This is a genomic window from Herbiconiux sp., from assembly GCF_004297105.1.
Lineage (GTDB): Bacteria > Actinomycetota > Actinomycetes > Actinomycetales > Microbacteriaceae > Herbiconiux.
Genome location: NZ_SCVE01000014.1, coordinates 110844 through 163292, shown reverse-complemented (window position 1 = coordinate 163292; position 52449 = coordinate 110844). Strand labels below are relative to the sequence as shown.

Genomic DNA, 52449 nt, shown 5'->3' with positions numbered 1-52449 from the left:
GCAGGCGTGATCTCGAGCAACGCGGCGCGGGCCTGATCGGCTGCCGCGAGCAGCACGGTGTCTTCGGGGTAGACCACCTCGACGACGGGCTCCGCGACATCCGGCACGACGTGACCCGCGCCGTCGATCGACTCGGCGTTCTCCGCTGCCTCAGCAGCGATGGCGTCTGAGTCGAGTTCGACCTCGATGACGCCGATCTCGGGTTCGCCGTCGTCGCCGATCACCACGTCGATGACCTCCACCTCGGTGACGTCGACCTCGGTCACGTCACTCTCGGTCACATCGGCCTCGGTCGGCGCAGCGACCGCGGGCGACGCATCCGACCCGAGGTCGGACTCCTCGTCGTCGGCCACTAGGCGTCCAGCTCGTCGGCCACCTTGCGGAGCAGCGCAGCGATCTTGCGGCTGTGCGCGTTGTCGGGGTAGCGACCGCGTTTGAGGTTTCCGCCGATCGAGTCGAGCACCTTCACGAGGTCTTCGATGATCACGGCCATGTCGTCGGCGGGCTTGCGCGCCATCTTGGCGAGGCTCGGGGGCGCTTCGAGCACGCGCACCGAGAGGGCCTGGGCACCGCGCTTGCCGTCGGCGATGCCGAACTCGAGCTTGGTGCCGGCCTTCACAGATGCTCCGGCGGGCAGGGCCGACGCATGAAGGAACACTTCTTGGCCGTCATCGGAACTGATGAAGCCGAAGCCCTTCTCGTCGTCGTAGAACTTGACCTTGCCGGTTGGCATCTGCATATCTCCTCGTGTAATCGGCCCGAAAACCCGTCGTGGCCACCTACCAGCCTACCGGTGCCCGTATCCTTGTGGATGTGACCGACGTCGAGAAGACCCCCACCAGCCGTGCCGAGCGCTCCCTGGCGTTCATGGTCGCGTCCACCATCGGCATCTCCGTCCTCGCGTTCTTGGCCATCATCATCGGCACCGCCGCTGGTGTGCGCGACTTCGGTTCCGGCCTCTGGCCCGTCATCATCTTCCTGCCGCTCATAGGCCTGCCGATCGGGCTGATCTTCATGATCGTGCTTCTCGTCGTCAGCACCCGACGCCGGCTGCGCGACGCTCGCGGGAGTCGATGAGCGATCCGCTCACCCTCGCTCGCCGGCTCAGCGCCCTGCGCGACGAGGAGCTAACCGAGATCCTGGTGCGACGGCCGGTCGCCGCCCGCGAGGTGCGCGACTTCTTCGATCTCGCCGACGCCCTGCTCTCGCCGACATCCGTCGCCGTCGCACTCCGCGCCGTCTCGCGCCCCGCCCTCGAGTGGCTTGCCACGGGTGACGGCTCGTTCGCCGATCTCCCTGACTCCGACCGACGGATGCTCGCTCGCCTGCACCTCGTCGAGACCACACCTGCCGTGACGAGCACCGCCACGCTGACGCCTTCCGCCGCGTCCCCCACCGATGCCGGCAGCACGCCGGCCGCCGGTTCCACCGATGCCGGCAGCACGCCGACCGCCGGTTCCGAGGCAGCGACGACGGCTGCGGCGGAGCCCGTGGTCTACGACGCCGTGCGCGACGCCGCGGCCGAGGCTCTCGCCGGCGCAGCGGCCCTGGCCTCCGCGAGCCTCGTCGTCGCCGATGCGGATGCGCCCGTCGGCTCCCCCGATCAGCGCGCCTTCGCTGCGATCGCCGCCGTCGCCGAGATCGGCCACCAACTGCGCCTCGCTCCGGCACGCGTACGGGCGCGGGGCGGCATCCCGGCCACGGAGGAGCGCCGGCTCGGCCCGATCCTCGGCATCGAGCCCGACCAGGTCGGCATCGTGGTCGAACTGGCCACCGCCGCTGGGCTGACCGCTCTCGAGAGAGACGTGCTGCACACCACCACACGCGCAGCGGAGTGGAACATCCTCTCCCCCGGCGCCCGCTGGCTCGCGCTCGCCACAGCCTGGCTCGATTCCCTCGAAGAGCCCGTGCGCCGCACCCTCGAGGATGCGGGCCCCCAGTGGGCCTCAGGCAGCCGGCTCCGCGCGGAGTACACGCACCGCTTCCCCGCCTCGTCTGCCGCGATGCGCGCCGAGCTCGATCGCATCGACACCATCGCCGCCTTCCTCGGCCTGCTCGATTCCGCTGCCGGCGACAGCCCGACTGCCCGCAGTGCCCCGGCAGGCACGACCCCGGCCGGCGCAGCCCCCGCCGATACCGGCTCGGCCGGCGGTGCACGCGCTGACGCCACCCCGGCCGGCGCAGTCCCTGCCGACACCGCCTCGGCCCGAGGTGCCGAGGCCGGCTCCACGCCGCCGGGCACAGCCTTCGCCGCCGCCGCGTTCGGCACGCTCCGTGGAGACCGAGTCGACACCGCCGCGCTCGATTCCCTCCTCCCACCCGAGATCGACCGCGTGTACCTCCAGCACGACCTCTCCGTCATCGCCCCGGGCCCCTTGGCTCCGGAGATCGATGCGCGCCTCCGCTCGCTCGCCGAGATCGAGAACCGCGGACTCGCCTCGTCGTACCGCATCACCCAGGCCACCATCGATCGGGCGCTCTCGTCCGGCGAGACCGAGCAGACCCTCCGCACGTTCCTCGGCGAGGTGTCGCTCACGGGCATCCCGCAGGCACTCGACTACCTGCTCACCGAGGGCGGCCGCCGGCATGGACTGGTGCGGGTGCGCCAGGGCGATCTCACCCTCATCCGTTCGGCGGACGGCGTGCTGCTGCGCGCCCTCGCGGTCGACCAGGCCCTCGGCCCGCTCGGGCTGCGTCCCGGCCACGGTGGCGAGCTCGTGAGCCGGGTCGATCCGGTGACGAGCTACTGGATGCTGGTCGACGCCCGCTACCCGACCGTCGCCGAAGACGGGGAGGGCCACGAGGTGCCGATGAACCGGGGCCGGGTGATCGAGGCGCCGAGCACCGCAGGGGCAGCCGCATCCGGAACCGCGACCGCCAGCCCTGCGGTTCACGCGGCCGCCGCGGCCCTTCTGCTCGGCCTGCGCCAGGCCGACGCCCAGTCGGCCGACGACTCGACGGCCTGGATCGCGCGCCAGCTCGACAAGGCCGTGCGGTCGCGCACGCCCGTCACGCTCGACGTGCACATGCCCGACGGCAGCACCACTCGCCTCGACGCCACCCCCCTCGCCCTCTCGAACGGCCGGCTGCGCTGCGTCGATGTGCGGGCCGGCGTGGAGCGAACGGTGCCCGTGGCGAACATCGTGGAGCTCACGACGCACTGACGGCGCTCCGAGCTAGACTCGTCAGTTATGCCCGACGGACCCCTGATCGTCCAAAGCGACCGCACCGTACTGCTCGAGGTGGCGCATCCGGATGCCGGCACCGCACGCCACGAGCTCGCGGTCTTCGCCGAACTCGAGCGAGCCCCCGAGCACGTTCACACCTATCGCATCACACGACTCGGCCTCTGGAACGCGCGCGCCGCCGGGCACTCGGCGGAGGAGATCCTCGCCACGCTCGACCGCTACTCGAAGTTCGCGGTGCCCCAGTCGGTCTCGCTCGAGATCGTGGAGGTCATCGCACGGTACGGCAAGCTCGTGATCGAGCGCCGAGACGATGGCAGCCTGGTGCTGCGGTCGACCGATGCGGCGGTGTTGTCGGAGATCACGCGTGCCAAGAAGGTCGGCGTGCTTCTCAACACGAAGAAAGACGACGGAACCTGGGGCATCGAGCCCTGGGCGCGCGGGCAGCTCAAGCAGGAGCTCATCAAGCTCGGCTGGCCCGCCGACGACCTGGCCGGATTCACCCCGGGCACCCCGCACGCGATCGACCTCGATGAGACGGGCTGGCACCTTCGCGACTACCAGCAGAAGGCCATCGACAACTTCGCCGAGCATGGTTCGGGCGTCGTGGTGCTCCCCTGCGGTGCCGGCAAGACACTCGTGGGAGCCGGGGCCATGGCCACGGTGAAGACCAACACGCTCATCCTCGTCACGAACACGGTCTCGGCGCGACAGTGGCGGGCCGAGCTGCTGAAGCGCACGAGCCTCACCGAAGAGGAGATCGGCGAGTACTCCGGGCTGGTGAAAGAGGTGAAGCCCGTCACCATCGCGACGTATCAGATCCTCACCTCGAAGCGCGGCGGCGTCTACGCCCACCTCGAGCTGCTCGACGCGCTCGACTGGGGCCTCGTGGTCTACGACGAGGTGCACCTCCTCCCGGCACCGGTGTTCAAGCTCACCGCCGACCTCCAGGCCCGCCGGCGTCTCGGCCTCACCGCCACGCTCGTGCGGGAGGACGGCCGCGAGAGCGACGTGTTCAGCCTGATCGGGCCGAAGCGATTCGACGCTCCCTGGAAGGAGATCGAGGCCGAGGGCTACATCGCGCCCGCCAACTGCTACGAGGTTCGGGTGGAGCTGCCGTTCACCGAGCGCATGACGTATGCGGCCGCATCCGACGACGAGCGCTACCGCCTCGCGGCCACGGCGCCGGCCAAGCTCGACGCCACGCGCCAGCTGATCGCTCAGCACCGCGGCGAGCGCATCCTGGTGATCGGTCAGTACCTCGACCAGCTCGAGGAGCTCTCGACGCAGCTCGGCGCTCCCCAGGTCACGGGCGCCACGCCCGTTGCGGAGCGGGAGCGTCTGTTCCAGGCCTTCCGTGACGGCGAGGAGAAGATCCTCGTGGTGTCGAAGGTGGCGAACTTCTCCATCGACCTGCCCGAGGCGAGTGTGGCCATCCAGGTCTCCGGATCGTTCGGCTCGCGCCAGGAGGAGGCCCAGCGCCTCGGCCGGCTGCTGCGGCCGAAGGAGTCGGGGCTCTCGGCCAGCTTCTACACGCTCGTGGCGCGCGACACCGTCGACCAGGACTTCGCGCAGAACCGCCAGCGCTTCCTCGCGGAGCAGGGCTACGCCTACGAGATCCTCGACGCAGACACCCTGGTGGCGTAGTCCTCCTCGCGACCCGTCGAAATCGGCCCTGAAAGTGGGCCGGAAGGGCGAAAATCGACGTGTCGCCAGGAGGTCATTCGGGGAGGGCCGCCATGGCCTCGCGGGAGTCACCGGCGGTGCCCGGGGCGAGGATCCTGCCCTTGAAGAAGTCGGGGCGCAGGCGTGACTGGATGAGCATCACCACGACACCGGTGAGGATGATGACCATCCCGAGGATGAACACCAGGCCCACACCGCCGATGTTCGACCCGCTGCCGTAGTCGGGGTTCGCGCTCTCGATGATCGTGGTGAAGAACAGGATGCCCAGGATCAGCCCGCCCACCAGCGGCGCGAAGAACTGGAAGAAGAACGTACGGATGCTCGTGAACCACTGCTTGCGGAAGTACCAGACGCACGCGAACGCGGTGAGCCCGTAGTAGAAGCAGATGAGCATCCCGAGCGTGGTGATGGTGTCCCACAGCACGTCCTCCGAGATGAACCGCATCACGGTGTAGAACACCGACGCCACGATGCTCGACACGACGGTGGCGTACCCCGGTGTGAAGAACTTCGGATGCACCTTCGAGAACTTCGGCGGCAGTGCCCCGTAGTGGCCCATGGCGAGCAGCGTGCGGGCCGGTGACACGAACGTCGACTGCAGCGACGCCGCCGACGACGAGAGCACCGCGATCGACACCAGGATGGCGAGCGGCCCGAGGATCGGCCCGGCGAGCGAGAAGAACACGTTGCCCTGGATGTCGGCGTTGCCGAGCCCGTACTCGCCCTCCCCCACTCCCGCGTAGTTGATGAGTGCCACGGAGAGGAAGAGGTAGAGCACCACGATGATCACGACCGTGGCGGTGGCCGCCTTGCCCGGGGTGGAACTCGAGCCCTTGGTCTCTTCGCTCATGGTGAGGGTCACATCCCACCCCCAGAAGATGAAGATGGAGAGCGAGAGACCCGCGGCGAAGGCGCTGAACGAGCCCACCGCGAAGGGATTGAACCAGTCGAGCGAGATGGGCAGGGCATCGAAGGCGTCACCGGCCCCCACGTGCACGAGCGCCACGATGCCGAAGAACACCATGACGAGCAGCTGGAAGCCCACGAGCACGTACTGCAGCTTCTGCGTGGTCTGCATGTCGCGATACGAGATGAGCGTGGCCCCGAGCATGAACGCCAGGCAGGTGATGACGTTGATGAAGGGGTTGCTGGTCAGATCGGCGATCGACGGGTTCTGGAAGATCTGCGAGAGCATCAGGTAGAAGAAGTCGACCGCGATGCCCGCGAGGTTGCTCAGCACGACGATGGTGGCCGCGATGAGACCCCAGCCGGCCATCCAGCCGATCCACGGGCCGAAGGCGCGGGTGGCCCAGGTGAAGGATGTCCCCGAGTCGGGCATGCGGCTGTTCAGTTCGCGGTAGCCGAATGCCACGAGCAGCATCGGGATGAAGCCCACGAGGAAGATGGCGGGCACATGGGTGCCGACCTCCGCCACCGTCGGGCCCAGCGCTCCCGTGAGCGTGTAGGCCGGAGCGATGCACGAGATGCCGATCACGATCGCGCCGACGAGTCCGACGGTGCCGGCGCCGAGGCCCTTCTTCGAGAGCGCTCCGCTCTCGGCGGTGGAGTTCTCGCTGGTCTCGGATGCGGTCATCACAGGTCTCCGATCGTGGGCCCGGAGTCGCGGGGGACGACCACCAGGGGTACCGGCAGTTCGCGGAGCATCTTCGCCGCCGTCGAACCGAGGAACAGGTGCTTGGGTTGCGCGAGCCGACTCGAGCCGATGAGCACGATCTCGGCCGGATCCCAGTCGACGGTCGCCACGGCGTGCTCGATCACGTCACCGATCACGACCTCCGTGGTCACCGTGAGGTCGTCGGGCAGGTGCGCAACGGCCTGCTCGAGCACCGCCCGGGCGTGCGTCTCCGCGCGACGGAGCGCCTGCGCGAGGCGCTCGTCGGGCGGCAGGTCGAGCGCCACGAGCGAGATCAGCCGCAGCGGGATGCCGCCGCTCCGCGCCGCCCGGATGCCCGCGGTCAGCAGTTCGTCTGCTCCTGCTCGGGTGCCCACGGCGCAGGTGATGCGGCTGAGTGCGGGAGAGCCCTCGAGGGCCCGGCACCCGTCGGGGGCGAGGGCGACAGGAACGGAGGCAGAATGCAGCAGCGCATTCGCCGCGCTGCCGATCGCGAATCGGCCCAGGATGCCACCGCGCGCCGCGCCGATCACGATGAGCTCTGCGCCGAGGTCGTCGGCGGCCTGGTTCAAACCGTCGGTGAGCGACTCGGCGTAGACGACGTGCGGCTGGGTGGCGACATCCGCCGGCACGCGTGCGCGGGCATCCGCGAGCCAGCCTTCCGCGGTGTCGAGCAGGTACTTCTCGTAGCCGGGGTCGGCCGGCACGATCGTGGGCCGCTGTTCGCTCGCCAGCACGAGAACCAGATCGAGCTGTGCGCCGTTGGTGCGGGCGAGTCGCACGGCGAGGGCGAGGGCATCGTGCCCGGCGGGGGTGTCCGTGTACCCGACGATGTATCTCATCGCACCATAGTGTCGGAAGCGACAGGGTCTCTGCGCGAGATTCGTCCCGGCGCGTCATCGGCCGTACCGGGCGCGCATCCCAGATGCTCCCAGGTTGCACACAGCGAACCCGCAGAGAATGAGTGCATGACCGGCCCTCGCATCCTGATCGTCGACGACGAACCGAACATCCGCGACCTCCTCACCACGAGCCTGCGATTCGCGGGCTTCGCCGTGCGGGCGGTCTCCAACGGCGCGCAGACCATCTCCGCCGTGCTCGAAGAAGAGCCCGACCTCATCATCCTCGATGTGATGCTGCCCGACATGAACGGGTTCGGCGTCACCAAGCGTCTCCGTGCGGCCGGCTACACCGCGCCCATCCTCTTCCTCACCGCGAAAGACGACACGGAAGACAAGATCACCGGTCTCACCGTCGGCGGCGACGACTACGTCACGAAGCCCTTCAGCCTCGACGAGATCGTGGCGCGCATCAAGGCGATCCTGCGTCGCACGATGCAGGCCGACGAAGACGCCATCATCCGCGCCGGCGAACTCACCATGGATCAGGACACCCACGAGGTGTTCGTGGCCGACACGGCCATCGAGCTCTCCCCCACCGAGTTCAAGCTGCTGCGCTACCTCATGCTCAACCCGAACCGCGTGCTGTCGAAGGCGCAGATCCTCGACCACGTGTGGGAGTACGACTTCAACGGCGACGCGGGCATCGTGGAGTCGTACATCTCCTACCTGCGCCGCAAGCTCGATGCGCACACCGAGGAGTCGCTCATCCAGACCAAGCGGGGCTTCGGCTACATGCTCAAGGTCAGCAAAGCCTAAGGTCTCCGGGGCCGCCACGCGGTAGCCTTCTCTCCTGATGCCGAACGCGATCCTGAAGCAGTGGAACTCGATTTCCCTGCGCACCAAGATCACGGGCGTGACGGTGCTGATGCTCACCTTCGGCCTCGTCGTGTCGGGTGTCGGCACCATGATCGTGCTGCGCACCTACCTGCTGCAGCAGGTCGACAGCCAGCTCATCTCCGCGAGCCGTGACCCCTCGCCCTTCCTGGGGCCGAATGCCACTCCCGAGAAGTTCGGGGTGCAAGACATCACGTCGGCACCCACCGACTACTTCGTGGGTCTCGTCGACTCGTCCGGAAACCTCATCACCAGCAACTGGGGTGAGAAGGAGGCCGACACCATGCCGAGCGTTCAGGTCTCGCTCGACACGGCCACGGGGCTGAGCGGCGAGGTCTTCAGCATCGACTCGGTCGATCAGCGCACCGAGTGGCACGCGGTGGCGGCACAGGTCTATCTCTTCGGCGGCACCGAGCTCGGCAACGTGATCGTGGCCAAATCGCTGGCCGAGACCGAGAAGACCACAGCCACCTACCTGTCGATCTTCCTCGCCTTCGGCATCGGTGTGGTCATCCTGGGCGCCATGCTCACGCGACTTCTCGTCACGTCCACGTTCGGGCCACTGCGGGAGGTGGAGCGCACTGCCGCAGCCATCGCCGACGGCGGCGACTTCAGCCAGCGCATGTCGGATGCGATGCCCAACACCGAAGTGGGCCGGCTCAACGGCTCGCTCAACACCATGCTCTCCCGCATCGACCGCGCATTCGCCGACCGGGCGCGCACCATCGACCAGATGCGGCGCTTCGTGGGCGATGCCTCGCACGAGCTGCGCACTCCTCTCGTCTCCGTGCGCGGCTACGCCGAGCTCTACCGGATGGGTGCGCTACAGACCCCCGAAGACGTCGCCGGGGCGATGGACCGCATCGAGAAGGAGGCGATCCGCATGGGCACCCTCGTGGAAGACCTCCTCGAGCTCGCCCGTCTCGATGAGACGCGGCCGTTGCAGCTCGCACCCGTCGACCTCGTGCCGCTCACGATGGACGCGGCGATGGATGCGCGGGCCGCGAGCCCCAACCGCGTCGTCTCGGTCATCACGCCAGAGGGACCGGCCACCGTCACGTTCGCGCCGGCGATCGAGGGCGGAGCTGCGGATGCGGCGCTGCCCGCCACCGGCGGCCCACGCACGCCGTCCACCGCCACCCGCCCAATCGCGTTCGCCAACTCCGCTCTCGCCCGGCTGCGCCGCCGGCCGCGTGGGGCCGCCGGTGCGGGGCCGGTGGGAGCCGGAGCATCCGGAGCATCCGGAGCAGAGGTCTTCGCGACCACCGGCGAGCACCACACGCTCCCGCCCGGCACCTTCGCCGAGACCGGCCCACTCTCGCTCGTGGAGGTGAAGCCGATCGTGCTGGCGGAGGAGAACAAGATCCGCCAGGTGCTCACGAACCTCATCGGGAACGCCCTGCGCTTCACCGACGACGACAGCCCGATCGAACTCGCCGTGCAGGTCGACGAGAAGCTGCGCGTGGCCACTGTCGACATCGTCGATCACGGCGAGGGCATCCCACCACAGATCCGCGAGAAGATCTTCCAGCGCTTCTGGCGAGCCGACTCGTCCCGCACGCGCGAGACCGGCGGCAGCGGGCTGGGACTGGCCATCGTCTCCTCCATCGTGGCCGCACACCACGGCACCGTGGAGGCCCTGGAGACCCCGGGCGGCGGCGCCACGTTCCGCGTCACCCTCCCCCTCATGCCCGTGGGCGCACCCCCCACTCCTCCCCCGACGAAGCCGTCTCGCCCCTAGGCGGCAGGGCCGGGGCCCCAGCCCGTCGGCCGTCGACCGCCTCGCCAGTAGCCGCCGCCCCCGGACCCGACTTGCCACTCGCTGTGGCCCACAGACCCGACTTGCCACAACTTGTGGCAACCCACCCACGCAGGTGCACACCCCACACCCGCACCCCACGCCGACTTGCCACTCGCTGTGGCCCACAGACCCGACTTGCCACAACTTGTGGCAACCCACCCACGCAGGAGGCGGTTTCCCGCGACCCCTGGTGAGCGCGCCGCCGCCCGCAGCGGAGGCATCCTCACCAGGGGTCGCGGGCTGCAGAGGCGGCGGCGCAGCAGCACCACGAAAAGGCCGGCCAGCCCCCCGAAGGGGACCGACCGGCCTTTTCGTGTCGTGCAGCGGACTTAGAAGTCCATGCCACCCGTGGGGTCGCCGGCCGGGGCCGGGTTCTTCTCGGGCTTGTCGGCGACGACGACCTCGGTGGTGAGGAAGAGGCCGGCGATGGATGCGGCGTTCTGCAGAGCGGAGCGCGTGACCTTCGCGGGGTCGATGATGCCGGCGGCCAGGAGGTCGACGTACTCACCGGTAGCCGCGTTGAGGCCCCAACCGTAGTCGAGGTCGCGCACCTTGGCGGCGACGACGCCGGGCTCGAGACCGGCGTTGAACGCGATCTGCTTGAGCGGAGCCTCGATGGCCACCTTGACGATGTTCGCGCCGGTCGCCTCGTCGCCCGTGAGCTCGAGGTTCGCGAAGGCGGTCTTGCCGGCCTGGATGAGAGCCACGCCACCACCGGCGACGATGCCCTCTTCGACGGCTGCCTTGGCGTTGCGCACGGCGTCTTCGATGCGGTGCTTGCGCTCCTTCAGCTCGACCTCGGTTGCAGCACCGGCCTTGATGACCGCGACACCGCCGGCGAGCTTCGCGAGGCGCTCCTGGAGCTTCTCACGGTCGTAGTCGCTGTCGGTGTTCTCGATCTCGGCACGGATCTGAGCGACACGACCGGCGATGGCCTCGGCGTCGCCGGCACCCTCGACGATGGTGGTCTCATCCTTCGTGATGACGACCTTGCGGGCCTGACCGAGCAGGTCGAGGGTGACGTTCTCGAGCTTGAGACCGACCTCCTCGGAGATGACCTGGCCACCGGTGAGGATGGCGATGTCCTGCAGCTGCGCCTTGCGACGGTCGCCGAAGCCGGGAGCCTTGACGGCGACCGACTTGAAGATGCCACGGATCTTGTTCACGACCAGGGTCGCGAGCGCCTCTCCATCGACGTCCTCAGCGATGATGAGGAGCTGCTTGCCGGTCTGGATGACCTTGTCGACGATGGGCAGCAGGTCTTTGATGTTCGAGACCTTGCTGTTCACGATCAGGATGTAGGGGTCTTCGAAGACCGCTTCCTGACGCTCGGGGTCGGTGACGAAGTAGGCCGACAGGTAGCCCTTGTCGAAGCGCATGCCCTCGGTGAGCTCAAGCTCGGTACCGAATGTGTTCGACTCCTCGACGGTAACGACGCCTTCCTTGCCCACCTTGTCGATGGCCTCGGCGATGATGGCGCCGATCTCGGGGTCGGCGGCGGAGATCGACGCGGTGGCGGCGATCTCTTCCTTGGTCTCGATCTCCTTGGCGTTCTTGATCAGCTCGGCGGAGACGGCGGCGACGGCCTTCTCGATGCCCTTCTTGAGCGAGATCGGGTCGGCGCCGGCGGCCACGTTGCGGAGGCCTTCCTTCACGAGCGCCTGAGCCAGCACGGTGGCGGTGGTGGTGCCGTCGCCTGCGACGTCGTCGGTCTTCTTGGCGACCTCCTTGACGAGCTCGGCACCGATCTTCTCGTAGGGGTCGTCGAGCTCGATCTCCTTGGCGATGGACACGCCGTCATTGGTGATCGTGGGAGCGCCCCACTTCTTCTCAAGAACCACGTTGCGACCGCGCGGGCCGAGCGTGACCTTGACGGCGTCAGCGAGGATGTTGAGGCCTCGCTCAAGGCCGCGTCGGGCCTCTTCATCGAAAGCAATGATCTTTGCCATGTGTGTTTCTCGCCCTCCTGGACGTCTTCAAAGATTCAGGTGTGTTAGCACTCAGTTGACCCGAGTGCTAAAGCAATACTGGCACTCGCGGTGCCCGAGTGCAAGTGAGGCGACGGCCTGTTACGCGGCCGGCGGAACGAGCGTCACGCTGCCCGAATCGAGTGGAACCAGCTCGATCCACGTGTTGCCGGGGGCGAGACGGATGGTGGCCCCCGACGCATCGGTGAGCCTGATCGGAGCGGTCGACGAATCCTTCGACCAGGTGGCGTGCACGGTCTTGCCCCCGGTCGACACCTCACCCTCGCCGGATGCCACGAGCACCGCCTGAGGCACGTCCTCGTCGTAGTCGTAGACCTCGTCGACCCTCAGCACCACCACGTTCACCGCGCTGAGCTGATTGCCGTTCGTGTCGAGGTCGGGGGCGCCCTCCTGGGAGCGCAGGTAGGTGGAGCTCGCGGAATCCCAGGTCCACCCGGGGTAGCGCGCATCCGAGAACACCACGTCGATGGCCCCGATCGGACTGCCATCGGTGGCGGCCGTCGAAGAGCCGACGTCGTAGGAATAGGCGAACTGCTGGGCCGGCGCCGCGAGGTCGAGGTGCTGGGACACGAGTTCCTGCGCCTTCACCACCACGTCGTGCGGGCTCGAGCGCCCGTCCATCCGGTAGAAGGTCGAATCGGTGTCGCTCTGGCCATGAATGGCGTTGTACACAGGGGTGTTGCGCATCATGTCGACGAACCGCTCCTGCCCGCCCGAGAACGCGACGATGCCGCCGAGCGGGGAGATGATGTCAGGGTCCATCGGGCGGATCGACCGCACCGGCCCGATGAGATCGGGGATGTCGGACTGCCACACCGCCACGTATCGCGTGAGGCCACCCTCGACGAGCTCCTCGAAGACGATGTCGGTGCGCTCCAGCCCGATCTGCGGCCGCGCCTCTTCGTGGTTGTCGATCTTGGCCGCGAGCGAGGGCTGCGTCAGCGACCCCTCGGGCACGAGCGTGCCGCGCAATGGCGCAGGCACGAGCGGTGCCGGGGTGACGTAGTCGGAGACGAACGCCGGCGTGGGGCTGAGGGACTCCGCCGGCGCCTCAGAGCTGCCGAACGAGCATCCAGCCAGCCCTGTGACGACGGCGGCCACGACCGCGACGGATGCGGCGCGAGCGGCACTCCGTCGTCGGCTGATCACCAGCACAGACTAGCCTCGACCGGCGGCCGGGCGAGAAGAACGCGCCCGGCGACCGGGAAACCGGCCGGCACTCAGGCGAGTCGGACGGATTCGGCCTGCGGGCCCTTCGCGCCCGTGCCGACCTCGAACACGACCTGCTGGCCTTCTTCGAGAACCTTGTACCCCGCCATGTCGATCGCCGAGTAGTGAACGAACACGTCCTGCCCACCGCCGTCGACCGTGATGAAGCCGTAGCCCTTTTCAGCGTTGAACCACTTCACGGTTCCGTTCGCCATTGTTACTCCCAAGTGCTGTGTTTCTGTAGAAGTGACACAGTTGCCACGACCATTTCCAGATACTAATCCGACGGGAACGGGCGAGATATGGCCGAAGGGGACAATTGACGAAACCGTGACCGCAACTCAACACGACCGAAACAAGCGCGAAATATTGGGGCTCCGCGAGAGGCGGAAGTGCCCTCTCCGAGCTATCCGGTGACGTCGGCCGAAGGGGTGTCGGCGGGCGCATCCGCCCCGCCGTCGAGACCGGGGCCCGCGTAGTCGGTGCCCAGCACGACCGTGAGATTGGCGCCAGGGAAGCTGGTGGAGAGTTCGACCGCTGCGCCCCCGAGCAATTGCGCCAGTCCGAGGGCAGCTGCCTCGTTCGCCGGGTCTTCGTAGTAGACGGTGGTGGTGGGGAAGTCGGTCTGGCTGGCATTCGCCATCGTGCCGATGCTCCAGCCCCCCGTGGTCGCCACCTCACCCACCCGGCCGGCGAGGCCGACGTTGTCGGTGCCGTTCAGGATGGTGACGGAGAGCGCGCCATCCGTGATGGGCGTGATCGTGGGCGTCGGGGTCGGAGTCTCGGAGGGAGCGGCCGACGAGGAGGAGCCGCCGCCGAAGGCATCCGTGAACTGGATGTTGTTGTTGATGACCGCGAGATACGTCACGCCGGCACCCACGAGCAGCACCGTGGCGAGCGCCGCCCAGGCGAACACGATCCAGCCGCGACCGCGCGGCTTGGGTCCGCGGTGGGCACCCACGCGCTCGGGGTGGGCGGGCAGTCGGTCGAAGCTGTCCTCGGGGAAACGTGACATGGAGGGGATGGTGTCCTAGTCGTCGCGCGACAGCAGTCGAGCGGATCGCGCGGCCTGCCGCGCCTCCCGCACCCGCTGAAGCCTCTTGATGAGCATCGGATCGTGCGCGAGAGCGGCCGGGGAGTCGATCAAAGCGCCGAGAAGTTGATAGTAGCGAGCGGATGAGAGCCCGAAGTCTTTGCGGATCGCCTGCTCCTTGGCACCCGCATGCCGCCACCAGCTGCGCTCGAAGGCGAGGATGCGGGTGTCGCGGTCGCTGAGCGGCCGGAAGCTCGGCGAGGGGATGGCTTCATCGCCCGTCGTGGACATGACCGCTCCCTTCCCGCTCGTCGTTTCCGACATCCTATTGGCGCGCACCTCAACGCCCGCCGAGTGCCGCGCCGGGGCGCGCTGCGCCTTTTCTGAGCATGCTGATGTGCGGGATGCCCGCCTCGATGTACTCCGCCCCGAACGGCTCGAATCCCACCCGTGCGTAGAGCGGGGCGATGTAGCTCTGGGCGTGCAGCAGCAGCGACTCGTGCCCGAACTGCTCGATCACCCGCCCGAGGAGCACCTGCGCGAGCCCCGTGCCCCGATGCGCCGGGTGCACGACAACGCGCCCGATCACCCGGTGCGCGTCGGCGTGCTCGGCCTCCGCATCGAACAACACGCGGAGGTAAGCAGCGATCTCTGCGGCACCGTCGGCGGTGGTGGTCTCGATCCAGCAGTGCAGCGTCTCGGGCTCGGCGTCGCGCCAGTCGAGCTCCGTCTCGTCGACGCCCTGCTCGACGAGGAACACGTCGGTGCGGAGTTTCAGGAAGGCGTAGAGCTCACGCGGGGTGAGCTCGCTCCAGCGCTTCTCGACGGGGGAATGGGCAGCCACCGTCCAGAGTTTACTGGGATGATTGTTGATCGATCCTCCGTCCCTCCCGAGCTCCAGGAGCACCCGCATGACCTATCAGGTTTCGAAGTCCGACGACGAATGGCGCAACGAGCTGTCGAGCGACGAGTTCGCCGTGCTGCGCGAGGCCGCCACGGAGCGCCCCTGGACGGGTGAACTGCTCGACGAGAGCCGCGAGGGCACGTACCGCTGCAAGGCCTGCTCGGCCGAGCTGTTCCTCAGCACCACCAAGTTCGACTCGCACTGCGGCTGGCCGAGCTTCTACGACGCGGCCGACAACGACGCGGTCGAACTCATCGAAGACCGCTCGCTCGGCATGCTGCGCACCGAGGTGCGCTGCGCCAACTGCGGCTCGCACCTCGGCCACCTCTTCGACGATGCCCCGCAGACGCCCACGGGCGACCGCTACTGCATGAACTCCGTCTCGCTCACCTTCGAAGCCGCGGAGTAGTGGTGGGCGCTGTCAAGGAGGCGATGCTCGCCCGTCGTTCGTCGTCGAAGGTGACGGATGCGGCCCCCACCCCGGCCGAGATCGCCGGCTTCGTGCAGGCCGCCGGCCAGCTCGCCGACCACAGCGGTCTGCGGCCGTGGCGCGTCATCGAGATCCGGGGAGACGCGCGCGATGTGCTCGGCGACTCCCTCGCGAAGGCCGACGGGGTGAAGAAGAAGCACGCCGAGAAGTATCGGGCGAAGGCGCGCCGCGCTCCTCTCGTGCTCGCGATCGTGGCGTCGATCCGCCCGAGCCACAAGGTTCCCGCGTGGGAGCAGGAGGCCGTGGCATCCGGTGTGGCGCACGGGCTCTCCCTGCTGCTCGACGACGAGGGCTGGGGCGTCTTCTGGCGCACCGGCGAGCTCACGCGCACCAAGGCCGTGCGCGCGGCGCACAAGCTGGAGAAGAACGAGGTGCTGCTCGGCTGGCTCTACGTGGGCGGGCTGCCGCTGCGGGGGCGCAAGGAGCGCGCGAAGTCGCGCATCCGGGTCTCCGACCACCTCTCGTCGCTCTGACCTGCCGCCGAGAGGGGCGTGCACGCGCGATAGCATGGGGGAACTGTGACTGAACTGGATCGAACTCCAGTCGACGACGACTCCTCCCTCCTCAGCGCACCGCAGGATCTGGATGACGGCCCCGCCGCCGTCTCCCGACTCAGCCCGGTGCGGCGTTCCCTTGCCATCGTGGCGCTCGCGCTCGGCGGCTTCGGCATCGGCGTGACCGAGTTCGTGTCGATGGGGCTGCTGCCGAACATCGCCCAGGATCTGCTGCCGGGGCAGTACGCGAGCAACCCCGCCGACGCGAATGCGACCGCGGGGCTGCTGATCTCTGCCTATGCGCTGGGTGTCGTCGTCGGCGCACCCACCATCGCCGCTCTCGCCGCACGCTGGCCGCGCAAGCGGCTGCTGCTCGTGCTCGTCGCGGTGTTCGTGCTGGGCAATCTGCTCTCCGCCGTGCTCCCCACGTTCGGCCTGGTGCTCGCGGCGCGCTTCTTCAGCGCCCTCCCCCACGGCGCCTACTTCGGTATCGCCTCACTCGTGGCCGCCTCGCTGATGGGGCCGGAGAAGCGGGCGCGCGGTGTGGCGTACGTTCTCGCGGGCTTGACCATCGCGAATGTGGTGGGCGTGCCGTTCGGCACCTCCATCGGTCAGCTCTACGGCTGGCGGAGCGCCTACCTGCTCGTCGCCGTCATCTTCACCGTCACGCTCGTGGCGATCGCCGTCACGGTGCCCTTCCACCCCGGTGACCCCCGGGCCACGCTGCGCAACGAGCTCTCGGCGTTCACCCGGCTGCAGGTCTGGCTCACGCTCATCGTGGGGTCGGTGGGCTTCGGAGGCGTGTTCGCGGTCTACACCTACGTGGCCCCTGTGGTCACCGATGTCGCGGGGCAGAGCCCGGGCTTCGTGCCGTGGGCGCTGGTCTCGTTCGGGGTCGGCATGACGGTGGGCAACTTCGTGGCCGGCTGGCTCACCGACCGCTCGGTGAAAAGGGCTCTCGTGATCAGCGTCTCGGGAGTCGGGGCCGCGGCTCTCGCGTTCGGTCTGTTCGCCCACACGGCGCCGGGCCTCATCATCACCCTGTTCTTCATCGGCCTCTTCGCCGGGTCGTGCGCCCCCGCCATCCAGACCCGGCTGATGGATGTCTCGCACAACGCGCAGTCCATCGCCGCCGCCCTGAATCACTCTTCGCTCAACATCGGAAACATGCTCGGTGCCCTGCTCGGCGGGGTGGCCATCGCGGCCAGCTTCGGTTACCTCGCGCCGGCGTTCGTGGGCGTGGGCATGGCCATCGTGGGCTTCGTGGTGCTGACGATCTCGTTCGCGGTCGACCGCTCGCGCGCCCGCATCCGCTGATCGAACGGCTGTGCGGGGTTCGCCCGGGCTAGGGTGAGGCCATGTCCGTCAGCGTGCGCCCCGCCGGTGTCGAGGATCTCGACGAACTCGCCCCGCTCTTCGATGCCTACCGCCAGTTCTACGGCAGCGAGAGCGATGTGCCCGCCGCGCGCGCCTACCTCGCCGCGCGGTTGCGCGCCGGCGAGTCGACCGTGCTGGTTGCGAACGGCGCCTCCGGCCCGCTGCTCGGGTTCACCCAGCTCTACCCGTCGTTCTGCTCACTGACGCTGGCGCCGATCTTCGTGCTCTACGACCTGTTCGTGAGCCCGGATGCGCGCGGTGCCGGCGTGGCCACCGCGCTGCTCGACGCCGCCCGCGAGCTCGGTCGGGCATCCGGATGCTCGCGCCTCGAACTCTCGACGGCGGTGACGAACGTCACGGCGCAGCGCCTGTACCTCGCTCACGGCTGGCAGCTCGACGAGGAGTACCTGCACTACGAACTCCCTCTTCCCGTGTCCTGAGCCGTTCCCGCTGCTCCAGTAGGATGCACGGGAACGAAAGGGTACCCATGGTTCGTCCCTTGGAGCAGAGCGCGTTGATCGACACGTATCGACGGTCGCGTGGTGGTGTGCCGAGCGCCTGGTACGGGCATGTGCCGTTCGGCAACTGGCTCACCACCACGACCAGGCCGCGCGTCGTGGTGGAGCTCGGCACCCATAACGGGGTCTCGTTCTCGTCGTTCTGCGACGCCGTCGCAGCCCACGACATACCGGCGACGTGCTTCGCCATCGACACCTGGCTAGGCGATCCTCAGGCCGGCGTGTACGGCGAAGAGGTATGGGCCGATTGGAGCCGTTTCTCCGCAGAGCACTACGGGCAGTTCGCCCGACTCCTGCGCGGCACCTTCGACGAAGCGCTGCCGGAGTTCGCCGACGGCTCGATCGACCTTCTGCACATCGATGGACTGCACACCTACGATGCCGTCAAACACGACTTTGACAGCTGGCTGCCGAAAATGTCTCCGCGCGGAGTGATCATCATGCACGACATCGCCGAGCGGCATGATGACTTCGGGGTCTGGCAGCTCTGGGAAGAGATCCAGGCGACGCATCCCACGTTCGCCTTCGAGCACGAGCACGGGCTCGGCGTGGTGGCGGCCGGCCCGGAGGCCCCCTCTTCGGTGCAGGCACTGGTGACTGCGGATGCGAACGAGACCACCGAGTGGCGAGCTCGCTTCGCGGCAGCAGGCGAGCGCATCCAGCTCGAAGAACTCGCCAACCAGCTCCACACCAAGGTCGCCACACTCGAAGGCAAGGTCACCGACCGGGAAGCTCAGCTCGCCGACGCCCACGCCAGCACGTCCTGGCGTGTCACGTCTCCCCTCCGCGCAGCAAGCCGCGCGCTTTCACGCCTACGCAGTCGCTAGGGCGTCGACAAACGGATGCACCCGGGGTGCACAGTCATTCGGAGCAGCGCGCTGTGCGCACCTCGTGCTGGACACAGTCGATTCCGTCGCCGGCGGTCAGATAAAACCAGCTCTCGTGTGCCTCAACTCGACTGGCGCGGGTGAATAGTTCTCGAGTCGGTCGGCGTTTCCATCAAGTGGTTTCTGGAGTGGGGCCGGCCACGGGACGCGGACCCGCAACTTCATCCCATTACCCCCCTCTTCGTGGCGTGCGCGGAACCGGCAGCCCAGCCACCGGTTGACGGCCAGCGTGTCCTCGCGCTCGAGCAGCCTCCTGGGGAACTTTTGCATGCCTCACCACCGACATGCCGAGGATGTCGGCTGTAGCGCCACGCATCGGCCGACCGGTCGATCCGCTTCTCGTTGAAGTCAAGAATCTCGCTTCCCGTTCGTTGGTGACGCTCAGCATGACGAATTGCCGCATCTGCGGCCCCAAGCTCCCTCTGAATGGTGTGCTGCTGCGACGACCACGCAGCCCATCTTCGTCGTGCAGGAGCAACCCACGCCGGGGCTCCGCAGATCCTGATCTGACGTATTGGTGTGTCGTCGGTGACCGACCCTGCGATGACGATGCGCGAGCCAGCGTAGTCTCCTTGGGAGGAGCAGCGCTGGCCGAGTGGCACCCATTCCGCAACGCCGGCATCGTCGATTGGGTGCTATCGCACGGCACCTCTCGGAACCGTGCGAGGTGATCCGAGAGCTCCCATTCGGGCTGGCGAAACATCACGGGTGGTGGTTCCGGCTTGTCACCTGGATGACTGTCCCGAGCGGCAGAAGGCTGATCAGACACCACCATGACCCCCGAGTACTCGCGACGGTCGCGTGGTCTCGCATGGTTGAGCAGACCGGGTCACGGCGGCAGAGGCGGCAAGCATGGGAGCGCTGCCGTGCCAGGGAGCGACCCGGCCGAACGCCGAGCGCAGTGGTGGGCGGAGGAAAAGCGAGGGGCCCCCGCGGACTCCTCCGAAGAGAAGACCCCGAGGGCCCGCGTCACTCGGCCTAGTTGGCCAGGGCTGGGCTAGTGCCCGCCTTGATCCCCAATCCGGTCGGAATGATCTGGTTGCCTGGCGAATAATATGTCCACAGGCCGCCTGTGTTCGCCACGAAGGCGATCTCGTACCCACCCGTCTGCATCGCGGCGACGCTCGGGCTCGTGCCCGGTGTCATCCCTAGTCCGACCGCGGCGTTGGGTGCTCCGACCCCGGTAGTCCACAGGCCGCCATTGTTGTCCTGGAACGCGACAACATAGTTTCCGCCGCTATTCAGTGATGCGACGCTCGGGCTCGTGTCAGCTCCCATTCCGAGGCCGGTGACGTTGATCGCCACACCCGGAACGTAGGTGGCGAGGTTCCCTCCGTTGGCCTGGAAAGCCATGGCGAACGTCCCGTTGGCCAGTGCGGCGACTGATGGGCTGGTGCCCGCCTTCATCCCAAGCCCCGTCGGCTGGCTGCCAGCGAACGTCGAGTACCAGTGCAGATTCCCGCTGGACTCCTGGAACGCGACAACGATCTCACCGCTGGAAGCCCGAGCGATCGACGGGCTCGTGCCGGGTTTCATTCCCAGCCCGAAGCTCTGCGAGATACCAGCGGACGGCGAATACAGGTAGAGGTTGTTGGCCCCGCTCGCCTGGAACGCGATCTCATACCCGTTGTTCGGCAACGCCACAATCGACGGGCTCGTTCCTGCGGCCATGCCCAATCCGGTTCCGATGGCACCAGCTCCTGGTGAGTACTGCCAGAGGTGCCCGGTGTTGTCTTGGAACGCGACCACGTAGCTGCCGTTAGTCAGTCGCGCGACCGAAGGGCTAGTCCCTGGTGCCACGCCGAGACCGAGACCGCCCATGCCGCTCGGCGAGTACGTCCACAGGTTGCCTGCCGTGTCTTGGAAGACCGTCCGGTTGATCGGAGTAGGGATGGGCGGCGGTGCCGGCGTGTTCGTCACGCTGAGCTGCCCCGAAGCGCCATTGAGGTCGACGTGGACATGATTGCATGTGTCGCTGAATTCGATGAGTCGGTAGGGGGGCTGCTGCCCGTCCGAACTGAGGATGGACGCGAGCGACGTTCCTCCTCGGCAGTTTGACTGCCCTACCCGAGTGTTCTGCGGCATGAACACGTTGAGGAACTTGATGAGATCTAAGGAACGAGCGTTCGATCCATCTACGCTCACTCCTCCCACTTGGCCGAAGTCAACTGCGTACGCAGCGGGTAGGTGGCAGTGGTTCGGGCTGGCATTACTTCCCGTGCACGTGTATTGGCCGTCGTTCGCGCACCACCGGTTGATGTCGTTGACCTGCGCTGAGCCCCAGTTCCTGACCACCACCACGAGCATCTGCAGGATTCTCGTGTCGATCTGACATTTGGAATCTGCAGGCATCGTCCCGTTGGCGATGGGCACGATCTCGTTGTTGATGATGTCCGGGTTGTTCGCCGTCAGAGCGTTATTGTTCAACAGCTCCTGCGCCAAGACACTGGGTGTCGACGATACGTTCACGCATGGGCTCGTGCACTGCGTTACCGCATTGGCGGCTGTCGCTGGTATCAGCGCGAACATCAGCCCAAATACCGCGACCGCGGTCACGACAACTTGCCTAAATCTTTTCAATTTTCCCCCCGAGCTAGTGACTACAGGACATTCCTAGCGGTACTTGTTGACGACACGCAATGGAAATTTTGAAGTTTCCCTACGGCTGACGAATACCGCTAGAGTCACCGTGAACGGCAGGGGGTTCAGACGATGATCAAGCACTCGAGATGTCGACCGGTGACAACAATTTCGGCAGCGCTGGGCGGCGTGATGCTGGTCTCCTTGTTGTCTGCATGCGTCGGAGGAACCCTCGAAGCCGGCGCGACATCGAGTGTCAGCGCTTCCCCCAGCCCGAGCTCGAGCGCTGCGGCCGCAGGTGCGCCGACCGTGACTGGTGGACCTTCGGCGACGCCTGCAACAGCTGAACCCGGCGCCCCCGAGCAGTCCCAACCAGGCACCCCCGCCCAGGCACCAATCGCACCCGCCCAGGACGACCGGACCGCCCAGGTACGTCAAGCATGCTCAGACCTGGACGCTGCAATGCGGCAAGGAACCAACGACTGGGCTGGCGTTCGCTCCCGCGCCGCCGCCGCCGCCCAAGATGCCGCGACTGCAGATTCCCGATGGTCGGCGACCGCAACCGACATGGCGTCTCTTGCCTCGGCACCAACGCTCACAAACTCATCAACCAGTCAGGAAGTCAACTCATACTTCTCAGCCGTGTCCGCGGTCATAGCGGACTGCAAGACCGCCGGGGTCGAGCTCCCCGAATCCTGAATGCTGCACAGGTGTCTGACAACAGAGAGGACCCTCAGCCCGAGCTGTGAGGACAGAGCCACTAGCTCTGTGGTAGCCGTTAGCTGCTCGGTTTAGTGCAGCTCAGAGGAACCTAACGCGATATCTTATGGATTCGCGAGCAACGAAGCTCTTGCGAATCTCGCGAATGGCTTTGACCTCAATGCCACTCCGAGAAGCGACGCCATGATCGTCACGAGTGGTTGATCTGTACTCATACAGTGCACCTGCAACGGGAGGACAGGCTGGGCGCACTTGTCCACGTCGGGTACGAATAACGGATCGCCAGTCTCAACCCAGGCGAAAAGCACATCTCCGCGACCTCCTTCGCCCTCGACTTCACGCGGCACACGACTACCCGCGGACGTTCTTGCTCTGAGAGTTCAGCTTTGAAGACGTGCCGACTCGGCACATGATCTTCATCATCGGTCGCTTCGGTTGCACAGGGGGCATCGAGGTAACCCTCACCAGCCGCTCAATGGCCTCGGAAACCGCGATCTGGAGTTGTGCCGCTTCGCCATGCTCCCGCTGCTTCCTCCTTCGACGCCAATAGTCGATGAGCGCGGTAGGAAGAATGCTTCCGGCTGCACACACGGTGCCGGCGATCACAAAGCCCCAGTTAACTTACTGCGGCCAGTCGCCGGAGACGCAAACAACAACGCCGCACCCGGCACACCGGAACCGTTGAGGACGGCCGGCACCCACACAACATTGTCGTGCGTCCAATCGATGCGTGGTGAAGACGCGGAATAGGTAAGTCCCACGTTCTCATGCCCGGCAGCTTGACGCCGCTCGTCAGAGTCGCGACGCCGTCGGTCTCGCCTGCAGCCCTTTGTCGCGAAAACCGTGAGTAGAACGTGAGAAGCCCGGAATCCGACGGCTGCCCGCGAGCAGATCTGCTAGATCCCGGGCCAAGACGGGCCGGCCACGGGACTCGAACCCGTAACCCCCGCTTTACAAGAGCGGTGCGCTACCAATTGCGCCAGGCCGGCTGGTGGTGGAACACCCCATTGTAGCCATGAGCGCACACGCGTCGTGCGCCCGCGGCCCGGCCTCGATCAGCTCGCGGGAGTCGGCGTCGGCGTGGCGGTGGAGGTGCTGTAGGCCTCGTTCGCGACCTGCACCACGAACGCGGAGAACGCGGAAGCGTCGGTGAGCGAGCCGCTGTACTTCTGGCCGTTCACGAGAACGGTGGGTGTGCCCGTGACAGCCAGGTTGTCGGTGCCGGGGAGCGGGCCCTGCAACGCGCGGGAGGTCGCATCCGCCACCCAGCCGTTGTAGGTCTTGTCATCGATACAGCTGTTGATGGCCGTCTGGTCGGTGACCCCCGCCTCACCCACGAGGCTCTTCAGCTTGTCGTTGTCGAGGCCTTCGGTGTTCTCAGCCGGCTGGTTCGAGAAGAGCAGCCCGTTGAACGCCCAGTACTGGTCGGGCGCGTAGTTCGCCACACAGGCCGCGGCATTCGCCGCACGGGTGGAGTACTTCGTGCCTAGAGATGAGCGGTCGAGGATCGACAGCGGGTGGATCTCGACCGTCGCGGCGCCGGAGGTGATCCACTCGCCCATCTGGGAGTTGTTGGTGGTCTCGAACTGGCCGCAGTAGGGGCACATGTAGTCGACGTACACGCGGATGTCGACGGCTCCGGATGCGGGGTCGACCACCGTGGGCACGGGATCGGCGCCGGCCTCGAGAGCAGGGGTGGTGGCGGCCACGAAACCCGTGCCGATCTGGATGCCGTCGCTCGCCATGTTGGCGGGGCCGGGGCCCGCGGGCTTGTTGACCGTCCAGGGTGAGAACGGGACGAAGAGCCCCCCGATGCCGACGACGATCAGCAGAACCACCACGGAGAGCGACGTGATGAGGATGGCGCGGTTGCGCGTGTCCTTCTTGCGCTGCTCTTCGCGGAGCTGCTTGGCCTTCTCCCGTGCGGCTTCACGACGCTGGTTCTTCGAGACGCGAGAGTCTCCTGATCCGGGTGTGGTCATGCGAGGGTGCTCCGAGTGCTTCTGAGGGTGGGCGCGGTACGCCGGGAGGGCGGGGACGGGTCACAGGGTAACGCCCGCGACCCCTCAAGAATAGTAGGAAGGCTTTCTGGGAGCCGACCGTGCGATAATGTCCCTCGGGTCTCCGACGACGCAGGCCCGGTTTCATCCATCACAACGGATCGTCCGGCACGTACCTGCCGGTGAAGGAGTAATGAATCATGGCATCCGTCACTTTCGACAAAGCCTCCCGCATCTACCCGGGTTCCACCCGCGCCTCGGTAGACAAGCTCGACCTCGAGGTCGCCGACGGCGAGTTCCTCGTGCTCGTCGGCCCCTCCGGCTGCGGCAAGTCCACCTCGCTGCGCATGCTCGCCGGCCTCGAAGAGGTCAACGAGGGCCGCATCCTCATCGGCGACCGCGATGTCACCGACATCCCGCCGAAAGACCGCGACATCGCGATGGTGTTCCAGAACTACGCCCTCTACCCGCACATGACCGTGGCCGAGAACATGGGCTTCGCGCTCAAGATCGCGGGCGTCGGCAAAGACGAGCGGGCCACCCGCGTTCTCGAGGCCGCCAAGCTGCTCGACCTGGAGCCCTACCTCAGCCGCAAGCCGAAGGCCCTCTCCGGTGGTCAGCGTCAGCGCGTCGCCATGGGCCGCGCCATCGTGCGCCAGCCCCAGGTGTTCCTGATGGACGAGCCGCTGTCGAATCTCGACGCCAAGCTCCGCGTGCAGACCCGCACCCAGATCGCGTCGCTCCAGCGCCGCCTCGGCGTCACCACGGTCTACGTCACGCACGACCAGACCGAGGCGCTGACCATGGGCGACCGCATCGCGGTTCTGAAAGACGGCATCCTGCAGCAGGTCGGCACCCCGCGCGACCTCTACGAGAAGCCCAACAACGTGTTCGTGGCCGGCTTCATCGGCAGCCCCGCGATGAACCTGTTCCACGCCGACCTCACCGACACCGGTGTGAAGTTCGGAACCTCCGTGGTGCCGGTCGACCGCGAGACGCTCGCGTCGTCCACCACCACCAGCGCCACCATCGGTGTGCGACCCGAAGACATCGTGCTCTCCTCGACGCCCGGCGAGGGTCTCGAGGTCGTCGTCGACCTGATCGAAGAGCTCGGCGCCGACGGCTACCTCTACGGTCACTCCGAGATCGAGGGCAAGCGCACCGACATCGTCACCCGCGTCGACGGCCGCTCGCACCCCTTCGTGGGCGACAAGGTCTACCTCACGGCCGCGCCGAACCACGTGCACCTGTTCGACCTGGAGACCGGCGAGCGCCTCGGCAACAGGGCCGTCGTCAGCTAGCTGATCGCATTCATCCGCATCGACTCTGCCGTGGCCCGCGAAGCCACGGCAGAGCCGTTTCGGCCCCGAACGCTCCCGCCATCCGCACCTCGATCAGGACGTCACCATGAGCGCATCCCTCACCATCACCTCGGCCACCGCCGACCCCGCACTCCTCGACCTCCCGTGGGATCGGCCCCTCGATGACTGGCCCGACGAGTACATCGCCGCGCTCCCGAAGGGCATCTCGCGCCACCTCGTCCGGTTCGCGCACCTCTCGGGGCACGTGATCGCCATCAAGGAGACCACCGACGAGATGGCCAAGCGCGAATACGAGATGCTGCGCACTCTGCAGCGCCTCGACGTTCCGTGCGTCGAACCGCTCGCGGTCATCACCAACCGTCAGAGCCCGGATGGCGAGCCCCTGCAGTCGGCCCTGGTCACGCGGCACCTGAAGTTCTCGCTGCCCTACCGTGCCCTGTTCTCGCAGATGCTGCGCCCCGACACGGCCACGCGACTCGTCGACGCCCTCGCGGTGCTGCTCGTGCGCCTGCACGTCATCGGCTTCTTCTGGGGCGACGTGTCGCTCTCGAACACCCTGTTCCGGCGTGACGCGGGCGCCTTCGCCGCCTACCTCGTCGATGCCGAGACCGGCCAGCTCTACGATGGCCTCTCGAACGGGCAACGGGAGAACGACCTCGAGATCGCGCGCGTCAACATCGCGGGCGAGCTGATGGATCTGGAGGCCGGCGGCCGGGTCGACGAAGAGCTCGACCCCATCACCGTGTCGAACGGCATCGTGGCGGCCTACCGATCGCTCTGGAAGGAGCTCACCGGCTCCGAATCGTTCTCCTCCTCCGAACGGTGGCGCATCAACAAGCGGGTCGACCGCCTCAACGATCTCGGTTTCGACATCGAAGAACTCGCCATCAAGACCACCGAGGGCGGCACCACCGTGCGCATCCAGCCCAAGGTGGTGGATGCGGGCCACCACCAGCGTCGTCTGCTCCGGCTCACCGGGCTCGACGCCCAGGAGAATCAGGCCCGGCGCCTGCTCAACGACCTCGACTCCTACACGGTGCGGTTCGGCCGCAAGGAGTTCGATGAGGAGATGGTGGCGCACGACTGGCTGGCCAAGGTGTTCGAGCCCGTCATCCGGGCCATTCCGCGCGACCTGCGGGGCAAGCTCGAGCCGGCGGAGATCTTCCATCAGCTGCTCGAGCACCGGTGGTTCATGAGTCAGGACCAGAGTCGCGACGTGCCGCTGGCCGAGGCGCTGTCGTCGTACGTCGACACGATCCTCCGCCACCGGCGCGACGAGGCCACCGTGATCGAGCCTCCCACCGAGTCGATCACGCTGCCGATCGCGGTGGCGACCGACGACGAGACCGACTGGCGGCTCACCGTCTGAGCACGCGCCCATTCTGACCCTGCGCGCCGGTCATGCGCGGCGCGGTCGGTCAGAACGGGCGCGAGCGGCGGCTACTTCTTCTTCGCGAGCCGCTGGCGGGCGATCTCGTACAGGGTGACGGATGCGGCGATGCCCGCGTTCAGCGACTCGGTGCCCGACGAGATCGGGATCGACACGATCGCATCGCAGGTCTCGGTGACGAGGCGCGAGAGCCCCTTGCCCTCGTTGCCGACGACGACCACGATCGGTCCGGAGGCGAAGTCGAGGCCCGGCAGGTCGACATCCCCGCCACCATCGAGCCCCACCACGAACACGCCCGCGGCTTTGAAGGCCTTCAGCGTCTGCGTGAGGTTCGAGGCCATCGCCACGGGGGTCTTGGCCGCGGCGCCCGCCGAGGTCTTCCACGCTGCTGCGGTGACTCCCACCGAGCGGCGCTGAGGCACGATCACGCCGTGCCCGCCGAACGCGGCGGTGGAGCGGATGATGGCACCCAGGTTGCGCGGATCGGTGATGCCGTCGAGCGCCACGAAGAGCGGCTTCTGCCCCTTGCGCAGCACGTCGTCGAGCAGCGTCTCGGGGTGCGCGTACTCGTACGGCGGCACCTTGAGCGCGAGCCCCTGGTGCACGGAGTCGTGGCCGGTGAGGCGATCGAGCTCGGGCCGCATGACCTCCATCACGGGGATGCCGCGCTTGGTGGCGATGGAGAGCGCCTCCTTCACCCGCTCGTCGACCTCGACCCGGAACGCCACATAGAGGGCGGTGGCGGGGATGCGGGCGCGAAGCGCCTCGACCACGGAGTTGCGGCCGGTGACGATCTCGCTGTCATCGGTCTTCTTCACCCGGCGTGCGGGAGCATTGCGGGCTGCGGGGCCACCGGGGGTCTGCAGGTCGCGGTCGCGCGAACGCTCCCCCGTCGAGCGAGCGCCGGGGCGGCCTTTTCCGCCGGCCGCCGCGTAGCGCTCACGCGCCGCCTTGGCCTTGCCCGCGGGGTGGTAGGGCCGGTCCTCAGCTTTGGGCGTGGGCTTCTTGCCCTCGAGGGCCTGGCGGCCCTGCCCCCCCGAACCGACGGCCTTGCTGCCCTTGGTTCCCCTGCGTACGGCGCCGGCCCGTGAAGGGCGGCCCGTTCCTGATTTAGCCATCGAGACTCCAGTGCGCGCCTGTGGGCGTGTCTTCTATCGAGATTCCGGCCTGTCCGAGTTCGTCTCGGATGCGGTCCGCTGTAGCGAAGTCGCGGCCCTTGCGTGCCGTCTCCCGGTCGGAGACGAGGCGTTCGACCAGCGTAGCGAGTGCACGGTCGGCCCCGCTGAGGTTCTGCCCCGACCATTCGGGGGCGAGCGGGTTGATTCCGAGCACATCGGTCATCGCCAGCACCTGACCGAGGAGGGACGCGGCCTCCGCGAAGTCCTCGTCGTCGAGGGCGGCGTTGCCGGCCCGAACGGTCTCGTGGATCACCGCGATGGCCTGGGGAACACTGAGGTCGTCGTCCATGGCCTCGCGGAACGCATCCGGGATCGCGTGTTCCTCGGTGCCCGCGAAGCGGGTGTCGGCGAGACGACGTTCGGCGCGCTCGAGGAAGCCCTCGATGCGCGACACGGCGGCTTCGGCCTCGGCGAGCGCGCCCTCGTGGTACTCGAGCGTCGAGCGGTAGTGGGCGGCGCCGAGGTAGTAGCGCAGAACCACGGGCCGTGCGGCCGCGATGAGATCGGCGGCGAACACCGAGTTGCCCAGCGACTTCGACATCTTCTGGCCGGTGATGGCCACGAGGCCGTTGTGCAGCCAGTAGTTGGCGAACGGGTCTCCGGCCGCGTGCGACTGTGCGAGCTCGTTCTCGTGGTGCGGGAAGCGCAGGTCGAGACCGCCGCCGTGGATGTCGAACTGGGCACCGAGGTACTTGGTGCTCATGGCGGAGCATTCGATGTGCCATCCGGGGCGGCCCGCGCCCCAGGGGCTGTGCCAGGCCGCACTGAGCGGCTCGCCGGCCTTGTGGCCCTTCCAGAGTGCGAAGTCGCGCACATCCTTCTTGCCGCGGGAGTCGGAGTCGGCCGCGGGAGCCATGTCGTCGAGTTTCTGGTTGGTGAGCGCGCCGTACTGCGGCCAGCTCACGGTGTCGAAGTAGACGTCACCGGATGCGTCATCGGCGGCATAGGCGTGACCGCGCTCGATCAGGCGCGCGATGATGGCCTGCATCTCGGGAATGCTCGCCGTGGCGCGCGGCTCGTACGTGGGAGGGAGCACGCCGATGGCGTTGTAGGCGGCCGTGAACTCGAGCTCGACACGGTAGGCCAAGGCCCACCACTCCTCGGGGCGACCCTGGGCGGCGCTCTCGGCGGCATTGATGAGGATCTTGTCGTCGATGTCGGTGACGTTGCGCACGAAGGTCACCGCGTAGCCGCTGTGGGTGAGCCATCGCCGAAGCTGGTCGTAGGCGAGCGCGGACCGGAGGTGCCCGATGTGAGGCGCCGACTGCACCGTGGGCCCGCACACGTAGATCCCGACCTTGCCGGGAACGATCGGCGTGAAGTCGAGGAGCGCGTGGGCTTTCGAGTCGTAGAGGCGCAGAGTCACTGAGCAATTGTAGCGGTGCTGGTTGCTGGCGGGTGTGATGCCGCCTTGCGGCGTCACACCCGCGCAGCCTCACCAAGACGAGTACGGCCCCCTGTTCTCGTTCGCATGGCCGGTGTAACTATGCAAATGGAGAAGAGCGGCGCCGTATTTGGGGTAGGTCTGCTTTTCTCACGTAGTTACGCCTGGAACGTGAGGAGAGCCGTGGCTATTGCTTGCACGCCCTCTGCACGGCCCGTGAAGCCGAGGCCGTCGGAGGTGGTGGCCGATACGGAGACCGGGGCGCCGAGGAGGGCCGTGAGGGCCGCATCCGCTTCGGCCTTGCGGGGGGCGAAACGCGGAGTGGCGGCGATGAGTTGCACCGAGACGTTCACGACGCCGTAGCCGGCCTCGGCGAGCAGGGCGCGCGTGCGGGTGAGGAAGACGTCGCCGTGCGCACCGTCGAGGGCCGGATCGTCGGTGCCGAAGCGGCTGCCGATGTCGCCGAGACCTGCGGCTCCCAAGAGCGCGTCGCAGATGGCGTGCGCCACGGCGTCTCCGTCGCTGTGCCCGGCCAGACCCGGTTCATCGGGCCAGAACAGCCCGGCCAGCCACAGGGGTGCCGCGGGGTCGTAGGCGTGCACGTCGACCCCGATGCCGGTGCGGAGCGCGGGAACATCAGCGGCCATAGTCGTTCTCCGGATGTGGTCTTCGGCCCGCACGAGGTCGTCGGCGGTGGTGATCTTGAACGATCGGGCATCGCCCGGCACGATGGCCACCGGATGCCCGGCCGCCCGCACCACCGAGGTGTCGTCGGTGGCATCGGCCGCAGCTGTGGCGTGCGCCTCCCGGAGGACGCTCATCGGGAATCCCTGAGGAGTCTGCACGGCGGAGAGCCGACTGCGGTCGACAGGGCCGTCGACCCGGCCGTCGGCCTCGATCGCGACCACGGTGTCGGTGACAGGGAGTCCGGGGATGACCCCGCCGCCCGTCTCGCGCACGGCGGCGACGACGCGGTCGAAGACCTCGGGCGGTGTGAACGCGCGCGCGGCGTCATGGATCAGCACCACGTCGACACCCTCGCCGAGGGCCTCGAGGCCCGCAGCCACGGAGAGCTGGCGGGTGGCACCTCCGGCGACCACCTGCGCGGCGACCCCGAGCGGTTCGAGAGTGGCACGAGCCTCAGCCACGAGGTCGGAGGGCACCACGACCACGAGTTCGCACGGTTCCGACATGCCGCGAACGGAATCGATCGACCACGAGAGGATGCTGCGCCCCTCGATCGGCACGAACGCCTTCGGGCGCACATGACCGAGCCTCGAGCCGGAACCCGCGGCCACGATCACCACAGCGACCGACGGAGTGCTCCCCATGGTCGTTGCCGAAAGAGCGGCTAGGAGGCCAGCACCTCGTCGAGAACCAGCGAGGCCTTCTCCTCGTCGGTCTTCTCGGCGAGAGCGAGCTCGGAGATGAGAATCTGGCGCGCCTTCGCGAGCATGCGCTTCTCACCGGCCGAGAGACCACGGTCTTGGTCGCGGCGCCACAGGTCGCGCACGACCTCGCTCACCTTGATGACGTCGCCCGAGGCGAGCTTCTCGAGATTCGCCTTGTAGCGACGGGACCAGTTCGTGGGCTCTTCGGTGAACGGCGCACGCAGAACCTCGAACACCTTGTCGAGGCCCTCACGGCCGATGACATCACGCACACCGACGAGATCGACGTTGTCGGCAGGCACCTCGATGGTGAGGTCGCCTTGCGTCACACGGAGTTTGAGGTAGATCTTCTCTTCGCCTTTGATGACCCGGGTCTTCACCTCGGAGATCGTCGCGGCTCCGTGGTGGGGGTAAACGACAGTTTCGCCAACCTCAAAAAGCATGAATGGATGTCCTTCCGTGACCTCAAGGATACCACAGGGGGCATGTGGTAAGGGTTGCCTAACCGCCCGGGGCCCCGTCGCTCGTTGTAGGCTGAACTCAAAGCGTTTACGACTCTGGAGGGTCTTGTGAGAGCTCGGTTCGCGGCATCCGTCCTGGTGCTCGGTCTGGTCGGATTCGGCACCGCGGGGTGCGCGTTCATCACCCCTCAGGCCACCACCGAGATCGTGGAGACGTCCGACGGCGTGAATGCCGACATCGGCAGCGTCGCCATCCGCAACGCCACGCTGATCTCCGACGACGGCCAGCTGGCGAGCCTGCTCGTGTCGTTCGTCAACACGGGCGAAGGTGCGCAGCAGCTGACCGTGCAGTACGAAGACGAGATCACCGGCAAGCGCGTGACCCAGAAGGTGTTCATCGACGAAGGCACCACGAGTTTCGGCGCCAAGGGCACCGAGCAGATCCTGCTGAAGAACGTCACGGCGCCCGGCAGCCTCTTCCCCGTCTACTTCCAGTACGGCGACGTGTCGGGCAAGCAGATCATGGTGCCGGTGCTCAACACCTCGCTGCCCGAGTACGACGGCCTGGCGCCCACCCCGACGCCCACGGCCACGCTGTTCCCCGCGCCGTAGCCCGCCGAGGCGAGCCCGCCGAGGCCGGCCCGCCCGAAGGCGTCAGCCTTCGAAGCGGTAGCCGAGTCCGCGCACCGTCACGAGCAGCTCCGGCTCCGACGGCGTCTTCTCGATCTTCGAGCGGATGCGCTTGATGTGCACGTCGAGGGTCTTCGTGTCGCCGAAGTAGTCGCTCCCCCAGACCCTGTCGATCAGCTGGCCACGGGTCAGCACGCGACCGGCGTTGCGCAGCAACAGTTCGAGCAGCTCGAACTCCTTGAGCGGCATGGCCACCTCTTTGCCGTTCACCGCGACGGTGTGGCGCTCCACATCCATCGAGACGGGGCCCGCCTTCAGCAGCGGCTCCGCGCCGTCGAGCACCTCGAGCTGACGCCGCATGACCGCACGGATGCGCGCGAGCAGCTCCCGGGTGGAGTACGGCTTCGTCACGTAGTCGTCGGCGCCGAGCTCCAGGCCGACCACGATGTCGATCTCCGAGTCCTTCGCGGTGAGCATGATGATCGGCACCGAGGAGCGAGTGCGGATCTCCCGGCACACCTCGGTGCCCGGGATGCCGGGGATCATGAGGTCGAGCAGGATGATGTCGACGCCTCCGCGGTCGAACTCGCTGATGGCACTCGGGCCGTCGGGCGCGACCGTGACCCCGTAACCCTCCCGCCGCAGCAGGTAGCTGAGCGGCTCACTCAGGGCGGCTTCGTCCTCGACGAGCAGGATGTGGGTCATCGTTTCTCTCCTTGCGGGGCCACGGAGTCCGAGGAGGCCTCGGGCAGCCGGATGGTGAATGTGGAACCTTGGCCGACCTGCGACCACGCGCGGATGTCGCCACCGTGGTTCTGCACGACGTGCTTGACGATGCTGAGCCCGAGCCCGGTACCGCCCGTGTTGCGGGAGCGGGCCTGGTCGACGCGGAAGAACCGCTCGAACACGCGCGGCAGGTCGTCATCCGGGATGCCGATGCCCTGGTCAGTGACCGCGAGCTCCACCACCCCGTCGGTGTGGTGCACGCCGATGCCGATGCGCGAGCGGTCGGGCGAGTACTGGATGGCGTTGGCCACCAGGTTGTTCACCGCGAGGGTCAGCAGTGTCTCGTCGCCGATCACCTCGACGTGCTTCGAGCCGCCGACGGCGAGCGTCATGCCCCGCGCATCCGCGATCACGTGGTTCTGGTCGAGGGCCGCCGAGACGACGGCGCTCATGTCGATGCGCTTGGCCGTGGCGAGCACGTCGGTGGCCTGCAGACGGGAGAGCTCGATGATCTCTCGGGTGATCTGCGAGAGCCGATTGGCCTCGGTGCCGACCTGCTTGGCGAAACGGCGCACCTGTGCCGGGTCGTCGGATGCTACATCCAACGCCTCGGACAGCAGCGAGATCGCGCCGATCGGTGTCTTCAACTCGTGGGAGATGTTCGCGATGAAGTCGCGCCGGGTCTCCTCGAGCCGGTAGGCCTCGGTGCGGTCTTCGGCGAGCACGAGCACGTATCGACTGCCGAGGCGCGCCACCTGCACCTCGAGGTGGATGCTCGCCTCACCGAACGGGCCGCGAGCGAGAGTGACCTCCTGGTTGACCGGCTCCCCGGTGCGGCGCACCTCGACCACGAGCTCGGCGATCTCGTCGTGGGCGAGGATCTGGTTGGCCACGAGACCGTACGTGTAGACGGCCGTGGAGGCCTTGACCACGTTGTTCGACGGGTCGAGCACGAGGCCGGCGAAGTCGATGGCGTCGATGACCTGGTCGATGCCGTCGGGCACCGACGACGAGACGATCGACATCGCATTGTTTCCTCGCCGTTCAACGGCATGGAGCAGGATGACGAATCCGGCTCCGACGGTGAGGCCGAGTGCGACGGAGAACAGCACCAGCCAGCCTGTTTCCATGAGAACTACACTAATGAGTTCACGATGCCTCAGAGCCCCGGTTCTGAGCACTCCGCCGTCGCTTCCATGACTGTTCAACTGCGGGGCACCTCGCGTTAACCTGGTGCCACGAGGATTGACACGTCGGCTGCCGATCGCGGCGACGATCGCGCGCACGTGAGTTCCGTGTCCGCCGTACCCTAGAAAGGACCCACACGCATGCGTGAGGTATTCCAGCAAGAGCTGCGCGAGGTTCAAGAACGACTCGTCGAGATCTCTGAGCTCGTGACGATCGCGATCACCAACGCGACCACCGCGTTCAACGAATCGAACGTCACGCTCGCCGAGACGGTGATCGCCGAAGACCCCAAGATCGACGCCCTGGCGTCGAGCCTCGACGAACTGGCCATCGGCATCCTGGCCCTGCAGCAGCCCGTCGCCCGCGACCTGCGCATCGTGGTCACCGCGCTGCGGGTGAGTGCCTCGCTCGAGCGGATGGGCGACATCGCCGAGCACATCGCCCAGCTGGCGCGCTACCGCTACCCCGACAAGGTCGTGAAGAAGAGCCTGCGCCAGACCTTCGCCGAGATGGGTCGCCTCGACGTGGAGATCTCGAAGAAGCTCACCGTGCTGCTGCGCACCGAAGACGTGCAGCTGGCCGACGAGATGCGCAACGACGACGACCGCATCGACGAGCTGCATGTGAGCGTCTTCGACGCCGTGCTCGGCTCGCACTGGAAGGGCGAAGCCGTCGACACCGTCGACGTCACGCTCGCGTCGCGGTACCACGAGCGCTTCGCCGACCACGCGGTCTCGATCGCCAAGAAGGTGCAGTACCTCGCCACGGGCGAATGGCCCGGCACCACCGCCAACGCGTAGGCGGCGTCATCCGCTGTTCACCAAGAGGGCCCCGGCCTCCTCTTACGAGGGGCCGGGGCCTTCGGCGTTGCTGCTACTTCTTGCCCTGGGCGGCCACTGCGGCGGCGCCGGCGGCGGCGGCTTCGGGGTCGAGGTACTCGGCCGGGCCGAGGGGCACGAACGAGGCATCCAGCTTGTAGACGAGCGGGATGCCCGTGGGGATGTTGAGCTCGGCGATGTCGTCGTCGGAGATGCCGTCGAGGTGCTTCACGAGCGCGCGGAGCGAGTTGCCGTGCGCGGTGACCAGAACGGTCTTGCCGAGGGCGAGGTCTGCGGTGATGTCGCTCTCCCAGTAGGGCAGCATCCGGTCGATCACGTCTTTCAGGCACTCGGTGCGGGGCACGGCGTCGCCGAGGTCGGCGTAGCGCGGGTCGCCCACCTGGGAGTACTGGTCGTCGTCGGCGATCGGCGGCGGCGGTACGTCGAACGAGCGACGCCAGGTCTGGAACTGCTCGGGGCCGTACTCGGCGAGGGTCTGCGCCTTGTCTTTGCCCTGGAGGGCGCCGTAGTGGCGCTCGTTGAGGCGCCAGGAGCGCTTCACGTCGATCCACGAACGATCGGCCACGGCGAGCGCGAGCTCGGCGGTGCGGATGGCGCGGGTGAGGCGCGACGTGTAGAGGATGTCGGGCAGGATCCCCGATTCCGCGAGCAGCTCGCCGGCGCGCGTGGCCTCGGCGACGCCCTGGTCGCTGAGCTGCACGTCGACCCAGCCGGTGAACAGGTTCTTCTGGTTCCAGTCGCTGTTGCCGTGGCGCAGCAGGATGAGGGTGTAAGGCTCTGTTGGCATGCTCTCATCCTATTGGGGCGTGATCGGCCGAGACCGCGTGATTGGATGGGCGCATGCCGATCGGTGCCGTGACCCGGGGAACCACCAACACCAACCGGCTCCGTCGCGTCGACCGCTGGATCTCGACGCTCCCGGTTCTGCGCACCGCCACCGACCCCCTCGTGGTCGACCTCGGCTACGGCGCCAGCGGAGTCACCGCGTTCGAGCTTCAGGCGCGGCTGGCGAAGGTGCGCCCCGATGTGCACGTCACGGGCCTCGAGATCTCGCCCGAGCGCGTCGCCACGGCCACCGCCCAGCTCGCCGGAGTGCGCGACGGGCGCACGGGCTTCGCGCGCGACGCCCGAGTCGACTTCGCGCTCGGCGGCTTCGAGGTGCCGCTGCCCGGCGGGCGTCAGGCCGCCGTCATCCGGGCCTTCAACGTGCTGCGGCAGTACGACGAGAGCGCGGTGGCGGATGCCTGGGCCCTGATGGTCTCGCGGCTGCAGCCCGGCGGTGTGCTCGTCGAAGGCACCTGCAACGAAGTGGGCAGGGTGAGCAGCTGGGTGGCCGTGGGGCACGACGGACCGCGCACGTTCACCGTGTCGCTGCGGCTCACGGGGCTCGAGCATCCGTCGATCGTGGCCGAACGCCTGCCGAAGGCACTGATCCACCGCAATGTGCCCGGCGAGCCCGTGCACCGCTTTCTGGTCGAACTCGACCGGGCCTGGCAGCACAACGCCGCCCTGGGCAGCTACGGGCCGGTGCAACGCTGGCTGGGTACGGTCGATGCGCTGGTGAACGACGGATGGCCCGTGCTCACCGATCGGCGACGTCGACGGCTCGGCGAACTCACGGTGGCGTGGGAGGCCGTGGCCCCCACCGCCCCCTCGCGCTCTACTTGACGGGGAGCTCGAGCTCCTGGTCGGCCACCCGGATGGTGAGCGGCTCGGCGGTGGAGACGTTGCTCGGAGTCCAGAACACCGAGGTGTGCGGCACGAAGTCCATGGTGCAGATCTTGTCGGCCGGGATGGGCACGGTGGTGATCTCGACGGTGTTGCCCTGACCTTCGGGCGAGATGACCTTGATGTCGGACCCGATCACCGGGCACCCCGAGCTGCCGGAGATGGCCACGCCGATCTGCGAGCCCTCCTGCAACCAGAACGCCTGCACCCCCGCGTCGCCGGCCTCGGTCTCGGTGACGATCTGCTCCTCGTCGGGCAGCCCCGAGAAGTTCTCCGTCGGGCCGGTGACGGTGCAGCCGGCGAGTACGAACGCCACGGCGAACGCGCTGACGGTGAGGGGAACGAGCTTTCGCATCTTCATGGCACTACGGTATCGAATCCGGAGCCCTCACGTGGTGATGTCGGGCAGGGTTCGGCGCGCCTCATCCAGGGGCATGCCGCTCGCGGCGAGAAGGTCGAGCACGAGCGGGCGCAGCGACACCACGAGCGCCTGCTCCGAGAAGGCCTCCCCCGGCGCGAGAACACGCGGATCGAGGGTGATCGCCACGAGCACCAGGCTCTGCCGCACGAGGGGCCGCAGCTCGGGCCGGTCGATGCTCTGGGCGAGCATCGAGGTGGCGCTCTGCAGACCCGCCATGATCTCGGCGAGCTGCTGCCGTGGCCGCGAATCCGGGATGACGCTCAGGCGCCGGCTGATCACGCGCAGGTTGCGCGCCGCATGATCCATGTTCACCTGCATCGTCTGCAGCTCGGCGAGCTCCCGGCCGTGCCGGCGCAGGAACGGCGAGATGCGCGAGATCGCCACCGCCGAGTCGAGCGAAGAGCGCCAGCGCTCGATCAGATCCTGCGTGCCCCGTGCCTGGCTGAGCACGAGTTCCGCCGTCTCGCGGTCGCCGAGGCGCAGCACGGTCACGAGCTGCGACAGGATGGCCGAGAAGGCGCTGAAGAACTTGAGTGCTTCGCGCCGGGCCGCACGCCGGGGGTCGCGCGGGATCAGCGCGGTGGCGGCGAGCGCCACCAGCCCGCCCACGATCGCGTCGCCCGTGCGGGTGAACGGCCCGCCGGGCGGGATCTGCATGAGCGAAACCAGCGACGCCTGCACCGCTGCGAAGATCGGCAGCCCGGGCACCGGAGACAGGATGCGCGTCACCACGAGTGCCGCGAGCACCGTGAGCGAGAACTGCCAGAGGCCCTGACCGAACAGCAGCAGGATCACCTCGCTCAGAAGAATGCCCACCGTCATCGCGGCCGCCATCTCGATCACCCGTCGCGGGCGCGCATCGAGCACCAGCCCGAGGCTCGAGAGCGTGACGGTCACCGCCACGATCGGGTACTGATGCCCGAGGAGGAAGTGGCAGATCGCGTACGCGACCGTCACCGCCACGACGAGCTGCAGGATGGCGGGGGCACTCCCCGACGTGCGCTCGAACGCCGCCCTCACCTCGGAGTTCCAGCGGTCGCGCCGCGAACTGCGGTCGCTCACGCGGGCCGCCGGATCGGTCACGGCCGACTAGCGCGTGCGCGCGCCGAGGCGCGGCAGACGGGGAACGCGCCCGACGGCGGCTCCCGCATCCGGAGACACGATCACCACCGCGCTCGCGTTCACGTCGCCCTCGGCGGTGCGCACGACGAGCGACGCATCGACGGGCAGCTGGCGCTTCACGATCGCGAGCGCCACGGGGCCCCACTCGTGATGCAGAGCCACGGATGTCACGTGACCGACCGCATCGGCCGGCGCCGCGCTCCCGGCGCCCTCCGGCCCGGCGCTCACGAACACCTCGTCGCCCGCCGCGGGCAGCACCGCGTCGGAGCCGTCGAGGTCGAGCAGCACGAGCCGGCGGGGCGGATGCCCGAGATTGTGCACCTTCGCCACGGTCTCCTGACCGCGGTAGCAGCCCTTCGAGAGGTGCACGGCGGATCGCATCCAGTCGAGCTCGTGCGGGATGGAGCGGTCGTCGACCTCCGTGCTGAGCCGCGGCCGCCAGGCCACGATGCGCAACGCCTCGGCGGCCAGCAGCCCCGCCACGGCGAGGTCGCCGGCGACGACGGTGTCGGCGAGCGCCCCGAGCGCTTCGCGGGGCACGAGCGTCTCGCGCCACCACCAGTCGGCACCCGGGTGCTCGTCGGTGGGCGCGTACTGCACACCGCCCGCGACCACCTCGGGCCACGGGTCGACCCAGGTGAGTTCGATGCCGGCAGGGGCCGCCGCGCGACCGGCCAGTGCCGGGGTCGTCGGCGCATCCGCGGATGACGCGAGCCAGCCGATCGTGGCGAACTCGTCGGTGCGGTCGGCGATCTCCACCCTGAGCATGAAACGCATGCGGAGCAACCACGCGGTGAGCGACTCGGTCTCGTCGCCGTCGACGAGCAGCCAGGCCGTCACGCCGTCGTCGATCACGCGGATGGCGTGCTCGATGCGGCCGTTGATGTCGAGCAGCAGCGTCTCGGCCGAACCGCCGGCCGGCAGATCGCGGATGCTCTGGCTGGTGACCGAGTCGAGCCACGACAGGCGGTCGGGGCCCTCGACCGAGATGACGCCGCGGCTCGAGAGGTCGACGATGACGGGAACGGATGCCGCCGACGCGGGAACCGCACCGCGCTCGCGGGCGGCGTCGAGCATCCGCTGTTCGGCGATCGGGTTGCCGTAGTGCGCGGCCACCGAGGCGTCGGCGCCGGATGCCGCGACGGCGCCGGGAAGGGCGAGCAACGGGGAGGGCGGGACGGCCATGATCAGTCGACCTTCGCGAGCCGCGCGGAGGCGTGCGTGCGGAGGTCTTGACCGAGGGCCGCGATGTCCCAGGCCCAGAGCAGATGGTTGTCGACCAGCCCGTAGAGACGTGTGGCCGCGGTGTACTCCTTGGCCGACTGCGACCGCACCACGGCATCGGTGGCGAGGTCGATGCGGGGGCCCTTGACCTGACCGAGGTAGAGCTCGCTGACACCGGTGGGGTGCACGATGGCCACCTCGATGTCGAACCCCTCCCCCGAGTTACGCAGGGTCTCGACCGCCTGAGCCGTGTTGAAGGGGCGCGGGCCGACGCCCGGGAGCATGCCGGGGCCGGTGTCACCCTCGATGTGCAGGCGACTGAGGCGCCAGTAGCCGGTCTCGGCGGTGAGTGGCTCGGGCGCGGCCGGTGCGGACGTGTCGGGAGCGTCGGCGTCGACCGCGGGTGGGGCATCGACCGCGACATCCGGATCGGGCTCCACCGAGTCGGCGAGGCTCGGCATCTCGGGCACGGGGCCCGACTCGGGCAGCAACCACGAGTAGGAGCTGTAGTTGAGGTAGGGAAGACCGTCGTGGCTGAAGCTGATGCGCTGCCCGAACTCGCGGGAGACGCGCTCGTCGCCGATGGCGTAGTCGATCACACCGGTGCCCTCCCAGACCCCGATGAGCCAGGAGAGGGGAACGAGTTCCGCCGGGAGGTCGGTGGGGATCTCGATCATCGTGACCGCGCGATCAGCGCTGGCCGCGGAACAGCTTGTAGATGACCACACCGGCCGTCCAGGCGATTGCGAGACTCGCAAGCCCGAGGAGGCCGATGAACAGGAGTTCGAGCGCAACGTAGGACATGACTAGAGCTTAGCGCCCGCGGCGAAGGCGAGGGGCGCGAGCACGGCGGTGGCGACGGCCAGAATGACCACCGCTCCCCCGAGACTGGCCGAGACACGGTTCACGAAGCCCTTGCGCACGGGCACGAGCAGCTGGATGCCGAACGTGACCACGAGGGCCAGCCCGAGCACCACGGGGAAGAAGACGAGGTACATCTCGGGGCTCACGAACACGCCTACGGCCACGACCGCGAGGATCGAGAGGATCCAGACCGGGACTACGCTTCTCATGAGCACACTCATACCGGCCATTCTGCCCGATAGTATGTACCGCAGGCGTTCTCTGGAGGATCTTACGTGGCGCAGTTGTTGATCCTGACCTCTGCGGTCGACCGAGAGGTGTTGCCCGCACTCTCTCTGCTGAGTCACCGCACACGGCAGATTCCGGCTGAGCCCTCGCAACTCGTGAACACGCCGAACAGCGACCTCATCTTCGTCGACGCCCGCCACGACCTCGCCTCCGCACGATCGCTCTGCAAGATCCTCAGCACCACCGGCATCGGGGTTCCCGTGGTGCTCATCCTCACGGAGGGCGGTCTCACCGCCGTCAGCGCCGAGTGGGGTGCGGCGGATGTCGTGCTCGAGTCGGCCGGGCCCGCGGAGGTCGACACGCGCATCCGTCTCGCCATCGGGCGTCAGGTGCAAGACCAGTCGACCTCGAAGATCCAGGCCTCGGGCGTGGTGATCGACGAGGCCAGCTACTCGGCCCGCGTGCACGGCCGCCCGCTCGACCTCACCTTCAAGGAGTTCGAGCTCCTGCGCTTCTTCGCCATGCACCCCTCCCGCGTGTTCACCCGCGAGCAGCTGCTCAGCGAGGTGTGGGGCTACGACTACTTCGGCGGCACCCGCACGGTCGACGTGCACGTCAGGCGGCTGCGCGCCAAACTGGGCGACCTCGAATCGTTGATCGGAACCGTGCGCAACGTGGGCTACCGGTTCAATTTCTTCGAGGACGACAATGAGCGACTCGCTCACACTCTCAGTCAGTAGCCCCGACGAGGCGCGAGAGCCCTTCCTGCGGCTCGTGGCCCGTGCCGCCCTCGTCGACGGGCAGCAGCCGTTCAACGACCAGGCGCTCGTCGACCTCGGCAAGGGCGACCGCTCGCTGCTGCTGGCCGAACGCGATGGATCGACTCTCGTGGGCGCCGCCGTCATCGGCCAGGGCGAGCTCGAGTTCGTGATCGACCCCGAGTGGCGCGAGGAGGGGCTCGGCAGACAGCTGCTCGACATCGTGCTGGCCAACTCGGATAGCGCCCTGCTCGCCTGGGCGCACGGCGATCATCCGGCCAGCCGGCGCCTCGCCGCGACGCATCGCTTCGACGCCGTTCGCACGTTGCTGCAGTTGCGACGGGAGTTGCCGAGCGCATCCGGTTCCGGATCGGAGGCTCCGTTGCCCCCGCTGCCCGAGGGCTTCGCCGTGTCGACGTTCCGGGGCGGCCGCGACATCGACGAGTGGGTGGCCTTGAACGCCCGCGTGTTCGCCGGCCACGACGAGCAGGGCGGGCTCACCGCCGACGATCTGCGCTTCCGCATGTCGGAGGCCTGGTTCGAGCCCGACGACTTCCTGTTGCTGCGCGATTCCGACGGCCGCCTGGTGGGCTACAACTGGCTGAAGATCGAGCCCGACGACCCACGGGTGGGCGAGATCTACGTGATCGGCATCGAGGAGGGGCACGCCGGGCAGGGCCTCGGCCGCACTCTGATGCATCACGGCCTGCGCCGCCTGATCGCGCGCGGGTGCGCCCAGGCAGCTCTCTTCGTCGACGCCGACAACGTGCGCGCGGTCGAGCTCTACCGGTCACTGGGCTTCACCGACCACACCATCGACGTGCAGTACCGCCAGCGCGGCCGGATGCGCGCACCGCGCCCCTGAGAGGCACTCGTTCTGCACAACGCGAGGTGACGCATCCGTCATCCCCCGTTAACGAATCGCTGTGCGAGGCGCTCCCCGTGAGTGACATGATGTTCGGATGGACGACGACTTGATCTCGATGGACGCCGGTGTCGTCACCGACTTCGACGACGACTACGACGAACTGGCGGTGACGACGGAGGGGCCCGCACTGCCCGAGGGCCGCTACCTCGATCGCGAGTTGAGCTGGCTGGCGTTCAATACCCGGGTGCTCGAACTCGCCGAAGATCCCACGCTTCCCGTGCTCGAGCGGGCCAACTTCCTCGCCATCTTCGCGTCGAACCTCGATGAGTTCTTCATGGTCCGGGTGGCCGGGCTGAAGCGGCGCATCCTCACCGACCTCGCGGTACCCACGAACGTCGGGCGCCGCCCCACCGACGTGCTCGAAGACATCTCGGTGCGCGCCCACGAGTTGCAGGCTCGGCACGCCGCGGCGTACACCGACCTGGTGCGACCCGCGCTGGCCGAGGCGGGCATCCGCATCGTGCGGTGGGAAGAGCTCGACGACGCCGACCGCGAGAACCTGCACGAGATCTTCTCGCAGCAGGTGTTCCCGGTGCTGATGCCGCTCGCGGTCGACCCCGCGCATCCGTTCCCCTACATCTCGGGGCTCTCGCTCAACCTCTCGGTTCGCGTGCGCAACGCCAAGACGGGCAAGGAGGAGTTCGCGCGACTCAAGGTGCCGCAGGTACTCAATCGGTTCATCCGCGTCGATCAGCGCGAGACGGCCGACGAGCTGCGGTTCATCACCCTCGAAGACCTCATCGCGAACTTCCTCGGCGACCTGTTCCCGGGCATGGAGGTGGTGGAGCACCACGTGTTCCGCGTCACCCGTAACGAAGACGTCGAGGTCGACGAAGACGAGACCGAGAACCTGCTTCAGGCGCTCGAGAAGGAGCTGCTGCGGCGGCGCTTCGGGCCGCCCATCCGGCTCGAGATCACCGACGACATGGACCCGGTCACCCTCGAGCTGATCGTGCGCGAGCTCGACGTCACCGAGCAGGAGGTCTACCGCCTGCCGGCGCCTCTCGATCTCGGCGGCCTGTTCGACCTCACCCGCATCGCGCGGCCCGACCTGAAGTACCCCAAGCACGTGCCCACCACGGCCGCCGCACTGCTGCCCCCCGAGCCGAACGCGAAGCCCGACATCTTCAAGGCCATCTCGCGCGGCGACATCCTGCTGCACCACCCCTACGAGTCGTTCGCCACGAGTGTTCAGGCATTTCTCGAGCAGGCCGCTGCCGACCCGCACGTTCTCGCCATCAAGCAGACGCTGTACCGCACGTCGGGCGACAGCCCCATCGTCGAGGCGCTCATCGACGCGGCCGAGGCGGGCAAACAGGTGCTGGCCCTCGTGGAGATCAAGGCACGCTTCGACGAGCAGGCCAACATCTCCTGGGCGCGCAAGCTCGAGAAGGCCGGCGTGCACGTGGTCTACGGCCTCGTGGGGCTGAAGACCCACTGCAAGCTCGCGCTCGTCATCCGTCAGGAGAAGGGCCGGCTGAAGAGCTACAGCCACATCGGCACGGGCAACTACAACCCCAAGACGTCGCGCATCTACGAAGACCTCGGGCTGCTCACCGCCGACGACCAGGTGGGCAAAGACCTCACACGGCTCTTCAACGAGCTCTCGGGCTACGCCATCGAGAAGAAGTTCAAGCGCCTCCTCGTCGCTCCCCTGCACCTGCGCAAGGGGCTGCTCAAGCGCATCGCGACCGAGGCGGAGAACGCCCGGGCGGGCAAACCGTCGGGCATCAAGATCAAGCTCAACTCCATCGTCGACGAGGCCATCATCGACGGGCTCTATCGCGCGAGCCAGGCGGGCGTGCCGATCGACATCTGGGTGCGCGGCATCTGCGCACTGAAGCCCGGTCAGGAAGGGCTCTCGGAGACCATCAGGGTGCGCTCGATCCTCGGCCGGTACCTCGAGCACTCCCGGGTCTTCTCGTTCGTGAACGATGGCGACCCCCAGGTGTTCATCGGTAGCGCCGACATGATGCACCGCAATCTCGACCGGCGGGTCGAGGCCCTGGTGAGGCTCGTCGACCCCGATCACCTCAAGGAGATCGACCACCTGTTCGACCGCGCCATGAGCGACGAGGTCACCTCCTGGGCTCTCGACGAGACGGGCGCCTGGACGCGGAGCGAGACCGCGGCCGACGGCACCCCGCTCGTCGACCTCCAAGACGAACTGATGCAGGTCATCAGCCGCCGCAAGCGTCCGGGCACCACGCGGTGACGGTCTTCGCGGCGGGGGCCGTGGTGTGGCGCGTGGTCGACGGCAAGGTCAGGGTGCTCGTCATCCACCGCACCGTGCACCGCGACGTGTCGTTGCCCAAGGGCAAGGTCGACCCGGGCGAGGTTCTTCCACAGACCGCGGTGCGCGAGATCTCCGAGGAGACCGGCCTCGCCGTCACCCTCGGGGTGCCCCTCGGGGTCACGAACTACACCATGCCGAACGGGCGCGAGAAGGTCGTGCACTATTGGGCCGCCGAGGCGAGCGACGAAGCGGTGCGCTCGTCCACCTTCCTGCCGAACGGCGAGGTGGCCGCCCTCGAATGGCTCTCCGTCAAGAAGGCCGCTGCGGCGCTCACCTACGAACGCGATGCCGAGATCGTGGAGCGCTTCCGGATGCTCGTCGACGAGGGCGTCACCCGAACCTTCGCCATCATCGCCCTCCGCCATGCCAAGGCCACTCCCCCGTTCCAGTTCGACGGCCCTGATCACACCCGCCCCCTGACGGAGCGAGGCCGAGGTCAGGCGAAGTCCATCATCCCGAGCCTCCTGGCGTTCTCGCCCGAGAAGATCGTCACGAGCACTGCGAGGCGCTGCCGCCAGACGGTCGAGCCGGTGGCGCGCGTGCTCGGCATCGAGCCGAAGCCGACCGATCTCATCGCCCAAGACGCCTACGAGTCCGGCGAGAGCGATGTGCGTGACGTGGTGGGCAAACGGGTGCGCAAGCGCGTCACCACCGTGCTCTGCAGCCACGGCCCCGTGCTACCCGACATCGTGCGCGAAGTCGCTCTGGCCACGGGAACCGCCCCGGCAGCCACCATCTCCCGGGCGGGTGACCTCCCCGTGGCGGGCTTCTCCGTGCTGCATCTGTCGGTCGATCGCCCGGGCTCCGGCATCATCGCCATCGAGACCCACGTCCCTCACGTCTGAGTTCCTGACGTCACCGATCGACGTGGTTCGTTAACCTCTCGTTCACCTTCATGCGGGTCACTAGTCAAGCACCGCCTCTAGTGTCACTCACGGGTCAGCACCGACCCGCCCCGCGCGCGCCCCGCTCGATGACTCGACATTTCACTGAAGGCGCGGCGGAGATACCCAATTCGAAGGGAACACAGTGAAGCTCAAGAACGTGGCAGCGGTGGGCACTCTCGCCCTCGCGACCGCCCTGGCTCTCTCGGCCTGCTCCGGCAGCAGCACCGGCGGCACGACCACTGACGCAGCGACCCCGTCGGCCGCCGCGCCGTCCATCGACTTCGCGTCGCTCTCCGGCACCATCACCGCCGGTGGCTCCAGCGCCCAGGCCAACGCCGAGGCCGCCTGGATCACCGCCTTCACCGCCCAGGCCAAGGGCGTCACCATCAACTACGACAAGTCGCAGGGCTCGGGCGGTGGCGTCACCAACTGGCTCGCCGGCAGCTACGACTTCGCGGGATCCGACTCGCCCCTGAAGGACGACCAGCAGGCCTCCTCGCAGGCCATCTGCGGCGCCGGTGGCGCGCTCAACCTCCCCGTCTACCTCGACGGCGTCGCGGTCATCTACAACCTCCCCGGCGTCACCGACCTCAACCTGTCGTCGGCCACCATCGCCAAGATCTTCTCGCTGCAGATCACCACCTGGAACGACCCGGCCATCGCCGCCGAGAACCCGGATGCGACCCTGCCCGCCACGGCGATCACCACCGTGACCCGTTCCGACGGCTCCGGCACCACGACCAACTTCACCAACTACCTCAGCCAGACGCAGCCGACCATCTGGACGAACGCGCCCGGCAACGCCTGGCCGATCGCCGGCTCGAGCGCCCAGCAGGGTGGCTCCGGTGTCGTGAACACGGTCAAGGCGGGCGAGGGCACCATCGGTTACGCCGACCACAGCGCCATCGGCGACCTGACCTCGGCCAACATCCAGGTCGGTACCGGCTCGGACTACGTGCCCTTCTCGGCCGAGGGCGCCTCGAACGCCTTCACCGCTGCGGCGACCACGAAGGACACCGGCGTCAAGGGCGACCTCGCCCAGTCGGTCGACTACACCAAGATCACCGAGGCCGACGCGTACCCGATCCCGCTGATCTCGTACCAGATCCTCTGCACCACGTTCGCCGACGAGGCCCAGGGTGAGCTCACCAAGGCCTTCGTGAGCTACGTCGCCAGCGACCAGGGTCAGCAGATCGCGGCGAAGAACGCCGGCTCGGCTCCCATCCCGGCCGACATGCTCGCCGAGATCCAGACCAGCCTCGAGCTCGTCAAGTAACACCCGCCCCACCCGGTCGCCGTCAGGCTCGTCTACGCCGTAACCCGTGAGAAAGAGTGCAGTGAGCGAAAACACAGCTGTCAAATCCGCGAAGAACGCGAACGAGACGACGGCGACCGGTGCGGCATCCGCATCCACTCCGGGATCCGCCCCCACGGGCGGGTCCCGGAAGGTGCGCGCCAAGTCGCGCCCAGCCGACCGCATCTTCTTCGGGCTCAGCGTCGGCTCGGCGATCTCCATCATGGTGATCCTGGCCGGCGTGGCGTTGTTCCTGATCATCCAGGCCGTGCCGGCGATCGTCGCCGACTGGCCCAGCAACGGCGACCTCAACGAAGGTCCCACCGCCGGCTTCGCGAACTTCTGGTCGTACGTCGGTCCCCTGATCTGGGGAACGCTGTTCGCCAGCGCGATCGCCCTGGTCATCGGCGCCCCGATCGCCATCGGCATCGCCCTCTTCATCTCGCACTACGCGCCGCGCCGTCTGGCCGGCGCCCTGGGCTACCTCGTCGACCTGCTGGCCGCGGTGCCCTCCATCGTGTTCGGCCTCTGGGGCATCATCGTCATCCGCCCCTTCCTGCTGCCGCTCTCCGACTGGCTCAACACCTACCTCGGCTGGATCCCCCTCTTCGGCGGCACCGTCTCCACCACGGGATCCACGATCCTCGCCGGTGGCGTGGTGCTGGCCGTGATGATCCTCCCGATCATCACCTCCATCTCCCGCGAGATCTTCCTGCAGACTCCTCGTCTGCACGAAGAAGCGGCGCTGGCGCTCGGCGCCACGAAGTGGGAGATGATCAAGCTCGCGGTCTTCCCCTATGGCCGCTCCGGCGTCATCAGCGCCACCCTGCTCGGCCTCGGCCGCGCACTCGGCGAGACGATGGCCATCGCGCTCATCATCTCCCCCGCCATCCTCGTGTCGGTGCGGATGCTCACCGAGGGTGAGAACTCGCAGACCATCGCGGCGAACATCGCCCTGAACTTCCCGATCGCCACCACGCTGCAGCGCGAGGCCCTGATCGGTACCGGCCTCCTGCTGTTCGTGATCTCGCTCGCGGTGAACATGCTGGCTCGCGTCATCGCCGGTCGCGCCGGTGCGTCGGCCAATCGCAAGCGCAAGGCCATGCTGGCGCAACTGCCGCCCTCCGACCCGTCGACCGTCCTCGCCGTCGACGACGTGCTCGCCAAACGCCACGCCGCCGAAGACGTGGAACGCAGCGAAGAAGCTTCGGTCGAGCAGACCGAGTCCGAGATCGATGAGGAAAAGCGAAAGGGCACGGACGCGTGAGCGCCACCATCACACCCCAGAAGCCGAGCAACCCGATCGCCAACACCCTGACCTCGGGCCAGCTCCCCCGCCGCATCGAGCTGTACGTGCTTCTCGGCGCGCTCGCTCTGAGCGCCGTCCTCCTGCTGCTGATCGGCTTCAACATCGCCGGCTGGCTGGTGCTGGCCGCCGTGATCTACCTGATCGCCCTCGGCATCCTCTCCTCCGTGGTCGAGACCCGCCGCAAGGCCACCGACCGTGTCGTGCGCGGCCTCGTCACCGTGGCGTTCCTCCTGGCGCTCGCTCCCCTGATCTCGACGCTGTACACGGTGTTCAGCAAGGGCATCGGGGTCATCAACTGGAACTTCATCACCCAGACCTCCGCGTCGGTGTTCAATCCCGACACGCTCGAGGTCACCACGCAGGTGGGCGCCTGGCAGGCCATCGTCGGAACGCTCATCATCACGGGCATCGCGGCGCTCATCTCCATCCCGATCGGCATCCTCACCGCCATCTACCTCGTCGAGTATGCGCAGCCGAAGCAGTGGCTCGCCCGCACGGTCACCTTCCTCGTCGACGTGATGACGGGCATCCCGTCGATCGTGGCGGGCCTGTTCGCCTTCTCGCTGTTCTCGATCATCGTCGGGCCGAAGGCGTTCAGCGGGTTCTCCGCATCCGTCGCCCTGTCGGTGCTGATGATCCCGATCGTGGTGCGCTCCTGCGAGGAGATGCTGCGGCTCGTGCCGATGGATCTCCGCGAGGCCTCGTTCGCCCTCGGTGTGTCGCGGTTCTCCACCATCACCAAGATCGTGCTGCCCACGGCCATCGCCGGCATCGTGACGGGCGTCATGCTCGCCATCGCCCGTGTCATCGGCGAGACCGCGCCGATCTTCATGGCGGCGAGCTTCACCGACAACTTCAACTCCAACCCGTTCGACGGGCCGATGCAGACCCTGCCCGTGATGGCCTACACGGGCTACAAGTTCCCGGGTCAGGACATCGCCGCCTCGAACGACTCCGCCTGGGGTGCCGCCCTGCTGCTGGTCTTCCTCGTGGTCATCCTCAACCTCATCGCCCGTGTCGTCGCCAAGGTGTTCGCACCCAAGGGCTCGCGGTAGTCCGGCTCCCGAACCAAACACCGAAAAGGAACTGACGTGTCCAAGCGCATCGAAGTCAACAACCTCAACGTCTTCTACGGCGACTTCCTCGCCGTCGAAGGCGTGAACATCAACATCGAGCCGCGTACAGTGACCGCCTTCATCGGTCCCTCCGGCTGCGGCAAGTCCACCTTCCTCCGCACCCTGAACCGCATGCACGAGGTCATCCCCGGCGCCTACGTCAAGGGCGAGGTTCTGATCGACGGCAACGACCTCTACGCACCCGGCGTCGACCCGGTGCTCGTGCGCCGTCAGGTGGGCATGGTGTTCCAGCGCGCGAACCCGTTCCCCACCATGTCGATCCGCGACAACGTGCTCGCCGGCGTGCGCCTCAACAACAAGCGCATCTCGAAGAACGACGGCGACGACCTCGTCGAGAAGTCGCTCAAGGGAGCCAACCTCTGGAACGAGGTGAAGGATCGCCTCGGCCTCCCCGGCCAGGGCCTCTCGGGCGGCCAGCAGCAACGCCTGTGCATCGCCCGCGCCATCGCCGTCTCCCCCGATGTGCTGCTGATGGACGAGCCGTGCTCCGCCCTCGACCCCATCTCCACCCTCGCCATCGAAGACCTCATCGAGGAGCTCAAGCAGGAGTACACGATCGTGATCGTGACCCACAACATGCAGCAGGCCTCGCGGGTCTCCGACCGGACGGCGTTCTTCAACATCGCGGGCACCGGCAAGCCGGGCAAGCTGATCGAGTTCGACGACACCACCACGATTTTCTCGAACCCGTCCGTGCAGGCCACGGAAGACTATGTGTCGGGCCGCTTCGGTTGATCAGCCCTGAACGACGAAGGCCCCTCCCCGACTCGCGTCGAGAGGGGCCTTCTTCGTTGTTCAGGTATCGGTTGCGGCATCCGTCCGAGAGGTCGTCCCCGCGACCGCCGGGTGCGTCTCGGCCCAGCTCGCCAGCACGGAGAGCATCTGGTGTGACGTCGTGCCCGGCTTCGCGGTGTAGACGTAGAGCGCGTGCGACGGGTCCCCGGGCAGAGTGAGCGTCTCGAATTGGACCTCGAGTTCGCCCACCAGCGGATGACTCAGTCGTTTGGTGCCGTGCGTGCGCTGGTGCACCCGATGCGCTGACCACCACTGCCGAAACTCCTCGCTGGCAAGCGACAGCTCACCGACGAGCTGGTGAGTGCCCAGGTCGTTCGGAGTCGCGGCGGCGTCCAGGCGCAGCGCCTCGACCGCATTGCGCGCCTGCTGCTCCCAGTCGCGGAAGAGCGTTCGTGCATGCTCGTCGAGCAGTATCCAGCGGGCATAGTTGCGGTGCTTGGCAGGCATCGATTCGAAGTCCGCGAACAGCGCCCGGGCGAGGGTGTTCGAAGCGAGGATGTCCGTGCGCCGCCCGAGGATCAGCGCCGGCTGAGAGCTGAAGGAGTCGAGGAGCTGACGGAGCTCCGGGCGAACACGTTGCACGGAGGGACGAGAACGAGAAACCCACGCCCCCGGAGTACTGACCAGAGTGCGGAGATAGGTCTGGCCTGCGGTGTCGAGGTCCAGTGCTCTGATGAGAGCGTCGATGACCTGTCCCGACGGGGCCATGTTGCGGCCCTGTTCGAGGCGGGTGTAGTAGTCGGTGGAGACGCCCGCGAGAAGGGCGACCTCTTCACGGCGCAAGCCCGGTACCCGACGGATCCGGCCATCAGGCAGAAGCCCCGTCGTCTCGGGATCGCGGCGTGCGCGAGCACGGCGCAGAAAGGCGCCCAACTCCCGGTGGGGATCGCTCATGCCTTCATTCTCCCAAACGTCCATCAGCGCACGTAGTCGGTGCTCCGTGCAAGCTCCCGGCCGGCGATGACGTCGGCCTTCAGCGAGTCGGCCTTTCCCTCGGCCAGCCCGGAGGAATCCGAGCCGAGCTGCTGATGGAGCGGGCCGTTCTCCCGCTGAGCGATGACGACGAACGCCGCCGCAGCCCTGGCCGGATCGCCGGGCTGGGTGCCGGGCATCTCCTTGTGCGCTGCGATCATGTCGAGGATCGCCGGGTACGCGTTCGAGGAGCCGTCCGTGAGCACGAGGGAGTCATCGGTCAGGAATGCGGTGTCGAAGTAGCCGGGCTCGACGACGGTGACGCCGATCCCGAAACCGGCGACCTCGGCGGCCAGCGCCTCGGAGAGGCCTTCGATGGCGAACTTGGCCGCGCTGTACAGGCCCCACCCCGGGAACGCGAGCAATCCCACGATCGAGGACACGTTGATGATGTGTCCGCTGCCGGAGGCGCGCATCTGCGGCAGGACACCGCGGACGACGCTCCAGGTACCGATCAGCTGCACGTCGAACAGGGTGCGGATGTCGTCGGTGCTGGTGTCCTCGACCGCACCGAGGATGCCGTACCCGGCGTTGTTCACCACGACATCGATCCGGCCGAACCTCTCCGTCGCCTGGGCGATCGCCGCGCTAACCTGTGCCTCGTCGGTGAGCGACACCTCCAGCGGAAGCAGGTTCGCGGTCTCCGCACCGGTGAGAGCGGCGCGGAGACGCTCAGGGGAACGGGTGGTCGCCGCGACCTGATCTCCGCGTCCGAGCAGATGCTTCACCAGCGCGAGCCCAAGGCCGCGCGAAGCGCCGGTCACGAACCAGACAGCGGGCCGGTCAGTCGGATAAGTCATTGGAAGGTCCTTTCCTCGTGGATGCTTCCAGCCTCCCTCGGCCCTGGCCGCGCACGCGCACGACAGCTGGCCCACTCGCGCCTAGGACTCACAGTCCCACCCAGCGAAGGCAGGATCGGCGCGCAAGCGCCGGCTCCTGACACCGACGACCGGTCAGGGGAGCTCGGCCGGCATCTGGCTTGCGCCGACGATCAGGCCGTCAGGCGCTCTGGCCCACGAGGATCGGGGTGGTGGTGGGTGCCGTGGAGCCGCCCGCGGGTTCTACGGTGACGCCGATCGCATCGCCCGACTTCATCGCGCCGCTCAGCACGTGCCACGTCATGCCGTCGCTCGAGGCGGTGAAGGTGCCGGCCGGGATCGCACCGTCGCCGTTGATGTACCAGGCTTCGTAGACCTTGCCGTCGGGGAGTCCGGAGAGCCCGTCGACGAGCACGGCCGAACGGCCGAGGTCGTTCGACCACACGAGCGTCGCCTTGCCGCCATCGGCGACGTCGACCACCTTGCGCTGCACATCGTCGGCCGCCGTGATGGCCGCCAGCTGCGAGGCGGATGCATCGATGGTGGTCGTGGTGGTGTTCGCGTTGATCACGGCGCTTCCCACGAATCCGCCACCGACGAAGAGAGCTGCGGCAGCCGCGACCGCGGTGAGGATGCCGACAGGACGAGTGAACCAGCGGGACTGGGCGCGCTGGTGAGCCGCACCCGAACTGGCCGGGGGCTCCGCGATGGAGGCGGCCGGCGCATCCGGGACCTGTTCGGCGCTGGAGGTCTCGGGGGTCTCCGAAGCCGACAGGGGCGTCTCACGGGGCAGCTGCGGAGTGAGCGGCAGCTTGGCCATGAGTTCGGCCTTCATGCGGTCGGAGGGCGTGACCGGCGCGACGGCCAGGCCCAGCACGGTCGACGTGAGCGTGAGCTCGTCGGTTTCGTCGCGGAGGGA

The 52449-nt window shown here is 67.7% G+C and carries 49 protein-coding genes, 1 tRNA gene and 1 pseudogene (1 of these 51 cut by a window edge); 23 read left to right on the top strand and 28 right to left on the bottom strand.

Annotated features, from left to right (window positions below; genetic code table 11):
* Window positions 1-353 (bottom strand): annotated as a pseudogene (locus tag EPO52_RS12265) (hypothetical protein); the annotation flags it as partial.
* Window positions 353-733, bottom strand: a complete 381-nt coding sequence (locus EPO52_RS12260; RefSeq protein ID WP_290806837.1) for a cold shock domain-containing protein — start codon at window positions 731-733, stop codon at window positions 353-355. The gene EPO52_RS12260 and the pseudogene EPO52_RS12265, both read right to left, overlap by 1 nt.
* An 80-nt stretch (window positions 734-813) precedes the next feature.
* On the opposite strand from EPO52_RS12260, the gene EPO52_RS12255 reads away from it, so the two are divergent.
* The 3 genes from EPO52_RS12255 to EPO52_RS12245 are packed head-to-tail and all read left to right on the top strand — an operon-like array spanning window position 814 to window position 4832.
* Window positions 814-1077 (top strand): hypothetical protein, encoded by a 264-nt coding sequence (locus tag EPO52_RS12255; RefSeq protein ID WP_290806834.1) that lies wholly within the window; start codon window positions 814-816, stop codon window positions 1075-1077.
* A complete protein-coding gene (locus EPO52_RS12250; protein WP_290806831.1) occupies window positions 1074-3164 on the top strand; it encodes a helicase-associated domain-containing protein in 2091 nt (696 codons plus the stop codon). The genes EPO52_RS12255 and EPO52_RS12250 overlap by 4 nt, the downstream gene beginning before the upstream one ends.
* A gap of 27 nt (window positions 3165-3191) precedes the next feature.
* Complete coding sequence (locus EPO52_RS12245; RefSeq protein ID WP_290806829.1) at window positions 3192-4832, top strand: DNA repair helicase XPB; 1641 nt, start codon at window positions 3192-3194, stop codon at window positions 4830-4832.
* A gap of 73 nt (window positions 4833-4905) precedes the next feature.
* Here EPO52_RS12245 and EPO52_RS12240 read toward each other — a convergent pair whose 3' ends face one another.
* Both EPO52_RS12240 and EPO52_RS12235 read right to left on the bottom strand, forming a co-directional pair.
* Window positions 4906-6465: an APC family permease gene (locus EPO52_RS12240; RefSeq protein ID WP_290806826.1), complete on the bottom strand. Its 1560-nt coding sequence runs from the start codon at window positions 6463-6465 to the stop codon at window positions 4906-4908.
* Window positions 6465-7346, bottom strand: a complete 882-nt coding sequence (locus EPO52_RS12235; protein WP_290806823.1) for a universal stress protein — start codon at window positions 7344-7346, stop codon at window positions 6465-6467. Before EPO52_RS12235 ends, EPO52_RS12240 begins: the two co-directional genes overlap by 1 nt.
* Before the next feature lie 126 nt (window positions 7347-7472).
* On the opposite strand from EPO52_RS12235, the gene EPO52_RS12230 reads away from it, so the two are divergent.
* Together EPO52_RS12230 and EPO52_RS12225 are read left to right on the top strand one after the other, a co-directional pair.
* Complete coding sequence (locus EPO52_RS12230) at window positions 7473-8162, top strand: response regulator transcription factor (RefSeq protein WP_290806820.1); 690 nt, start codon at window positions 7473-7475, stop codon at window positions 8160-8162.
* Window positions 8163-8199: 37 nt separating this feature from the next.
* Window positions 8200-9981, top strand: coding sequence for an ATP-binding protein (locus tag EPO52_RS12225; protein ID WP_290806817.1), 1782 nt, complete (start codon window positions 8200-8202; stop codon window positions 9979-9981).
* A 389-nt stretch (window positions 9982-10370) separates the two neighbouring features.
* On the opposite strand, the gene groL is transcribed toward EPO52_RS12225, so the two are convergent.
* The 6 genes from groL to EPO52_RS12195 all read right to left on the bottom strand — a co-directional run bounded on the left by groL (window position 10371) and on the right by EPO52_RS12195 (window position 15115).
* Window positions 10371-11990 carry a chaperonin GroEL gene (gene groL, locus EPO52_RS12220; RefSeq protein WP_290806814.1) on the bottom strand — a complete coding sequence of 540 codons (1620 nt, stop codon included), beginning with the start codon at window positions 11988-11990 and terminating at the stop codon, window positions 10371-10373.
* Between the two features lie 120 nt (window positions 11991-12110).
* Window positions 12111-13178, bottom strand: coding sequence for a DUF3048 domain-containing protein (locus tag EPO52_RS12215; RefSeq protein ID WP_290806811.1), 1068 nt, complete (start codon window positions 13176-13178; stop codon window positions 12111-12113).
* Window positions 13179-13249: 71 nt separating this feature from the next.
* Window positions 13250-13453, bottom strand: coding sequence for a cold-shock protein (locus EPO52_RS12210; RefSeq protein WP_022898088.1), 204 nt, complete (start codon window positions 13451-13453; stop codon window positions 13250-13252).
* A gap of 191 nt (window positions 13454-13644) precedes the next feature.
* The gene (locus EPO52_RS12205; RefSeq protein WP_290806806.1) at window positions 13645-14253 is read right to left on the bottom strand and encodes a LytR C-terminal domain-containing protein; all 609 of its coding nucleotides are present in this window, start codon (window positions 14251-14253) and stop codon (window positions 13645-13647) included.
* A 15-nt stretch (window positions 14254-14268) separates the two neighbouring features.
* A complete protein-coding gene (locus EPO52_RS12200; RefSeq protein ID WP_290806803.1) occupies window positions 14269-14562 on the bottom strand; it encodes a DUF3263 domain-containing protein in 294 nt (97 codons plus the stop codon).
* A 49-nt stretch (window positions 14563-14611) separates the two neighbouring features.
* A complete protein-coding gene (locus tag EPO52_RS12195) occupies window positions 14612-15115 on the bottom strand; it encodes a GNAT family N-acetyltransferase (RefSeq protein ID WP_290806800.1) in 504 nt (167 codons plus the stop codon).
* 67 nt (window positions 15116-15182) lie between these two features.
* Here EPO52_RS12195 and msrB point away from each other — a divergent pair, with 67 nt between their 5' ends.
* From msrB to EPO52_RS12170, 5 genes are read left to right on the top strand one after another with little or no spacing between them, the layout of a single operon-like run.
* Window positions 15183-15584 carry a peptide-methionine (R)-S-oxide reductase MsrB gene (msrB, locus tag EPO52_RS12190; RefSeq protein WP_290806797.1) on the top strand — a complete coding sequence of 134 codons (402 nt, stop codon included), beginning with the start codon at window positions 15183-15185 and terminating at the stop codon, window positions 15582-15584.
* 23 nt (window positions 15585-15607) lie between these two features.
* Window positions 15608-16138 (top strand): nitroreductase family protein, encoded by a 531-nt coding sequence (locus EPO52_RS12185; RefSeq protein WP_290806858.1) that lies wholly within the window; start codon window positions 15608-15610, stop codon window positions 16136-16138.
* 45 nt (window positions 16139-16183) lie between these two features.
* The gene (locus EPO52_RS12180; RefSeq protein ID WP_363340189.1) at window positions 16184-17476 is read left to right on the top strand and encodes an MFS transporter; all 1293 of its coding nucleotides are present in this window, start codon (window positions 16184-16186) and stop codon (window positions 17474-17476) included.
* A 41-nt stretch (window positions 17477-17517) separates the two neighbouring features.
* The gene (locus EPO52_RS12175) at window positions 17518-17976 is read left to right on the top strand and encodes a GNAT family N-acetyltransferase (protein ID WP_290806794.1); all 459 of its coding nucleotides are present in this window, start codon (window positions 17518-17520) and stop codon (window positions 17974-17976) included.
* A 47-nt stretch (window positions 17977-18023) separates the two neighbouring features.
* Window positions 18024-18881: a class I SAM-dependent methyltransferase gene (locus EPO52_RS12170; protein ID WP_290806791.1), complete on the top strand. Its 858-nt coding sequence runs from the start codon at window positions 18024-18026 to the stop codon at window positions 18879-18881.
* A gap of 1038 nt (window positions 18882-19919) precedes the next feature.
* On the opposite strand, the gene EPO52_RS12165 is transcribed toward EPO52_RS12170, so the two are convergent.
* From EPO52_RS12165 to EPO52_RS12155, 3 genes are all read right to left on the bottom strand, one after another.
* Window positions 19920-21497 (bottom strand): hypothetical protein, encoded by a 1578-nt coding sequence (locus EPO52_RS12165; RefSeq protein WP_290806788.1) that lies wholly within the window; start codon window positions 21495-21497, stop codon window positions 19920-19922.
* A gap of 1660 nt (window positions 21498-23157) precedes the next feature.
* Window positions 23158-23230: transfer RNA gene (locus EPO52_RS12160), tRNA-Thr, on the bottom strand.
* A 66-nt stretch (window positions 23231-23296) separates the two neighbouring features.
* Complete coding sequence (locus EPO52_RS12155; RefSeq protein WP_290806785.1) at window positions 23297-24223, bottom strand: thioredoxin domain-containing protein; 927 nt, start codon at window positions 24221-24223, stop codon at window positions 23297-23299.
* A gap of 218 nt (window positions 24224-24441) precedes the next feature.
* Here EPO52_RS12155 and ugpC point away from each other — a divergent pair, with 218 nt between their 5' ends.
* Window positions 24442-25542 carry a sn-glycerol-3-phosphate ABC transporter ATP-binding protein UgpC gene (gene ugpC / locus EPO52_RS12150; protein WP_290806782.1) on the top strand — a complete coding sequence of 367 codons (1101 nt, stop codon included), beginning with the start codon at window positions 24442-24444 and terminating at the stop codon, window positions 25540-25542.
* Between the two features lie 106 nt (window positions 25543-25648).
* Window positions 25649-26932 carry a DUF4032 domain-containing protein gene (locus tag EPO52_RS12145; RefSeq protein WP_290806780.1) on the top strand — a complete coding sequence of 428 codons (1284 nt, stop codon included), beginning with the start codon at window positions 25649-25651 and terminating at the stop codon, window positions 26930-26932.
* A 71-nt stretch (window positions 26933-27003) separates the two neighbouring features.
* Here EPO52_RS12145 and rlmB read toward each other — a convergent pair whose 3' ends face one another.
* From rlmB to EPO52_RS12125, 4 genes are all read right to left on the bottom strand, one after another.
* Complete coding sequence (gene rlmB, locus EPO52_RS12140; protein WP_290806777.1) at window positions 27004-28071, bottom strand: 23S rRNA (guanosine(2251)-2'-O)-methyltransferase RlmB; 1068 nt, start codon at window positions 28069-28071, stop codon at window positions 27004-27006.
* The gene (cysS, locus tag EPO52_RS12135) at window positions 28064-29497 is read right to left on the bottom strand and encodes a cysteine--tRNA ligase (RefSeq protein WP_290806774.1); all 1434 of its coding nucleotides are present in this window, start codon (window positions 29495-29497) and stop codon (window positions 28064-28066) included. The genes rlmB and cysS overlap by 8 nt, the downstream gene beginning before the upstream one ends.
* Before the next feature lie 176 nt (window positions 29498-29673).
* Window positions 29674-30846 carry a 2-C-methyl-D-erythritol 4-phosphate cytidylyltransferase gene (gene ispD / locus EPO52_RS12130; RefSeq protein ID WP_290806771.1) on the bottom strand — a complete coding sequence of 391 codons (1173 nt, stop codon included), beginning with the start codon at window positions 30844-30846 and terminating at the stop codon, window positions 29674-29676.
* A gap of 20 nt (window positions 30847-30866) precedes the next feature.
* On the bottom strand, window positions 30867-31349 hold the full coding sequence (locus EPO52_RS12125; protein WP_066040922.1) for a CarD family transcriptional regulator: 483 nt from the start codon (window positions 31347-31349) through the stop codon (window positions 30867-30869).
* A gap of 126 nt (window positions 31350-31475) precedes the next feature.
* Between EPO52_RS12125 and EPO52_RS12120 the strand changes: the two genes are divergently transcribed.
* The gene (locus tag EPO52_RS12120) at window positions 31476-31979 is read left to right on the top strand and encodes a hypothetical protein (RefSeq protein ID WP_290806764.1); all 504 of its coding nucleotides are present in this window, start codon (window positions 31476-31478) and stop codon (window positions 31977-31979) included.
* A gap of 42 nt (window positions 31980-32021) precedes the next feature.
* On the opposite strand, the gene EPO52_RS12115 is transcribed toward EPO52_RS12120, so the two are convergent.
* Window positions 32022-32702 carry a response regulator transcription factor gene (locus EPO52_RS12115; protein ID WP_290806761.1) on the bottom strand — a complete coding sequence of 227 codons (681 nt, stop codon included), beginning with the start codon at window positions 32700-32702 and terminating at the stop codon, window positions 32022-32024.
* Complete coding sequence (locus EPO52_RS12110) at window positions 32699-33853, bottom strand: ATP-binding protein (RefSeq protein ID WP_290806758.1); 1155 nt, start codon at window positions 33851-33853, stop codon at window positions 32699-32701. The genes EPO52_RS12115 and EPO52_RS12110 overlap by 4 nt, the downstream gene beginning before the upstream one ends.
* A gap of 198 nt (window positions 33854-34051) precedes the next feature.
* On the opposite strand from EPO52_RS12110, the gene phoU reads away from it, so the two are divergent.
* Entirely contained in the window at window positions 34052-34711 is a 660-nt protein-coding gene (phoU, locus tag EPO52_RS12105; protein ID WP_290806755.1) for a phosphate signaling complex protein PhoU, read from the top strand.
* A 73-nt stretch (window positions 34712-34784) separates the two neighbouring features.
* Here phoU and EPO52_RS12100 read toward each other — a convergent pair whose 3' ends face one another.
* The gene (locus EPO52_RS12100) at window positions 34785-35537 is read right to left on the bottom strand and encodes a phosphoglyceromutase (protein WP_290806752.1); all 753 of its coding nucleotides are present in this window, start codon (window positions 35535-35537) and stop codon (window positions 34785-34787) included.
* Between the two features lie 53 nt (window positions 35538-35590).
* Between EPO52_RS12100 and EPO52_RS12095 the strand changes: the two genes are divergently transcribed.
* A complete protein-coding gene (locus EPO52_RS12095; protein ID WP_290806749.1) occupies window positions 35591-36418 on the top strand; it encodes a class I SAM-dependent methyltransferase in 828 nt (275 codons plus the stop codon).
* Here EPO52_RS12095 and EPO52_RS12090 read toward each other — a convergent pair.
* The 5 genes from EPO52_RS12090 to EPO52_RS12070 form a co-directional block, all read right to left on the bottom strand.
* Entirely contained in the window at window positions 36411-36839 is a 429-nt protein-coding gene (locus EPO52_RS12090) for a hypothetical protein (protein WP_290806746.1), read from the bottom strand. The two genes, EPO52_RS12095 and EPO52_RS12090, sit on opposite strands and share 8 nt — an antisense overlap.
* Window positions 36840-36866: 27 nt before the next feature.
* Window positions 36867-37982, bottom strand: a complete 1116-nt coding sequence (locus EPO52_RS12085) for an FUSC family protein (protein WP_290806743.1) — start codon at window positions 37980-37982, stop codon at window positions 36867-36869.
* Between the two features lie 6 nt (window positions 37983-37988).
* Complete coding sequence (locus EPO52_RS12080; protein WP_290806740.1) at window positions 37989-39206, bottom strand: folate-binding protein; 1218 nt, start codon at window positions 39204-39206, stop codon at window positions 37989-37991.
* Window positions 39207-39208: 2 nt separating this feature from the next.
* Window positions 39209-39922: an FABP family protein gene (locus tag EPO52_RS12075; RefSeq protein ID WP_290806737.1), complete on the bottom strand. Its 714-nt coding sequence runs from the start codon at window positions 39920-39922 to the stop codon at window positions 39209-39211.
* Window positions 39923-40051: 129 nt separating this feature from the next.
* A complete protein-coding gene (locus tag EPO52_RS12070; RefSeq protein WP_290806734.1) occupies window positions 40052-40318 on the bottom strand; it encodes a hypothetical protein in 267 nt (88 codons plus the stop codon).
* A 66-nt stretch (window positions 40319-40384) separates the two neighbouring features.
* Between EPO52_RS12070 and EPO52_RS12065 the strand changes: the two genes are divergently transcribed.
* The 8 genes from EPO52_RS12065 to pstB all read left to right on the top strand — a co-directional run bounded on the left by EPO52_RS12065 (window position 40385) and on the right by pstB (window position 49680).
* On the top strand, window positions 40385-41077 hold the full coding sequence (locus tag EPO52_RS12065) for a response regulator transcription factor (protein WP_290806731.1): 693 nt from the start codon (window positions 40385-40387) through the stop codon (window positions 41075-41077).
* Window positions 41046-41960 (top strand): mycothiol synthase, encoded by a 915-nt coding sequence (gene mshD, locus EPO52_RS12060; protein WP_290806728.1) that lies wholly within the window; start codon window positions 41046-41048, stop codon window positions 41958-41960. The genes EPO52_RS12065 and mshD overlap by 32 nt, the downstream gene beginning before the upstream one ends.
* A gap of 97 nt (window positions 41961-42057) precedes the next feature.
* On the top strand, window positions 42058-44238 hold the full coding sequence (locus EPO52_RS12055; RefSeq protein ID WP_290806725.1) for an RNA degradosome polyphosphate kinase: 2181 nt from the start codon (window positions 42058-42060) through the stop codon (window positions 44236-44238).
* A complete protein-coding gene (locus tag EPO52_RS12050; RefSeq protein WP_290806722.1) occupies window positions 44235-45164 on the top strand; it encodes an NUDIX domain-containing protein in 930 nt (309 codons plus the stop codon). The genes EPO52_RS12055 and EPO52_RS12050 overlap by 4 nt, the downstream gene beginning before the upstream one ends.
* Window positions 45165-45348: 184 nt before the next feature.
* A complete protein-coding gene (pstS, locus tag EPO52_RS12045; protein ID WP_290806719.1) occupies window positions 45349-46482 on the top strand; it encodes a phosphate ABC transporter substrate-binding protein PstS in 1134 nt (377 codons plus the stop codon).
* 172 nt (window positions 46483-46654) lie between these two features.
* On the top strand, window positions 46655-47767 hold the full coding sequence (pstC, locus tag EPO52_RS12040) for a phosphate ABC transporter permease subunit PstC (RefSeq protein WP_290806853.1): 1113 nt from the start codon (window positions 46655-46657) through the stop codon (window positions 47765-47767).
* On the top strand, window positions 47764-48864 hold the full coding sequence (gene pstA, locus EPO52_RS12035) for a phosphate ABC transporter permease PstA (protein ID WP_290806715.1): 1101 nt from the start codon (window positions 47764-47766) through the stop codon (window positions 48862-48864). The genes pstC and pstA overlap by 4 nt, the downstream gene beginning before the upstream one ends.
* Before the next feature lie 36 nt (window positions 48865-48900).
* On the top strand, window positions 48901-49680 hold the full coding sequence (pstB, locus tag EPO52_RS12030) for a phosphate ABC transporter ATP-binding protein PstB (RefSeq protein WP_290806712.1): 780 nt from the start codon (window positions 48901-48903) through the stop codon (window positions 49678-49680).
* A gap of 60 nt (window positions 49681-49740) precedes the next feature.
* Here the strand turns inward: pstB and EPO52_RS12025 are convergent, their stop codons facing one another.
* The 3 genes from EPO52_RS12025 to EPO52_RS12015 all read right to left on the bottom strand — a co-directional run.
* A complete protein-coding gene (locus EPO52_RS12025) occupies window positions 49741-50658 on the bottom strand; it encodes a helix-turn-helix transcriptional regulator (RefSeq protein ID WP_290806709.1) in 918 nt (305 codons plus the stop codon).
* Window positions 50658-51512, bottom strand: a complete 855-nt coding sequence (locus EPO52_RS12020) for an SDR family oxidoreductase (protein ID WP_290806706.1) — start codon at window positions 51510-51512, stop codon at window positions 50658-50660. Before EPO52_RS12020 ends, EPO52_RS12025 begins: the two co-directional genes overlap by 1 nt.
* Window positions 51513-51711: 199 nt before the next feature.
* Window positions 51712-52449, bottom strand: partial view of an anti-sigma factor gene (locus EPO52_RS12015; protein WP_290806703.1) — the 3' portion only. Its footprint extends 114 nt past the window's final position; the window shows 738 of its 852 coding nt (coding positions 115-852); its start codon lies off the right edge, out of view; the stop codon is at window positions 51712-51714.

What these genes read in the sequence shown, in the direction of transcription:
- EPO52_RS12260 (WP_290806837.1), bottom strand. Translation starts at nt 733, where the DNA reads ATGCCAACCGGCAAGGTCAAGTTCTACGACGACGAGAAGGGCTTCGGC.
- EPO52_RS12250 (WP_290806831.1), top strand. Translation starts at nt 1,074, where the DNA reads ATGAGCGATCCGCTCACCCTCGCTCGCCGGCTCAGCGCCCTGCGCGAC.
- EPO52_RS12245 (WP_290806829.1), top strand. Translation starts at nt 3,192, where the DNA reads ATGCCCGACGGACCCCTGATCGTCCAAAGCGACCGCACCGTACTGCTC.
- EPO52_RS12240 (WP_290806826.1), bottom strand. Translation starts at nt 6,465, where the DNA reads ATGACCGCATCCGAGACCAGCGAGAACTCCACCGCCGAGAGCGGAGCG.
- EPO52_RS12235 (WP_290806823.1), bottom strand. Translation starts at nt 7,346, where the DNA reads ATGAGATACATCGTCGGGTACACGGACACCCCCGCCGGGCACGATGCC.
- EPO52_RS12230 (WP_290806820.1), top strand. Translation starts at nt 7,473, where the DNA reads ATGACCGGCCCTCGCATCCTGATCGTCGACGACGAACCGAACATCCGC.
- EPO52_RS12225 (WP_290806817.1), top strand. Translation starts at nt 8,200, where the DNA reads ATGCCGAACGCGATCCTGAAGCAGTGGAACTCGATTTCCCTGCGCACC.
- groL (WP_290806814.1), bottom strand. Translation starts at nt 11,990, where the DNA reads ATGGCAAAGATCATTGCTTTCGATGAAGAGGCCCGACGCGGCCTTGAG.
- EPO52_RS12210 (WP_022898088.1), bottom strand. Translation starts at nt 13,453, where the DNA reads ATGGCGAACGGAACCGTGAAGTGGTTCAACGCTGAAAAGGGCTACGGC.
- EPO52_RS12205 (WP_290806806.1), bottom strand. Translation starts at nt 14,253, where the DNA reads ATGTCACGTTTCCCCGAGGACAGCTTCGACCGACTGCCCGCCCACCCC.
- EPO52_RS12200 (WP_290806803.1), bottom strand. Translation starts at nt 14,562, where the DNA reads ATGTCCACGACGGGCGATGAAGCCATCCCCTCGCCGAGCTTCCGGCCG.
- msrB (WP_290806797.1), top strand. Translation starts at nt 15,183, where the DNA reads ATGACCTATCAGGTTTCGAAGTCCGACGACGAATGGCGCAACGAGCTG.
- EPO52_RS12185 (WP_290806858.1), top strand. Translation starts at nt 15,608, where the DNA reads ATGCTCGCCCGTCGTTCGTCGTCGAAGGTGACGGATGCGGCCCCCACC.
- EPO52_RS12175 (WP_290806794.1), top strand. Translation starts at nt 17,518, where the DNA reads ATGTCCGTCAGCGTGCGCCCCGCCGGTGTCGAGGATCTCGACGAACTC.
- EPO52_RS12170 (WP_290806791.1), top strand. Translation starts at nt 18,024, where the DNA reads ATGGTTCGTCCCTTGGAGCAGAGCGCGTTGATCGACACGTATCGACGG.
- EPO52_RS12155 (WP_290806785.1), bottom strand. Translation starts at nt 24,223, where the DNA reads ATGACCACACCCGGATCAGGAGACTCTCGCGTCTCGAAGAACCAGCGT.
- ugpC (WP_290806782.1), top strand. Translation starts at nt 24,442, where the DNA reads ATGGCATCCGTCACTTTCGACAAAGCCTCCCGCATCTACCCGGGTTCC.
- EPO52_RS12145 (WP_290806780.1), top strand. Translation starts at nt 25,649, where the DNA reads ATGAGCGCATCCCTCACCATCACCTCGGCCACCGCCGACCCCGCACTC.
- rlmB (WP_290806777.1), bottom strand. Translation starts at nt 28,071, where the DNA reads ATGGCTAAATCAGGAACGGGCCGCCCTTCACGGGCCGGCGCCGTACGC.
- ispD (WP_290806771.1), bottom strand. Translation starts at nt 30,846, where the DNA reads ATGGGGAGCACTCCGTCGGTCGCTGTGGTGATCGTGGCCGCGGGTTCC.
- EPO52_RS12125 (WP_066040922.1), bottom strand. Translation starts at nt 31,349, where the DNA reads ATGCTTTTTGAGGTTGGCGAAACTGTCGTTTACCCCCACCACGGAGCC.
- EPO52_RS12115 (WP_290806761.1), bottom strand. Translation starts at nt 32,702, where the DNA reads ATGACCCACATCCTGCTCGTCGAGGACGAAGCCGCCCTGAGTGAGCCG.
- EPO52_RS12110 (WP_290806758.1), bottom strand. Translation starts at nt 33,853, where the DNA reads ATGGAAACAGGCTGGCTGGTGCTGTTCTCCGTCGCACTCGGCCTCACC.
- phoU (WP_290806755.1), top strand. Translation starts at nt 34,052, where the DNA reads ATGCGTGAGGTATTCCAGCAAGAGCTGCGCGAGGTTCAAGAACGACTC.
- EPO52_RS12100 (WP_290806752.1), bottom strand. Translation starts at nt 35,537, where the DNA reads ATGCCAACAGAGCCTTACACCCTCATCCTGCTGCGCCACGGCAACAGC.
- EPO52_RS12095 (WP_290806749.1), top strand. Translation starts at nt 35,591, where the DNA reads ATGCCGATCGGTGCCGTGACCCGGGGAACCACCAACACCAACCGGCTC.
- EPO52_RS12090 (WP_290806746.1), bottom strand. Translation starts at nt 36,839, where the DNA reads ATGAAGATGCGAAAGCTCGTTCCCCTCACCGTCAGCGCGTTCGCCGTG.
- EPO52_RS12080 (WP_290806740.1), bottom strand. Translation starts at nt 39,206, where the DNA reads ATGGCCGTCCCGCCCTCCCCGTTGCTCGCCCTTCCCGGCGCCGTCGCG.
- EPO52_RS12075 (WP_290806737.1), bottom strand. Translation starts at nt 39,922, where the DNA reads ATGATCGAGATCCCCACCGACCTCCCGGCGGAACTCGTTCCCCTCTCC.
- EPO52_RS12070 (WP_290806734.1), bottom strand. Translation starts at nt 40,318, where the DNA reads ATGAGAAGCGTAGTCCCGGTCTGGATCCTCTCGATCCTCGCGGTCGTG.
- mshD (WP_290806728.1), top strand. Translation starts at nt 41,046, where the DNA reads ATGAGCGACTCGCTCACACTCTCAGTCAGTAGCCCCGACGAGGCGCGA.
- EPO52_RS12055 (WP_290806725.1), top strand. Translation starts at nt 42,058, where the DNA reads ATGGACGACGACTTGATCTCGATGGACGCCGGTGTCGTCACCGACTTC.
- EPO52_RS12025 (WP_290806709.1), bottom strand. Translation starts at nt 50,658, where the DNA reads ATGGACGTTTGGGAGAATGAAGGCATGAGCGATCCCCACCGGGAGTTG.
- EPO52_RS12020 (WP_290806706.1), bottom strand. Translation starts at nt 51,512, where the DNA reads ATGACTTATCCGACTGACCGGCCCGCTGTCTGGTTCGTGACCGGCGCT.